35 protein-coding genes and 3 pseudogenes are annotated in these 48,126 nt (G+C 41.6%); 18 read left to right on the top strand and 20 right to left on the bottom strand.

The window, feature by feature from the left end:
- Window positions 1-308: 308 nt before the first annotated feature.
- The 11 genes and pseudogenes from KQP79_RS22295 (at window position 309) to KQP79_RS22345 (ending at window position 10,463) form a co-directional block, all read left to right on the top strand.
- Window positions 309-506, top strand: a complete 198-nt coding sequence (locus tag KQP79_RS22295; RefSeq protein ID WP_004306485.1) for a hypothetical protein — start codon at window positions 309-311, stop codon at window positions 504-506.
- A 192-nt stretch (window positions 507-698) separates the two neighbouring features.
- Window positions 699-1,126, top strand: a pseudogene (locus KQP79_RS22300) (ferritin-like domain-containing protein).
- 214 nt (window positions 1,127-1,340) lie between these two features.
- On the top strand, window positions 1,341-1,820 hold the full coding sequence (locus KQP79_RS22305) for a ferritin (RefSeq protein ID WP_004309108.1): 480 nt from the start codon (window positions 1,341-1,343) through the stop codon (window positions 1,818-1,820).
- Window positions 1,821-1,849: 29 nt separating this feature from the next.
- The gene (locus KQP79_RS22310; RefSeq protein WP_004309107.1) at window positions 1,850-2,902 is read left to right on the top strand and encodes a class I fructose-bisphosphate aldolase; all 1,053 of its coding nucleotides are present in this window, start codon (window positions 1,850-1,852) and stop codon (window positions 2,900-2,902) included.
- A 13-nt stretch (window positions 2,903-2,915) separates the two neighbouring features.
- On the top strand, window positions 2,916-3,665 hold the full coding sequence (gpmA, locus tag KQP79_RS22315) for a 2,3-diphosphoglycerate-dependent phosphoglycerate mutase (protein ID WP_004309105.1): 750 nt from the start codon (window positions 2,916-2,918) through the stop codon (window positions 3,663-3,665).
- Between the two features lie 65 nt (window positions 3,666-3,730).
- Complete coding sequence (locus KQP79_RS22320; RefSeq protein WP_004309103.1) at window positions 3,731-4,159, top strand: Hsp20/alpha crystallin family protein; 429 nt, start codon at window positions 3,731-3,733, stop codon at window positions 4,157-4,159.
- Window positions 4,160-4,244: 85 nt separating this feature from the next.
- A complete protein-coding gene (locus tag KQP79_RS22325; protein WP_008650022.1) occupies window positions 4,245-4,745 on the top strand; it encodes an RNA polymerase sigma factor in 501 nt (166 codons plus the stop codon).
- A 20-nt stretch (window positions 4,746-4,765) separates the two neighbouring features.
- Window positions 4,766-5,749, top strand: coding sequence for a 6-phosphofructokinase (gene pfkA, locus KQP79_RS22330; RefSeq protein ID WP_008777393.1), 984 nt, complete (start codon window positions 4,766-4,768; stop codon window positions 5,747-5,749).
- A 152-nt stretch (window positions 5,750-5,901) separates the two neighbouring features.
- The gene (gene glgP, locus KQP79_RS22335) at window positions 5,902-8,460 is read left to right on the top strand and encodes an alpha-glucan family phosphorylase (RefSeq protein WP_004326384.1); all 2,559 of its coding nucleotides are present in this window, start codon (window positions 5,902-5,904) and stop codon (window positions 8,458-8,460) included.
- Between the two features lie 188 nt (window positions 8,461-8,648).
- Complete coding sequence (locus tag KQP79_RS22340; RefSeq protein WP_004306464.1) at window positions 8,649-9,419, top strand: arginase family protein; 771 nt, start codon at window positions 8,649-8,651, stop codon at window positions 9,417-9,419.
- A gap of 174 nt (window positions 9,420-9,593) precedes the next feature.
- The gene (locus KQP79_RS22345) at window positions 9,594-10,463 is read left to right on the top strand and encodes an urea transporter (RefSeq protein WP_080558394.1); all 870 of its coding nucleotides are present in this window, start codon (window positions 9,594-9,596) and stop codon (window positions 10,461-10,463) included.
- 464 nt (window positions 10,464-10,927) lie between these two features.
- On the opposite strand, the gene KQP79_RS22350 is transcribed toward KQP79_RS22345, so the two are convergent.
- Window positions 10,928-11,332 (bottom strand): helix-turn-helix domain-containing protein, encoded by a 405-nt coding sequence (locus tag KQP79_RS22350; protein WP_004309090.1) that lies wholly within the window; start codon window positions 11,330-11,332, stop codon window positions 10,928-10,930.
- A 15-nt stretch (window positions 11,333-11,347) separates the two neighbouring features.
- Entirely contained in the window at window positions 11,348-11,764 is a 417-nt protein-coding gene (locus KQP79_RS22355; RefSeq protein ID WP_004306458.1) for a helix-turn-helix domain-containing protein, read from the bottom strand.
- A 533-nt stretch (window positions 11,765-12,297) separates the two neighbouring features.
- Between KQP79_RS22355 and KQP79_RS22360 the strand changes: the two are divergent.
- From KQP79_RS22360 to KQP79_RS22370, 3 genes and pseudogenes are all read left to right on the top strand, one after another.
- Window positions 12,298-15,383 (top strand): annotated as a pseudogene (locus tag KQP79_RS22360) (SusC/RagA family TonB-linked outer membrane protein).
- 15 nt (window positions 15,384-15,398) lie between these two features.
- Window positions 15,399-17,237, top strand: a complete 1,839-nt coding sequence (locus KQP79_RS22365; protein WP_004315230.1) for a RagB/SusD family nutrient uptake outer membrane protein — start codon at window positions 15,399-15,401, stop codon at window positions 17,235-17,237.
- A 244-nt stretch (window positions 17,238-17,481) separates the two neighbouring features.
- A complete protein-coding gene (locus tag KQP79_RS22370; protein WP_004306452.1) occupies window positions 17,482-17,967 on the top strand; it encodes a flavodoxin domain-containing protein in 486 nt (161 codons plus the stop codon).
- Window positions 17,968-18,057: 90 nt separating this feature from the next.
- Here KQP79_RS22370 and KQP79_RS22375 read toward each other — a convergent pair whose 3' ends face one another.
- Entirely contained in the window at window positions 18,058-18,570 is a 513-nt protein-coding gene (locus tag KQP79_RS22375; RefSeq protein ID WP_118419174.1) for a GNAT family N-acetyltransferase, read from the bottom strand.
- Window positions 18,571-18,903: 333 nt separating this feature from the next.
- On the opposite strand from KQP79_RS22375, the gene KQP79_RS22380 reads away from it, so the two are divergent.
- Complete coding sequence (locus KQP79_RS22380) at window positions 18,904-19,269, top strand: DUF6463 family protein (protein ID WP_004309084.1); 366 nt, start codon at window positions 18,904-18,906, stop codon at window positions 19,267-19,269.
- A 54-nt stretch (window positions 19,270-19,323) separates the two neighbouring features.
- Here the strand turns inward: KQP79_RS22380 and KQP79_RS22385 are convergent, their stop codons facing one another.
- The 4 genes from KQP79_RS22385 to KQP79_RS22400 form a co-directional block, all read right to left on the bottom strand.
- Window positions 19,324-19,902: a DJ-1/PfpI family protein gene (locus tag KQP79_RS22385; protein WP_008777386.1), complete on the bottom strand. Its 579-nt coding sequence runs from the start codon at window positions 19,900-19,902 to the stop codon at window positions 19,324-19,326.
- Between the two features lie 82 nt (window positions 19,903-19,984).
- The gene (locus KQP79_RS22390; protein WP_008777385.1) at window positions 19,985-20,839 is read right to left on the bottom strand and encodes a methylated-DNA--[protein]-cysteine S-methyltransferase; all 855 of its coding nucleotides are present in this window, start codon (window positions 20,837-20,839) and stop codon (window positions 19,985-19,987) included.
- Window positions 20,836-21,366, bottom strand: coding sequence for a methylated-DNA--[protein]-cysteine S-methyltransferase (locus KQP79_RS22395; RefSeq protein ID WP_015531337.1), 531 nt, complete (start codon window positions 21,364-21,366; stop codon window positions 20,836-20,838). The genes KQP79_RS22390 and KQP79_RS22395 overlap by 4 nt, the downstream gene beginning before the upstream one ends.
- Before the next feature lie 497 nt (window positions 21,367-21,863).
- Window positions 21,864-23,957 carry a BT4734/BF3469 family protein gene (locus KQP79_RS22400; protein ID WP_061448243.1) on the bottom strand — a complete coding sequence of 698 codons (2,094 nt, stop codon included), beginning with the start codon at window positions 23,955-23,957 and terminating at the stop codon, window positions 21,864-21,866.
- A gap of 347 nt (window positions 23,958-24,304) precedes the next feature.
- Between KQP79_RS22400 and KQP79_RS22405 the strand changes: the two genes are divergently transcribed.
- Complete coding sequence (locus tag KQP79_RS22405) at window positions 24,305-24,961, top strand: HU family DNA-binding protein (protein WP_061448229.1); 657 nt, start codon at window positions 24,305-24,307, stop codon at window positions 24,959-24,961.
- 209 nt (window positions 24,962-25,170) lie between these two features.
- On the opposite strand, the gene KQP79_RS22410 is transcribed toward KQP79_RS22405, so the two are convergent.
- From KQP79_RS22410 to KQP79_RS22455, 10 genes and pseudogenes are all read right to left on the bottom strand, one after another.
- The gene (locus KQP79_RS22410; RefSeq protein WP_061448230.1) at window positions 25,171-26,250 is read right to left on the bottom strand and encodes a linear amide C-N hydrolase; all 1,080 of its coding nucleotides are present in this window, start codon (window positions 26,248-26,250) and stop codon (window positions 25,171-25,173) included.
- A 259-nt stretch (window positions 26,251-26,509) separates the two neighbouring features.
- On the bottom strand, window positions 26,510-28,567 hold the full coding sequence (locus KQP79_RS22415) for a glycosyl hydrolase family 95 catalytic domain-containing protein (RefSeq protein WP_061448231.1): 2,058 nt from the start codon (window positions 28,565-28,567) through the stop codon (window positions 26,510-26,512).
- A 121-nt stretch (window positions 28,568-28,688) separates the two neighbouring features.
- Window positions 28,689-30,548, bottom strand: coding sequence for a PQQ-binding-like beta-propeller repeat protein (locus KQP79_RS22420; RefSeq protein WP_061448232.1), 1,860 nt, complete (start codon window positions 30,546-30,548; stop codon window positions 28,689-28,691).
- A 31-nt stretch (window positions 30,549-30,579) separates the two neighbouring features.
- Window positions 30,580-31,497: an endonuclease/exonuclease/phosphatase family protein gene (locus tag KQP79_RS22425; protein WP_229093005.1), complete on the bottom strand. Its 918-nt coding sequence runs from the start codon at window positions 31,495-31,497 to the stop codon at window positions 30,580-30,582.
- A gap of 17 nt (window positions 31,498-31,514) precedes the next feature.
- Complete coding sequence (locus KQP79_RS22430; RefSeq protein ID WP_061448233.1) at window positions 31,515-33,311, bottom strand: RagB/SusD family nutrient uptake outer membrane protein; 1,797 nt, start codon at window positions 33,309-33,311, stop codon at window positions 31,515-31,517.
- A gap of 17 nt (window positions 33,312-33,328) precedes the next feature.
- Entirely contained in the window at window positions 33,329-36,841 is a 3,513-nt protein-coding gene (locus KQP79_RS22435; RefSeq protein WP_009040648.1) for a TonB-dependent receptor, read from the bottom strand.
- 228 nt (window positions 36,842-37,069) lie between these two features.
- Window positions 37,070-38,089, bottom strand: coding sequence for a FecR family protein (locus tag KQP79_RS22440; protein WP_061448234.1), 1,020 nt, complete (start codon window positions 38,087-38,089; stop codon window positions 37,070-37,072).
- 33 nt (window positions 38,090-38,122) lie between these two features.
- A complete protein-coding gene (locus tag KQP79_RS22445) occupies window positions 38,123-38,725 on the bottom strand; it encodes an RNA polymerase sigma-70 factor (protein ID WP_061448245.1) in 603 nt (200 codons plus the stop codon).
- A gap of 74 nt (window positions 38,726-38,799) precedes the next feature.
- A pseudogene (locus KQP79_RS22450) lies at window positions 38,800-40,518 on the bottom strand (ATP-binding protein).
- A 278-nt stretch (window positions 40,519-40,796) separates the two neighbouring features.
- Window positions 40,797-41,117: a DMT family transporter gene (locus KQP79_RS22455; RefSeq protein WP_004326409.1), complete on the bottom strand. Its 321-nt coding sequence runs from the start codon at window positions 41,115-41,117 to the stop codon at window positions 40,797-40,799.
- Between the two features lie 153 nt (window positions 41,118-41,270).
- Between KQP79_RS22455 and KQP79_RS22460 the strand changes: the two genes are divergently transcribed.
- Both KQP79_RS22460 and KQP79_RS22465 read left to right on the top strand, forming a co-directional pair.
- On the top strand, window positions 41,271-41,843 hold the full coding sequence (locus KQP79_RS22460) for a Crp/Fnr family transcriptional regulator (RefSeq protein WP_004326410.1): 573 nt from the start codon (window positions 41,271-41,273) through the stop codon (window positions 41,841-41,843).
- Between the two features lie 74 nt (window positions 41,844-41,917).
- Window positions 41,918-42,283 carry an MmcQ/YjbR family DNA-binding protein gene (locus KQP79_RS22465; protein WP_004326411.1) on the top strand — a complete coding sequence of 122 codons (366 nt, stop codon included), beginning with the start codon at window positions 41,918-41,920 and terminating at the stop codon, window positions 42,281-42,283.
- 71 nt (window positions 42,284-42,354) lie between these two features.
- On the opposite strand, the gene KQP79_RS22470 is transcribed toward KQP79_RS22465, so the two are convergent.
- Genes KQP79_RS22470 through KQP79_RS22480 form a run of 3 tightly spaced genes read right to left on the bottom strand, consistent with a single transcriptional unit; the run spans window position 42,355 to window position 47,806 of the window.
- Window positions 42,355-43,605 (bottom strand): TolC family protein, encoded by a 1,251-nt coding sequence (locus tag KQP79_RS22470; RefSeq protein ID WP_061448246.1) that lies wholly within the window; start codon window positions 43,603-43,605, stop codon window positions 42,355-42,357.
- Window positions 43,583-46,690 (bottom strand): efflux RND transporter permease subunit, encoded by a 3,108-nt coding sequence (locus KQP79_RS22475; RefSeq protein ID WP_061448235.1) that lies wholly within the window; start codon window positions 46,688-46,690, stop codon window positions 43,583-43,585. Before KQP79_RS22475 ends, KQP79_RS22470 begins: the two co-directional genes overlap by 23 nt.
- 6 nt (window positions 46,691-46,696) lie before the next feature.
- A complete protein-coding gene (locus tag KQP79_RS22480) occupies window positions 46,697-47,806 on the bottom strand; it encodes an efflux RND transporter periplasmic adaptor subunit (RefSeq protein WP_195310784.1) in 1,110 nt (369 codons plus the stop codon).
- Between the last annotated feature and the right edge of the window lie 320 nt (window positions 47,807-48,126).

Genomic DNA, 48,126 nt, shown 5'->3' on the forward strand with positions numbered 1-48,126 from the left:
TAGGCGTGGGGCTTTGTGTATTATATGTTGTTGAGTATGGGGATACTTCTGAACGGTAATACCAAAGTTCCCACGCTTAACTTTATATATAAACACAGCTCCAGGGAACAGAGTTGACTAGAAGATAAACATTATGAAAGCAACTTGTTCTAAAAGTAAGACGACTGTCTCGACCGGTTTCTGTTCTTCGTTTGTTACTGTCTTTAGTGAAATTCTTATTCTGTTTATTTCCATTCCTGTTTTTTTCAAGACACACAATCACTATCTTACAAATTACATGCCAACATATTTTTCTGAGACCTTCCTCCATGATAGCCAATAATAGCGGTTCCTCTCACCATACAGAAAAAGACCTTTGGTTACAAGTTCTCGCTTTGGCAAAGGAAATACAGGACTGTAAGTCTTATCTGTATCCTAAGACCTTGGAATCTATATATGATAATATTGTAAGAATAGAAAAATTGTTGGATATTTTATTGATTATCACTCGTGGAAGTGACAAATAGACATTATTATTCCGCCTTATGCGACAATTTGTCCAATGCAGTAAAAATGTCGCATCATTAAACTATCGTTAAAAGTTTCATTTTTATAGATTACCTCTATGAAATGGAATTTTTATATACCAAGAAACGTACGCAATCAGTTATGTAACCTTAATGTTCAGAATAATGATAGATAAACGAATAGAAAGTACCATGAATGAATTGATCAACGCAGAAATATGGTCAACCAACTTATACCTGTCTTTACAGGTTTATTTTGAAAGTGAACAACTCCCGATACTGAGCTCCTGGCTAAATACCCAGGCTCAGGATAATATGAACAAAGTCTATCAAATGATGAGCTGGATATATCATAATGGAGGATGCGTTGCAATTAATGAGATAAAACGGGATGTGCAAAATGGCAAGCTCCAGTAAGTGCCTTAAACGAATTGATTGAACATGAACGATATATGTCCCGCCTAGTCTCCATACTCCTCATACTATGCCGAAACGTGGATGCGTCCTCTAATTCTTTCATCAACAGGCTGTATTCAGACCGAATATATCTAAGTACGGCCCTTTTGGAATTATTACGTATTCTTGCCCAAGAAAATGTGCGGAGACTACCTTATTTCTAACAGTATGTCCCTCCATTTAACATCTCATAATATTAAAGATTATATAACCTTGTATGGTCTACTTTTTGCAACATAATAAACAATAATAAAATAGATCATGAATATTTTATTAATAGGATAACCCGGTTTTATCGACATTTTGGGACAAGTTTATGCTTGTTTCAAGATAAGAGAGAATATTAAATTATTATTAACTCTAAAAATTTAAATCATTATGAGTGAGAAATTACAAAATGCTTTGAATGAACAAATCACAGCAGAATTATGGTCTGCCAACTTGTATCTGTCTATGTCTTTCTATCTAAAAAAAGAAGGTTTTTCAGGTATGGCCAACTGGATGCGGAAACAATCTGCAAAAGAAGTGGGACATGCGTGCACCATTGCCGAGTATATGGTTAAACGTGAGGCGACACCGAAAGTAGACAAAGTGGATGTAGTTCCACAAGGATGGGGAAATTCTTTGGAAGTTTTTGAACATGCCTTGGAACATGAAAAGCATATCTCCAAGTTGATTGACGAATTGGTATACTTAGCTTCAGAAGAAAAGGATAATGCCACACAGGATTTTCTGTGGAAATTTGTCCGGGAACAAGTAGAGGAAGAAGCCGGTGTACAGAATATTGTAAACCTGTTAAAGAAAGCCGGAGATAGTGGTATCCTTTTCATAGATGCTAAATTGGATGGATGCAAATAATAAACCTGAATAGTTAAAAGATAAATGATATGAGCAAAACAGTAGATATATTAGGTGGGCAGGCTGAATACTACCTAAACCATACATGCAAGACAATAGATAAACAACTGATTCATATTCCGGGTCCGGATATAGTAGATAAGGTATGGATAAATTCGGACAGAAACATTCGGACATTGGAGAGTTTGCAAACTTTATATGGACATGGACGTTTAGCGAATACCGGCTATGTATCCATCCTACCTGTAGACCAGGGTATAGAGCATTCTGCTGGGGCATCTTTCGCTCCCAATCCACTTTATTTTGATCCGGAGAACATCGTAAAATTGGCTATTGAAGGAGGATGTAATGCCGTAGCATCTACATTCGGCGTATTAGGCGCCGTAGCACGGAAATACGCCCATAAAATTCCATTCATCGTCAAATTGAATCATAACGAACTGCTTACTTATCCGAATAGCTATGACCAAGTAATGTTCGGTACAATAAAAGAAGCATGGAATATGGGCGCCATAGCAGTTGGAGCCACTATTTATTTCGGTTCGGAGCAAAGTCGCCGCCAAATAGTGGAAGTATCGCAAGCTTTTGAATATGCTCATGAACTGGGAATGGCTACCATTTTATGGTGTTATTTGAGAAACAGCGGTTTTAAGAAAGACGGAACCGACTATCACGCTGCAGCCGACCTGACAGGCCAAGCCAACCATATCGGAGTAACGATCAAGGCTGACATCGTAAAACAAAAACTTCCGTCCAATAATGGTGGCTTCAAAGCCATCGGCTTCGGAAAAACAAATGAGCGCATGTATACAGAGCTGACAACTGACCACCCGATAGACCTTTGCCGTTATCAGGTAGCTAACGGCTATATGGGACGCGTCGGACTAATCAACTCGGGTGGTGAATCTCATGGAGAATCCGACCTGCATGATGCTGTTGTTACAGCAGTAGTGAACAAACGTGCTGGCGGTATGGGGTTGATTAGTGGTCGGAAAGCCTTCCAAAAACCAATGAAAGATGGGGTCCAGCTATTGAGCACCATACAGGATGTATATTTGGATTCTTCAATAACCATTGCATAAAGACAGGTCGTCCATGAAAAGAATAGTATTATTACGTCATGGTGAGAGCCTATGGAACCAAGAAAACCGCTTCACCGGGTGGACAGATGTTGATTTAAGTGAAAAAGGCGTTGTAGAAGCCTGCAAAGCAGGCGATACATTACGAGAAGCCGGATTTTCTTTTGAGATTGCCTACACTTCTTACTTAAAACGTGCTATAAAAACGCTGGACTACGTTCTGGACCGCCTGAATGAGAGCTGGATTCCCGTCGAAAAGACATGGAGGTTGAATGAGAAACATTACGGCATACTTCAGGGACTTAACAAAAGTGAGACGGCTGCCCAATATGGTGAAGAACAAGTACACACCTGGCGGAGAAGTTATGATATAGCTCCTGCAGCATTGGGAGAGGACGATTCGCGCAATCCGAGTAAAGACATACGTTATGCAGATGTCCCGGATATGGAACTTCCACGTACGGAATCCTTGAAAGATGCCATTGAGCGTGTAATGCCTTATTGGAAATGCATCATCTTTCCCACATTGACATGTAAGGATAACCTGCTGGTAGTTGCCCATGGCAACAGCCTGCGTGGAATCATCAAGCATCTCAAGGAAATATCCGATACAGACATTTCCAACCTGAACCTGCCTACAGCAGTTCCTTACGTTTTTGAATTCGACAACCGGCTGGCTCTTGTCAAAGACTATTTTCTCGGTGATCCGGAAGAGATACGTAAACGGACGGAAGCTGTAGCAAAACAAGGAATGACTAAACAATAAAAGTTCTGTCAAGCAGCCAGACATATTTTCTAAACTTTAATTATTAACTAAAAAAGGAGGTAAAAATGGTACCTACAAAAATGAACCAGAATTGGTTACCAAGTATTTTTAATGATTTCTTTAACAATGAGTGGATGATGAAGGCAAATGCAACAGCCCCCGCTATTAATGTAATTGAAAATGAAAAGGACTATAAAATCCAATTGGCAGCTCCGGGAATGACAAAAAATGACTTCACCGTTAATGTGGATGAAAACAACAATCTAGTAATCTGCATGGAAAAGAAGGAAGAGAAGAATGAGGAGAAAAAAGACAAAAAATACCTACGCCGTGAATTCTCTTATTCCAAATTCCAACAAAGTATCATACTGCCGGACAATGTTGAAAAAGATAAGATTACAGCCAAGGTAGAACATGGGATTCTGTCTATAGATATTCCCAAAACAGTGGACAAAGAAGTTCAGAAGATAACCAGAACTATTGATATCAAATAAGATATCTTAGCTAAACTTTACCCAAGGCGTTCCTTATATTTAGGGGGATGCCTTGATATAAACCTTTGAACCTCAAATCACTATAATGAAAACATTCAATTTTGATGAAGCATTAATAGCTCTGCAAAGTGATCTGCTAGGTTTTGCATATAAATTGACAGCTGACAAACACGATGCTGAGGATTTATTGCAGGAAACAATGTTGAAAGCTCTGGATAATAAGGATAAATTTGATCCTGGAACAAATTTTAAAGGCTGGATGTATATCATTATGCGTAACGCTTTTATAAATAACTACCGGATAAAAAAAAGCCAGGGAGACTTATATATATTATCCGAACCCGACTATCATTTCCTGCTAAGAGATGACTCTTTTGCTTTCATAGACAATAGTCAAGATGCCAAGGAGATAAGGGCAGCCCTTAAAACACTACCTAAAGAACATTACAACGCTTTTATGTTGTATATATCCGGATTCAAATATCGGGAAATAGCTCAAGAAACAGGAGTGTCGCTAGGTACAATAAAAAGCCGTATCTTTCATAGTAGGAAAAAATTAAAGCAGTTACTTTCTGATTTTGTCTAATAATTGTATAAAAATGAATTATGAATAACAAGTATATTGGAATCCTGACTTCCGGAGGGGATGCGTCAGGAATGAATGCAGCGATCCGCGCCGTAACCCGTACCGCCATCTTCAACGGCTTTAAAATAAAGGGAATTTATAGGGGATACGAAGGACTGATTGCCGGTGAAGTAAAGGAACTCACAACAGAAGACGTGAGCAGTATTATTCAAAGGGGAGGTACTATACTGAAAACAGCGCGTTCCGAAGCTTTTACCACTCCGGAAGGACGTAAGAAAGCCTATGAAGTTATACAAAAAGAAAATATCAGTGCACTGATTATTATCGGTGGAGACGGTTCTCTGACGGGAGCCCGTATCTTTGCCGAAGAGTATAACGTGACATGTATAGGACTACCCGGTACGATTGACAATGATTTATATGGTACTGATTTCACCATAGGATACGACACGGCATTAAATACAATTGTTGAATGTGTAGATAAAATAAGAGACACCGCAACCTCACACGACCGCATTTTCTTTGTCGAGGTGATGGGACGTGATGCGGGCTTCCTGGCCCAGAACAGTGCGATTGCTTCAGGGGCTGAAGCTGCCATTATTCCGGAGGACAAAACGGATGTGGACCAGCTGGAGACATTTATCGGACGTGGATTCAGAAAAACAAAAAACAGCAGTATCGTCATTGTGACCGAAAGTCCCCAAAATAAAAATGGAGGTGCCATGTACTATGCCGACCGGGTAAAAAAGGAATATCCTGAATATGATGTAAGAGTTTCCATTCTGGGACATCTGCAACGCGGTGGGGCTCCAAGTGCCAACGACCGTATACTGGCAAGCCGATTAGGAGAAGCAGCCATCCAGGCTCTGATGGAAGACCAACAGAATGTGATGATAGGCATACGGAACAATGAAATTGTCTATGTTCCTTTTGCACAAGCAATCAAAAATGACAAGCCTATTGACAAAAGCCTGATTCGGGTACTTAACGAGCTGTCCATATAAAGTTATTAATTCACCACTGCTTGGAAAGACACTCCGGGAGGCAGACATACCGGACTGTATCATCATCGGGAAACTACAAAGTTTTATCCGGTATGGATAATGCCCTATTATAAAATAAACAAGGAAATATAAACTATTTAATGTACAATGTTATGGAATATCCAAGTTATAATGTAAACACTCCTCAATGGAGGGAAATTACAGTCGGTTCACATCTTCCCATGGAATTGGGAAAACTTGCGGAAATAGCACGTAATCTATGGTGGACATGGAATGATGACGCCAAAAGTATGTATTGCGACCTAGATCCGGAGCTTTGGGAAGAAACGGAGCAAAATCCGATATTGTTCCTGGAGCGGATGAATTATGAGAAGCTGGTAACACTGGCACATGATGAGTTTTTTATCCGCAAGATGAATACCGTCTATACTGCTTTCAAGGAATACATTAATGTAGTTCCAGATCATAAACGTCCGTCAGTAGCCTATTTCAGTATGGAATACGGCTTAGACAAGGTCCTCAAAATATATTCCGGTGGTCTTGGAATACTTGCGGGCGATTACCTGAAAGAGGCATCAGACAGCAACGTTGACCTTTGTGCCGTAGGACTGTTGTACCGTTATGGCTACTTTGACCAGTCTCTTTCCATGGACGGGCAGCAGATTGCCAATTATGAAGCACAGAATTTCGGACAGCTCCCAATCGAAAAAGTGATGCAACCAGATGGAAAACAGCTGGTAATCCACATTCCCTACGCCGACAGCTTTATTGTACATGCCAATGTCTGGAGAGTCAATGTAGGAAGAATCCCCCTTTATCTACTGGACACGGACAATGAACTCAATAGCGAGTTTGACCGTCCAATTACCCACCATCTGTATGGCGGTGACTGGGAGAACCGGCTGAAACAGGAGATTTTACTCGGTATAGGCGGCATGATGACACTGAAAGCTTTGGGTATAGAAAAAGACGTATATCACTGCAATGAAGGCCATGCCGCATTAATCAACATTCAGCGGTTATGTGATTATATAGCCGGTGGTCTGGATTTCGGCCAAGCGATGGAATTAGTACGCGCTTCTTCTCTTTATACCGTACATACACCTGTACCCGCCGGCCATGATTATTTTGACGAGGGACTTTTCAACAAATACATGAAAGGGTATCCCGACAAACTGGGCATAACCTGGAATAACCTGATGGATCTCGGACGCCATAATCCGGGAGACAAAGGAGAACGTTTCTGTATGTCTGTATTCGCCTGTAAAACCAGCCAGGAAGTAAACGGAGTCAGCCTGTTGCATAAAACTGTGTCACAGGAAATGTTCGCTCCTATCTGGAAAGGCTACTTCCCGGAAGAGAATCATGTGGGCTATGTGACTAATGGCGTACATTTCCCTACTTGGTGCGCCACCGAATGGGAAAAGCTTTTCAAAGACAATTTTGATGAGAGCTTTATTCATGACCAGTCCAATCAAAAAATCTGGGAAGCTGTCTACGACATTCCGGACGAAGAAATATGGAATACCCGCCTGAAACTAAAAACCAAACTGATAGATTATATCAAAAGAAAATGCAGCAAAGACTGGCTTAGAAGCCAGATCGATCCGTCATTAACCATTTCCATTTTTGAGAAGTTTAACCCGAATGCCCTTCTGATTGGTTTCGGACGACGTTTTGCTACATATAAAAGGGCGCATCTTTTGTTTACCGATATCGACCGCCTGGCTAAAATAGTGAACAATCCGAAATATCCGGTACAATTCATCTTTACAGGGAAGGCTCATCCCAGTGACGGTGCCGGCCAGGGACTAATCAGGCAGATTGTGGAAATATCCCGGCGTCCTGAATTCCTAGGTAAAATCATATTTCTTGAAAACTATGATATGGATCTGGCAAGACATCTTATCGCAGGGGTGGATATCTGGCTGAACACTCCCACACGTCTGGCCGAAGCCTCAGGCACATCAGGGGAAAAGGCACTGATGAACGGTGTACTTAATTTCTCAGTGTTGGATGGTTGGTGGTATGAAGGCTATTGTAAGGATGCAGGATGGGCGCTGACCGACAAAAGTATCTACCAGAATGAACAATATCAGAACCAGCTGGACGCCGAAGCAATTTACTATCTATTGGAGCATGACATTCTTCCTGCATATTATGAACATGGAGATAAGGAGTATTCGGAAAACTGGATTAAGTACATCAAGAATTCAATCGCACAAATAGCTCCCCGTTTTACCATGAAAAGGCAACTGGACGATTACTATGAGAAATTCTATATCAAACTGTCGGAGCATTTCCACATTCTCTCTGCTGACAATAATGCAAAAGCCAAAATGATATCTGACTGGAAAACCGCTGTCCGAAACAGGTGGGATTCCATTGAAATCAAATCCATAAAAGCCGGAAACGGGTTGGATGCGACAATCGAAGCCGGAAAGGAATATGAAGTAACAGTTGTTGTCGATGAGAAAGGTCTGGATGATGCAATTGGAATTGAATTGGTCATTATTCAGCATGAAAGTGGTCAAGATCATATCTATGAAGTCATACCTCTTCCACTAGTTTCCAAAGACGGGAATCTATATACCTTCAAGGGGACATCTCAAATTTTTAATGCCGGAAGTTTCAAACAGGCTTTCCGCATGTATCCCAAAAATAATCTATTACCACATAGACAAGATTTTTGTTACGTCCGATGGTTTTAAAAAAAAGGGAGGTGTGTCATAATGAATAATAAAACGCAAATTATCGCAGAAATAATTTCATAAATCGTTGATTAATATATAAATATAATTGAAATAATCTGCGATAATTTGCGTTAATCTGCGTTTTGACACACTCCGCTTTTATACATGACAAGTTTCAAAGGTTATTCAATAAAAGATAAAGAACAATGAAACCGAACATTATTCTTATGAATTTCACTCATGTCTATGAGCAGGAAAGATTTATAAACGACATCCATTTCCAGTGGATAGATTGTACCGACCTAAACGGAACCAACTGCTACTGTGATGCAGAAGCAGCCAAAGTCATTAGACAAAGAATGGCCCCCTACTTACCTGAAGGAATACATTTCATTGATTCCGGTAACTATCATTATATCAGTAAATTTTGGACGGATAAAATAAAGACCCCATTCTCACTAGTTGTCTTTGATCATCATCCAGATATGCAACCTTCCTTATTTGACAATCTAATGTCATGCGGATGTTGGGTGAAAAAAGTATTGGATACAAATCCTTATCTTCAAAAAGTATGTATCGTCGGTGCTGCTGAAAAGTTGATCAAAGCACTGCATCCCAATTATGGAGAAAAATTAAAGTTTTATAGCGAAACAGAACTTTCTCACGAAGAAGGATGGAACAGATTCTCTCATGAACATCTGAATGAGCCTGTCTATATATCAGTGGACAAAGATGTATTGGACATAAAATCAGCAGTAACCAATTGGGATCAGGGTTCCCTATCACTGACCGAATTGGAGAAACTCCTCTCCATCATTCTAAAAAAAGAAGAAATTATCGGAGTAGATATCTGCGGTGAATGTTCCAGTTCTTTGGATGTTTTCCAAAAAAACAGAGAACTTTCAATTAACAGTAAGGCCAATAAGGAACTATTAAATCTATTCCTGTCCAATCAAAACGAGATTCATCCCCTATAAGTAAATCATTAACATAGTCATGAATATTATGCTTAGCACAATAATTAGTGAATTGACCGTACATGATAATTCCACATCTCTTTACACTTTTCTAATTCTCCATCTCTTGATATTGCTATTTTCAATAGAAGGTTGTACTTTTGTCATCATTTTATCAGTCAATCTTTTATACAAATGGTCTTTATACACAATTTATTACTTATTCTGGGACGTGGAATAGGACAAGTGATGTTTCAGAATAATGCGTTATCCGGATTATTCATGCTAATTGGAATATTTCTAAACTCATGGCAAATGGGAATACTAGCAGTCTGCGGTAATATAATAAGTACACTGACAGCCCATTTTTCGGGATATAAGTATGATGATATTAAAAATGGATTATACGGATTTAATGGAACTTTAGTAGGTATAGCAGTTGGCGTATTTCTACAATTATCGGTAGGAAGTTTAATCATGTTGATTATCGCTTCGGCCCTTTCCACATGGATTGCCTATTTTTTTAATCAGCAACGTTTAATTCCTGGCTTTACTGCTCCTTTCATTCTTGCTGTATGGGGAATGTTGGGAGTTTGCAGCTGGCTTATACCAGATTTACTATCAGTTTCCTATACGGTTATTGATACCACACAGAATATTAATTATTTCCAAGCCTTCTGCTTAGGTATAGGGCAAGTCATGTTTCAGGGAAATACAATTCTATCCGGATTATGTTTCCTTATAGGCATTTTGATTAATTCTCGAAAGGCAAGTCTCTATACTATCTTGGGAGCACTTCTTCCTATTCCCCTAGCCATTTTACTTGAAGTGGATGCTACAGACTTAAATGCCGGATTAATGGGCTATAATGGGGTATTATGTGCAATAGCTTTAGGAGGAACGGGCTGGGAAAGTGGCGTATGGGCAGGATGCTCTGTCTTACTGTCCACCGTATTACAGATTCTAGGAATGAGTTTGGGTATCACTACCTTAACCGCTCCCTTTGTTATATCTGTATGGATCATACTAATGATACAAAAAGTAATAAGAACGCAGAATAACTAAATTAGTCTTCAAATAAAAGTTTGTGATATTTTTTTTCAAAGAAAAAGATAAAAGATATCATCTTGTCACCCGAAATATTTGCTTTTGTATTATGAATACTACACCATAATGCAGTAAACTTAAAAATAGCATCCAAACTCCTTGAATTAAAAAGAGTTTGGATACCTCAACATTTACAGTAAAAAATATTATTTATAAAGTCTCAATCAGATCTTAGTTATGCTTACAACATAAAGGTGATAACTACCCATATAAACAACAGACAGAAGTGTATCACATAATTATGATAACATCATCTCATATCTTTTCACCCACAATCAGCAACAGTTTTTCATTTTCCCCTCTTAAAAACTTTATTTCTTCTTTCAACCAATCTATTTCCTTGTTTTTTGAGGAAATCAATTCAGCTATCATTGTATCAGGAATATAACTACTACTGATAAAATTCAATATCTTGGAGATATTTATTTCTTCTCTTTTTTTAAAGTTTCAAATTGTTCCTTTTGTTTATCCAACAGCTTTTCGAAAATCTCAATTACCTGTTCAACAGGAAAACTATTAAAGGTCTGATTATTGCCTGTATTACTGACAGCACTTTTAACACCACAATTCTCGTAGAAGTTATTCGTATTATACAGGATTGTCTCTTCATTAAAACTCTTCAGCCCATCTACAGTAACGCCTAGTGCTGAAGCAATCTCACCTAACCGTTCATCGTCAAACTTCTCTGTTTGTTCTATTTTCGAAACAGCCTGTTTCGTTATACCTAACAAATCACCGAGTTCCGCTTGAGTCATTCCCCGAAGCCGACGCACCCGTTCAATTTTTCTTCCCAGATGAATTGTATTTGTGTACTTTTCCGTTTCCATATTCCAGTCTGTTGATTATTTTCCCTGCTTTATGCACTCTCTTAGAATCTCTATTTTCTCTTGTTCACTTTTCAACAAGCGTTCATACAGTTCAACCACCTTTTCAATAGGATTAATCTGTTGGTTATGAGCATAAACAGTAGCAATTGCTCCCGGAGAAATGGTAGCATCTTTATAATTATTAATATTACAAATGGCTTTTTCAACATCAAAATCCTTGATGACATCAGTAGATATTCCCAAGACTTCAGCTATTTTTGTCAACAGTCCGTCTTCTATTTCATCTTGTTTCTCTATTTTCGAGATCTCCTGCTGACTAACACCCAGATCAGAAGCCAACGCTTCCTGTTTCATACCCAGATACACACGGATTCTTTGCAGATTGCGACCGACATGCCTTTGATTCACCTTGTCTTTTACTTTAATATCCATATCATTGTTGCTTTAGTAAATACATTGAGACAAAGATAATGAAAATAAAATTCGCAACTACATATCGCCCTTTGAAAAAGACAGCTTTCTATCTGTTTCTCTTTTAAATATAACCTAATTAGATCTATTTTATCCCAGTCTTTATCATTTTATCTACTTCTAAAACTTTACTACCGTAAAGTTTACGACGGGTAAAGGTTTAATCAACAACAATATTACTTTATAAAATCAAATATACAACAGGTAGTAAGAAACAACTCAGTTCTGATAAAAGTCAACTCTATATTTTTCAATCCCCAGTTCTATATGCATAATTTTGCCCTGTCAGTTTTTAGCTGACATGAATCGTGGCGCCACATTTAAAACAGTGCAGAAGGATGTGCAATTGACATTCTGAACAATCATCATTAAACCAATAAAATCTAATAGCCTATGGGGTAAGTAAAGTCGTTACAATCGAGACATAGCTTTAAATCGGCCGAAAATTTAGCTATCCAAAAACAAATTAGTAAACATACAATTAAACAAAAAGCATGAAATCATTTTCTGATAAAACAAACATAGGGTGGAATAATTCCCTAAAGACTGTTTATAGAATGAATTTTTACCTATTATTCCTATTAATAGGTTCATTATCGATACTTGGATCAACACGGGCTTATTGCCAACAGAGCAGAACGATCTCGGGTATAGTGAAAAACTCTCAAGGAGAGACGATTATCGGAGCGAATATCGTTGAAAAAGGTACCAGCAACGGGACGATTACGAATGTAGACGGACTGTTCACACTGCACGTATCGCCCAATGCAATATTAAAGGTATCTTATATGGGATACACGGAGCAGGAAGTCAATACACGCAACAAGAACAAGCTGGAAATCATACTGACGGAAGATGCCAGACTGATTGATGAAGTAGTGGTGGTAGGATACGGATCGGTCAAAAAACGGGATTTGACGGGGGCAGTAACCTCCGTCAAAAGTGCGGAAGTACTGGCCGCTCCTACCAATAATGTGATGGAAGCCCTTCAAGGCAAGATACCCGGAATGGATATCACCAAAACTTCGGGACAGGTAGGAGGTGATGTCACTATCCTGTTACGTGGTTCACGATCTATTTATGGCAGCAACGAACCATTGTTTATTATCGATGGAATCCCCGGCAGCTATAGCCAGGTCAGCCCGTCGGATATTGAGAGTGTAGATGTATTGAAAGATGCTTCTTCCACCGCCATTTATGGTTCTGCAGGAGCAAACGGTGTTGTCATCATCACCACAAAAAGAGGAAAAGAGGGAAAAGCGACCGTAAACTTCGATGCTTATTACGGATTCAGCGGTTCACCTAACTACAGGCATGGAATGACGCGGGATGAATGGGTCACCTACCAGCAAGAAGCCTATAAATATAAAAACGGTGACTATCCTACCGATATGTCCGCCCTACTGGGGAAACAGGATTTTATAGATGCATACAACGACGGCAAATGGATAGACTGGATAGATGAAGTGTCGGGCAACACGGCTACCACACAGAAATACAGTCTTTCGGTCAGCAGTGGCACTGAAAAGACAAAATTATTTGCTTCGACTTCCTACAATCGGGAAGAAGGTTTACTTAATAACGAAAATCTGAACAGATATTCGTTACGCCTCAACCTGGATCAACAGATATTTTCATGGGCAAAGGTGGGCTTTACCTCCAATTTAGTCTACCGGGACTTGAACTCCGGTGTGAAAAACACATTCACCAAATCTCTCTCCGCCATCCCGCTGGGTGATGCTTATACCGAAGAAGGGGAGATCAATCACGAATACATCACGGGACAATATTCCCCGATGAGTGATTTCATAGAGAATCAGTATGTAGACAACACACGTTCCACCTATCTGAACATGAGTGGCTATGTCGAACTAACTCCCATCAAAGACCTGACTTTTACCAGTCGTGTCAATGGTACTTTGAATCACTCACGCCACGGGCAATACTGGGGAGAGAAGTGCAATGCCAACCGTCCGTCTTATGCAGGTTCACCGCATGCTTCCATCACCAACAACAATGCCTGGAATTACACTTGGGAGAATATTCTCGCTTACAACACAACCATCGCAAAAGACCATAATCTGGGAGGTTCACTGATTACTTCCTGGAATAAGAACCAGTCGGAAAGTAGCATGGCTGCCGCCAGCGGTCAGATGGTAGATCAATGGTCTTTCTGGCGACTGACATCGGGCACTTCCCAACATGTAGAATCCGACTTCGCACAGACGCAGAAAATGTCTTTTGCCTTCCGTCTGAACTATTCATACAAGGGTAAATACCTATTTAACTTCTCGACCCGTTGGGACGGTGTTTCACAATTCTCCACCGGACATAAATGGGATGCTTTCCCCGCAGGCGCACTGGCGTGGAGAATATCGGACGAAGCATTTATGGAAAAGACACGTAGTTGGCTGGACAACCTGAAATTGAGAGTGAGCTACGGCATCACGGGTAACTCGGGAGGAACCACCGCATACAGCACCACAACACAAGCATACGTATATGCCGCTTCGGGAATTTCCATTAATGGGAAGATTGTTCCTTTCACGCAATACTCCGGTACCTACGGTAGTTCCGATCTCGGCTGGGAGAAGTCATACAACTGGAATGTGGGGTTGGATTTCGGTATCCTAAACGGTCGCATTGACGGATCGGTAGAATGGTTCAAGACAACCACCAAAGGATTATTATTCAAACGTACATTGCCCATCACCAGCGGTCTGACCGGATGGGGATCGCCTCTGGCTATCTGGCAGAACATCGCCCAGACCAGTAACCAAGGCGTGGAAGCAACGATCACTTCGCACAACATACGGAATAAAGATTTCACCTGAATACCACTTTATCCGTCACCTGGAACAAGGAACAAATAGACGATCTGCCTGACGGTGATCTGATCGCCGAAAACCTGTTTGTCGGTGAACCGATTAAAGCTATTTACGGATATAAATATACCGGAATTTGGGGAACCGATACTCCACAGGAAACATTGGATGCCTACGGCGTAAAACCCGGATTCATCAAGGTAGAAACCTTAGACCAGAAAGGCGATGAAGGTGTGCATAAATACAGTACGGAAGACCGGCAAATTCTAGGACATTCCAATCCGGACTGGATCATCGGACTCAGCAACTCCTTCACCTACAAGAATTTTGATTTATCCGTCTTTGCCATGGCACGTTACGGACAGACAATCAACAGTGACCTGCTCGGTTATTATACCGCCGAACAGAGCGTAACCAAGAATCAACTGGCAGGCGTAGACTACTGGACAGAGGATAATCAAGGAGCCTATTTCCCCCGTCCCGGAACGGGAGACGAACAAAAAACCGTATATCCTTCATTAAGAGTGCGCGACGGCTCCTTCATTAAGATTAAAAATATCACGCTGGGATATACACTACCCGTCAATATTTCCCGCAAAGTTTTAATGGAGAAATGCCGTATTTATGCCACAGCCTACAATCCGTTCATCTTTGTAAAAGATAAGCAGTTGAAAGATACTGATCCCGAAACCAACGGTTCGGATGCATTTCCTACCTACCGGCAATTTGTTTTTGGCGTTAATTTGACATTCTAACAAAAGATTATAATCATGAAAAGGATATATATAAAATTCATATTTTGCAGTGTGCTGTTCTCGGCCTTATCTCTACATTCCTGCACCTTGGAGGAATACAACCCGGGCGCATTTACCAAAGAGGCTTTGGCTACTTCCATCGATGGATATGAAACCCTGATTAACCAGTGTTATTTTGCTATGGAAAGGTTTTACTACGGTTCTGCGGACTGGATGTCACTGACTGAAGGCGACACCGATCTTTGGACGTATAAAGCCAACGAATCAACAAGTTACACACAGTGGTTCTGGTTTTTCGCAGGAACATCACCCAATACGACTTACACCAATAATTGGTGGAACGGGACATACGACGGTGTGGGAGCCTGTAACGAAGCTATCGCATTAGGAGACAAACCTCCCTACACCACGGAAGAGGAGCGGAATGCCAAGATTGCGGAAGCCCGTTTTCTTAGAGCTGTCTATTATTTCAATGCAGTGGAACAATTCGGAGCAGTGACGATGCTCACAGAACCGATAACAGCGGAAACACTGACTTACTCCCCCACCCGCACCGATCCGATGACTATCTATCAGGAAGTAATCCTGCCCGATTTAAGATTCGCATCCGAATGGTTGCCAACAGGTACGCATGCAACTACTACCACCCCGACGAAGAAAGCCGCTCTCGGTTTTCTGGCTAAAGCCTGCTTGCAGACGTACGAATATGGAAGCACCGAATATTTGCAGGAAGCTCTGGATACAGCCAAGAAATTGATTACCGATTGCGAAACCGGCGGTGGGAAATACAATACGTATATGTATCCATCGTATAGCGAAGTGTTTAAAGAGAGCAATAACTGGGAAAACAAGGAAGCTCTCTGGAAACATCGCTGGTATGCAGGAGCAGACGGTCACGGATCAAGCAACGGAAACTACAAGTTGAACCGCAACGACGAATACTTCTTATGCAATATCAATAAATTCGGTGCACGTGAAGACAATCAGGAAACACGTCTTACTTGGGAAGGCTCAATTACCGGTATCTTTATGCCCACACAGCATTTATTGAGTTTATATGTACAGAAAGACGGAACATTGGACCCCAGATTTCATGAATCGTTCACTACAGAGTGGAACGCGAACAAGAATTACACGTGGGATGAAAGTGCCGTCCACATGTATGACAAGGAAGAAACCGTCATTGGCAAAGCTCTGAATAAAGGTGATTTAGCCATTAAATTCATCATGCCGCAGGACATCGATTATGCGACAGAGAAACAAAAAGAACACATTTCTGATTATTTGCTAATTGATTATCATCATGTATATAGTGATGACAATAATAATGTGAACATGAATTATGCTTATACAAACGTCACTGGCAATTACAAAAATGACGGCACAAATGAGAACCAATTCCGCTACTATTATCCATCACTGAATAAGCATAACAGCAGCAATTATTATGTAGCCAATGCTTCCAAACAGAGAAACGGTAATCTGAATGCAACGTTTATCATGCGCATGGCAGAAGTTTATTTGATTGCGGCAGAAGCTGATATTTACCTGAATGGTGGTGCGAATGCAGCCGGTTATATCAACAAGGTTCGTGAACGTGCCGGAGCAAATCCGCTTACAGGGAGTATTACAGTACGAGATATCTTAGACGAAAGAGGCCGTGAACTTTGCGGAGAATATTGCCGCTTCTACGACTTGAAACGGACAGGAATGTTTAAGAACTCGGAGTATCTGGAGAATACTCATCCGGACTTAGCACAATTCTTTCACCCGAATTATGCATTACGTCCCATTTCAACTACATTTACTGCAACAATCACCAATGGCAGCGAGTATCAAAATCCGGGATATTAAGTAGGAATTTCAATATGTACAGGTATTATGGAATCAATCTTGGCACCTGTACATTAATTATATATTAAGAAATGCTCCCTATCTCGTTTTGAGATGGGGAACATACTTTTCAAATATGAGAAAAACAAGATATAGATTAATTATATCGAAAACTGTTTGCTAGTCAGAATAAAGTCTCTACCTTTACAAAGGATAACCATGTCACTTATTAGTGGCTATTTAAAACCGCTTATGCCTGTTGAAAATGAAAACAGCTATCATATATTATTCAAAACATGGAACTACCGAGCGAGTAACACACCTTATCGGAGAAAAGTTGACTAATAAAGTTGACTACATCTCATTAAAAGAGTGTCCGAGACCTGATATTCGAACTTACGATCGAATAATTCTCGGAACAGCCATTTATGCGGGCTCTCCAAACCGAAAAATTACTCAATTCTGTCACAATAATCAACTGTTATTAGAGCAAAAAGTAATAGGGTTATTCATCTGTTGTATGAACGAAGAGCAAGAAGCGGAAGAAATGAATAAGGCTTTCCCGGAGTTCTTGCAGAGATTATCGATTCCCAAAGCCATTTTAGGTGGCGAGTTTCAGTTTGACAAAATGAATTTCATCGAAAGATTTTTGACGAAGAAAATAGCGAAAGTAAATTCTTCCGTTTCGAAGCTGAGATATGATGCTATAAATGAGTTTACAAGTCAGATAAAAGATAATCATTTATGGTAACTTCTTGAGTTATCTATTGAGCAACTTTGTATTCAAATAATAAATAGAATGGCCGTATAAGAAAACTTCTTTCAAAAGAAGTTTTCTTATCTATTTAAGACAATACCTATAATCGCAATCTTTTACTTTTACGAATCCATTACTTAACAATGTTCTTATGGATAAAACATTAGCCTCATCAGGGTCAGCCAATATCTCTTTCCCTCCTATTTCGGCAATTTCCCCGATCAGCTTCTTTACAATAATCTTCCCGATGCCCTTACCCAAATATTCCTCTTCGCCTATGAGATAACCTATTTCAAAGACTGTCCCTTTCTCATCGACAGTTTTTCCGTAATGTTCCGGTATATATTCTTTTTCAAAAAAACAATCCAAATACAAACAAAAGCCAATGGCTTTATCATTATAATAAACAATGAAATGTTTCATATAATGATATTGGGTATTTCTATTATTTACCTCATCCAACCAAGCCATTTTATGTTCTTCTCCGTCAGGGCAAAACCATTTATAAATATATTCTTTAGCCAACCATTTACTGAAAATGTCTACATCCTTATCACGCAAAGGCTTTATTGTGATCTTATCATTCTTAATATCCATACTTTTTGTGGTGAGACGCCAGCCTCTTTTATAAACTCCATAAATCCAACTATTTGAAATACAAAGATATAATTTTCAATACAATAAAGAAGAACTAAAGGATATTTATAAAGCAACTCATGCCCACAGGTATCACAACAAGAAAACGAATGACCAATTATAAAGAATCTAAAACAAACACAAATGTCGAAATCATACGTTGGGAATCGTACATAATTGCTTATATTTGCGTTGTTGAGCAATTTATTAAGAACCGGATGATATGTTGAAACGGATTAAATTTCAAATTCTGTAGAAATGTACATCCCAATAAAATACTAAAAAGGCAAGAACATGAAACTTTGGAAATATAGTGGAACACTTTTAACAGCAACAGGAGTCATTCATACCATTTATGCGTTATTTCTTGGAAAAGAAGCTTTTACGGAAATGCTTAACAATGGATTAATAGACTCTATTGGAGAAAATCATAACCTGGGCTTTGCTTTCTGGTTCCTAATCTGCGGAATAATACTTATTCTTTGGGGAGAGACACTTCAATACTATATCAGAAAAGAACAAAAACCGGCACCTTTATTTTTAGGTTACTTCATTCTACTGTTCACCATAATCGGTTGCATAGTCGAACCAATATCCGGTTTCTGGCTTTTCTTACCGCAAGCACTTATTATTATTTATTCAAACATGAAAAAGCAGTGAGAAGCATCATCCATAGCGAACTCAAAACCGAGTGCAGTGCTTAAATGCAACTTATTAAAATCCCATAGCATCTTTCACTAAAACCATTTCTTTATGAGAGGTCAACTTCTCTAATAAAAGCAATGCAACCCCGTATGATGTTTGAGGACAATAAGAAGTTATGATATTATCATCCACCACGATGGGAGAATTTACGATAGTTGCTCCAAATCCCTGAAGCACTTTCTGTTTATGAGCACCTCTAAGATGATAAGTTGTTGCTTTCCGACCGTTCAACACTCCACTTTTCCCAACAGGCAAAGCTCCCACGCAGACTGTTGCGATCCATTTCTTTTGTGAGTCAAACAGTCGTATCAATTCCAGAAGTTGTTCATTATATGCCTCCTCATAGAATCCGAATTCTTCAAATCCGCCGGGTATCGCAAGCGCGTCATATCCATCTGCAGACACTTCATCCATGACTTTATCCACCAAAACAGGAACATTGAAAGAACTAATCACTTTTTGATTCAAACCACAGGTCACAACATCTATTTTACAATCAAAATCCGTCTTTGCCCATCCCATAACATCTATAAAAGCACTAAACTCAATCGTTTCAAACCCTTTAGCAAGGAATACCAATAATTTCATAATCAAATTAGTTATATATTAATAATATAAGAAACAGCATTGCCCTAAAAAAAACATGAGCTAAAATCACCTTCATTCTTCCCTATAATCCCCTCTTTACCTCACCTTTTGCAGCCTCCCAACCAATCATTGCAGTCTTGCGAATCTCTCCCCAATGGTAATTTCCCAACTCACCGGAAGCACGAATGACCCGATGACACGGAATAAGGAAAGCTACGGGATTCTCACCGACAGCCGTTCCAACAGCCCGGCAAGCTCTCGGATTATTGATTCCTACGGCTATATCTCCGTAAGTAGTCAAGCCACCGACAGGAATTTTCAGTAAGGTTTCCCATACCTTTAGTTGAAAGTCAGTACCTTTCAGATGCAATTTTATTTCTTTGAGTTTACTCCAGTCCTGCGTGAAGATAAATAAAGCATTTTGCTGCACTTCATCCACAATCGAGGTAAACTTTGCATTAGGAAACTTCTTCCGTAAAGAGTTAAAAGCCGCGTCATGATCGTCTGCAAACTCCATACAACAAATACCTTTATCGGTAGACGCAATGAAGATTTCACCGAAAGGACTTTTGGCAAAACTATAATTGATAGAAAGACTTTCACCTCCGTTTTTATATTCGCCCGGCGTCATCCCTTCTATATTTACAAACAAGTCATACAATCTGCCCGTACCGGAAAGCCCTGTTTCCTGTGCCGCATCGAATAAAGACGCATGAGTTTCATTCAAGATTCTCTTGGCATATTCAATACTAGTATATTGCAAGAACTTCTTAGGGCTAATTCCCGCCCACTCCGTAAACATACGTTGGAAATGCGCTGTACTCAACGCCACCTCCCCGGCAATCTCATCCAATCCAGGTTGCCTTTTAAAATTCTCCCTTATATACCCGATTGCCTGCGCAATACGTGCATAGTCAAGCGTTTTTTGCTCATTCATAACAGAGGTTTGCCATTTAATTCCAAATCCAGCAACCGCTTTTTGGCAGGCAATCCGCCTCCATACCCAACAAGCGTGCGGTTACTACCGATGACACGATGGCACGGAGCAAAAATAGAAATAGCGTTCGCCCCATTAGCGGCAGCAACAGCACGGACAGCTTTCGGCAAATCGAGTTGTTTTGCCAGCTCACCGTATGACACAGTCGAACCGTATGGAATCTCCAACAACTTATACCATACACTCTTCTGAAACTCCGTACCAACAAAAAGCAAAGGCACCTCAAACACAGTCCGCTCGCCATTGAAATATTCATCTAACTGGCTCATCGCCTCCTGTATCACATCTGACGTACTTTCCTCATAACCAGCTTTCAGCACTTTCCGCAATCTCCTGTCTACGATATCCCTATGACTTTCAGCCGCCCAGTCACAAAGACAAAGCTTATCCTCCAGCGAGCCAAGCATCAAATCACCACAAGGAGAATGATAACGCTGTATCTTAATCACATTCGTTTTATCTTCCATACTTCCAAAGATACGTTTATTATATTTACAGTTGAAATAACAGCTAATAATATTTTCGTTTTTATACTCGCACTCTTATTTCCAATGCCGCAAAATTACTACACGCATCACTGATAAACGACCCGAAATTTGCTATTCTTACATAGAAAAGACAATCTCCCCTCCCACTCCTCCATACAATCAATCGTTCTCAATATACTTTATTACCCGGCAAGGACTGCCGATCGCCACACAATTCTTAGGAACAGCATTGGCCTTCATACTCGTACAAAGTGATATAAAGCAGAAAGTGGGAAAACCTATCCCTCAATTCAATCTCCAATTATTTTTTATACATGATTTACTCTCACACCCTCACACTTTCCCTGCATTCCCCTATTCATCGTCCTTTCAGTAATGAGGGTAAGAGTGAGGGTAGGTGAGGGTAAAAAGTTACCCTCACCCTGTCTCGTCCTGATTTTGGTTGACAAAGCCCCCTTTCACACCACCTTTATCAATTACTCTACTTTCATCAAATGATAAAGCGTCCCTTTACGAGACTTACGGCAAGGAATATTCAGTTTTTGAAGTGCACGCCCAAACTGTCCTACCTTATTAATAGCCAGTTTATCCCGTGTTTTCGTCTGTAAATAATTCAAAATCTGCATGGCAGTCAGCCATTCGCCTTCCATTTCCTCTTCTACGGGATTAAGATAGCAGTGGAACAGCTGTTCCAGCGGACTCACCTGTTCAAACTCACGGTTAGTCTGTTTTAATATGTTTTCATCCTCATCATTCAACCAATAACGTTCCCCTTTATAAATCGCCTCCATTGCTTGAGCATACAGCTGTTTGTAATTGATGGTAACGTTCGTTTGAATAGGAGCCGTCACCTCGATGCAAATAAAACGGCGGCTACCGCTAGGATCGGTAAGCAAATCTTTCTGATTGCTGGTACCGATAAAAGAAGCATAACGCCTCATTTCCCGAATCGTATTACCGTATGGTTTGCGCAGATTCGCCACAGGCTTCTGCAACAAATGCTTCAAGAACCCCTGCTGACTGACATTAATCTGATCGAACTCATCAATATTGATCAGAAAAAAACGTCCCAAATAGCGTTCCGCCTCCTGTTTACTTTTAAAATCAATACTGTCCGTATAGCCGAAACGCAACTCCGGCGGCAGAATAATACGACAGAATGTTGACTTGCGATACCCCTGCGAACCGACCAATAAAGGCGAAGTATTATTACCATGTTGCCGATCAACTCCCCTCCAATGCGCCACCATACTAAGAAACCAGCGGTAAAATAATTCCTGCCAATGCGGATTATCACAAGGCACCAGACCAGCCAATGCACGGATACGATCCTTCCCGTCCCAGCGACCTGTCTCATAAAGATATTCCTCCACAGGATTATACAAAGGAACACATTCCGAATTCAGAAAACGATCCACATCACGGTCCCACGCACTGATGCCTTCCTTCAAAGCATTGATCGCAATACTGTTGCGCACCCGTTTATCCACCGGCTTAAAGCAAAAGTGAACAGAATCGCGCTGCCGATATTCCAAATCGTCCTGCACCGTATTGTAACGGAATTCATACCGACGTTTCATAAACTCTTCCAACAGAAAAGCCGTCTCCTGCTCTTTACTGATACTGCTTTTCTTGCCGAATCCCTTACATTCCTGATAAAGATTATGCAATATCGAACGGATCACCTGCTCTTCTTCTTCGCGATAATAATGAATCATCGTCTGCCGTATCGCTTCCTCTTCGGGAAGCCCCGCTTTGAAACAATGCTCGGCAAGGCGAACCAATAAAGGCTGCAAGTCGTCCCCACGTTTCCAATCCTCCATTTCCTGAAGTGCCCTGTTCAAGGCCGCTTCATAAATCTTCGTGAATGTTTGCGCCGACTCATATCCCGGCTGCAACCGTAATAACGGATTTTTCTCTCCCAGTTTCCGCTGACGGAAAGTCTCTTCTCCCGGCATCATAAGCGGTTGTTCCAAGCAGAACGGCACCGCATCCGGATTATAATAAGGAGATTCGTCCAGCGTCATACGGCATCTCTGTGCCAAAACCGGTTCTTTCAAGTCAATATCGAAAGGCAACATCGGCTGATAACATTTCACAGCCAGCCAATAAGCATGAACATGAAATAATTCCGCCTCCGCTTCCTTGACCGGCAACCCTCCGTCATCCGGCAAAGCGAAACGCACCCATATTTTCACGCTACGCCCGCTGGAGCCACAAAAAGCGGCAAAAGTCTGTGGCAGAAGTGCCGCTTGCCGTTTCACAAACTCCGCTTCCGAGCCACCGGCCAACCGGCTCACTTCCAACTGTACCAAACCGTTGTACTGCTTCATTTTCCGTTCGCCCTCTTTGGTACGGGTATATTCCACAGCAGAATAAATGTATGGCAATTTATCAATATGTTCGTATCGGGCATACGTACCTTCCAGCAACGGTATAATCTCCCGCAAAGCCGTGATATGTCCCGCTTTGGTTTCCGTCTTCATTTTGTCGAATAGTGTGCCTGTCTCACAAATACTAAGAGTTTCTTTTCCGCTCCCGTTGTCTTGTCTGATTAAAGTAACTTTCATCCTATTTTTGTCTATTTTTTCTACAATCACATCTACATATTTAATTCCTGTAAAGATACGCTTTTATCCTCCGGTAAACAAGCATTTTATCCGATAAATACCTGCATATTATTTGCATTTGCCTTATTATTTATGTATCTTTGCTTAGTAGTTGTCAAGGGCTCACCCGTGTGAACAAACAGGCTATCAATTGTAAATAAAAACGTCTACAGACGTAAATAGCCTTGTTCACATGGGTGAGCCCTTGCAAAGCATTAGAGCTTAACAAAAGAAACATTAAGCATTAATGTATTACTATCTAAGAGAATACATAACAAGAAGAGTTCATTTAAAACAAATATAGAGCTATGGCAATATTATTCGATTGGTATGAAGACCCGAAGCCTTCAAACAAACAGCAGGGAGAAAACGAAAACACCCTGCATCCACGCATCAAATACAACGGTTCGATTGGGACCGACGTACTACGCCGCCGTATTCAGGAACGTTGTTCACTGACAGAAACAGACGTCACAGCCGTACTTGATGCGCTTTCGCACATCATGGGACAGGAATTGGCGGAAGGGCGCCAAGTTCATCTGAATGGCATCGGTTATTTCCATCCGTGCCTGACCACTACGGAACCCGTAACGATAAGTACCAAACGGAAAGCAACTAAAGTGAAACTGAAAGCAATTCAGTTTCGCGCCGATCAAACATTGAAAAACGAGTTCGGTGTGCTTAAAGTGAAAAGCCTCAAAGGAGGACTGGATTTCACCCAACTGACAAACGAAGAAATTGACTTGCAACTGACGAAATACTTCCGAACTCACCAATTTATGCGGAGACATGACTTCCAATATCTTTGCGGAATGGCAAGAAGCACAGCCATGCGACATATCCGACGTCTGCGCGACGAGGGTAAATTGAAAAATATGGGTGGAGCCATGCAGCCGATTTATGTGCCGGGAAGCGGATATTATGGTAATAATGAAGAAGTTTGTGTAAAAACGGAACAAGATTAGTCAACTCAAATCTGGACGAGACACAGGGTGAGAGTAAAAAGTTACCCTCACCTACTCTCACCTTTACCCTCACACCTGTAACCCCGATGAATAAATGGATTGAGCATAGAGGGTGAGGGTGTGAGGGTAAAACGTCACCAACATTTATTTGAAAACATTCTTAATGCGAGCAACTATTATACAAGAGTACCTCCATACCATTCCATATTTTACCGGGGAATCTTAACCATTTCAACCGGCTGCTCCTGTATCTTATCCAACGGTTGTGATTGATATTTTACCTTTGAGAAATCAATAGATTTTAAGTCAATGCAACGTATCGAATTGTTATAGGCCGTTTTATAATAAACCTTCCGGTTAGTGAGGTCGATAGCCGAGGTCCATTGCGTAGCACTGGGAATATCCGGAATATCACCCTGCGAATGTTCTATACCGATAGGAATATCAAAATTATTAAGCAAGTGGAAACATTGCTGCACGGTATCAAAGCCTGTAGCACGTTGCGGAGCTGTTCCCCGATAGAAGGCAGCACGTACAAACCGCGAAGGAGGCGTGGCATCACCCGGAATACCAAGAAAACCGGAGTTGCCACCAGTCGGCTGCAACGTAATACCGCTCAATTTTTGCACGGAAGCATCACCCGGATGAAGATTGACGTAATTGTTCAAATTTGTGAGTTGCCATTCAAAACCGGGGGCATTCGTCAATACGCCTACTTCATTCTCATAAAAATGCGGCACACCACCTACAATTTCCAACACAACCTGACGCCCCGACGGTTCACCGATACGCCAATGTACTACCGCTGTCTTTTCCAGTCCTACAACACGTACAGAAGAAAGGGCTGCCTTCACCTCGTCAATAGTGGAAAACTGCGACAACAGCCACTCCGTCACTTGAAGGTCTGCCAGTGTCCGCTGGTTCTGTGCAGCATCATACGTTTCATATCCCCCATAATGAGGAAAGAAAAATAGTCCGGCCGAAAGTCCGGCCTCATTGATTCCTTCGGCAATAAACTCTTTTTGTACAACAGCCAGACCGACCACTCCATATTTTGCCGTAAACGTTAGTCCATTGACACCCGTAGGAGTGAATGACGTGAGCTGTTGACCACGCGGAATAATCACATACTCGCTTTGCAATACACCGCGCGCCCATTCAATCGTACGGGCTTGCACATAACTGCCGTCACGGGACGTCAGCGAGATTCCCGTACAAGCTACAGCCTGAAAAGTGCTGCCACATACGGCAGCAATCCCTAACAATAAGTTCTTTGTCATCTTCATCATTATTTATATATTTATTCGCTAAAAACTCAATACTGTATAAAGACAACAAAATATGGGTTATTTTAGTTTGCAGATATATCTTTAGAAAGACAAGACTATTGCTCTGTCATCTGAAATAGCGGCATTTGTATTGTAAAAAGCATAATGGCGCAGAATAATAATCAAAGAGTAACAAATAAAAAAGCAATAAATAAACGAACTTAAATAAAAGGTATCCGAACTCTTTTGAGCAAAACAAGAAATCTCATATCCCGTCAATTCATTTAATGATATAGTTCTTTTTCTCTTTTCCTATTCCTTTCAGAGTCAAAGATTTCCATGCATCAGGGATTGCTCCTTTTCCGGCAACAATTCCCTTATCCGTAATATCCAATCCACCGAATCCCATCAATACGGACTGTAATACACCACCTGCCCCTGTCAGAAAATAAGGATTTGTACCACCGTCAAACTCGGCTATAACCCGGAAGGGCGGATTCAGATTGGGAAGATAGGAATCTCTAAAGTAATGCCATGCACGTTCACGGTCTCCCAAACGGGTAAACAAAATAGAGTAGATAGACTTCGACATGGCAGGTGTCTTCTTTCTCGGAACAGTCTGTAGATAGTATTCCAAATCCCTCCAGATCTGTTCTTTATCCGTAACAAGTTTTAACGGGAAAGCCAACAGGCAGACATCCGCTTGTTTGGTTATAGCTCCATCATACGTATCATGCTCTGCCGTTACTCCATTGGCTAGTTTCCGGAAACGAAGTTTCTCTGCCACAGTCGTCCACATAGGGTCTGATTTTACATTCAACAGTTTGGCAGCCTTACAGGCAGCTTCCAGAGTGGATTTCGCGACACCGTTTGTATAAGCATTATTATTCACGTTCTTTCCTCCTTGAGGGTTCTGATTCCATTCATCCGCTCCTATTACATTCCTGATTTCATACTCTCCCGCTTCATTCGGTTCCGAACGGCTTACCCAGTATTCGGCAGCAGCACTAAGAATGGGAAATCCCTTTTGACGAAGCCATTCCAAATCCTGCGTCACAGCATAATATTGCCAGGCTGCCATAGCTACATCTCCCGTAATATGATTTTCAAAAGGGCCGTAAATGTTGGTAACTGTATTATCTTCGTTTCCTTTACCACTACTTTCCCACGGGTACATGGCTCCTTTATACCCATGCATGAAAGCGTTATGCCTGGCTGCATCCAAACGCTGATAGCGGTACTCTATCATTGATTCCGCCAATTCGGGATGCAGCAATAATAAAGCCGGAAAAATCCACGTGTCAGCATCCCAGAATACATGCCCGTTGTAACCGAAGCCCGAAAGCCCCATCGGAGAACAGGATAATCCCGAACCTTCCCGCACAAAAGCATACGTGTGATAAAGCATACTGTGAATGTCTTGTTGCGACTGAAGATCACCCTCAATCACAATATCGCTTTCCCAAAGCTTGTCCCATGCAGCGATATGTTTGCTCCATAATCGTTCAACACCCTCTACTGCTGCAAATGCCGTCAACCGTTCCACTTCATTCTTGACGTCAGCATGAGTAGCAGCGGAAAGTGTCGTCCCGACAATCGAAAAAGTGTAAGGCTGGCCTGCCTGCAAACGGACCGTAAATTCTTGTGTATGTACCCCGACTCCGCGTGCACTCCGATGGCATACTTCCGGACGGGGAAAAGAATCGTCGAAAACAAACGATGAACAAGCACCGATTTCAAGTTCCCGGGTCGGAGATTTTGCGATTGATGTGCAGAAATCAATCGCTGTCTTTCCATTGAAGATGCGGTTGAAAGATTCCTGCGGACTACGCAACGATTCATGCACCGTCAGTATATTCGCCACAGCTACCTCTATATTTTCTTTCGGAACGATCCGCACACGCAGCAAACACGAATAAGGTAAATGACGTAATGCCGTATATTGATATTCAATATGTGCAAGCGATTGATAATCAAATTCTCCGCAAAACAATCCCTGACGCATATCCAAAGTCTGTTTATAACCGGATATTTGGGAAGCTTTCACCGTAGTTCCGTTTATCTGCAATTCCGTATCCAGCATATTGATGCCATGCAAGAAATTATTCACTCTTCCCTTTCCATAGATATCATAAAGTCCTCCCAACACGACACGGGAAATCTTCAAAGGATCGGGGGAAGAAACTAATCCCAGCATACCATTGGCTACCGTTATTCCATAATAGGACGAGGGTTCAATCTGTCCGGCAGTTATTTTCCAGGCATCTTGCGCAGATACACCAATGACAGGCCATAACCTGCTCAACAGCAGTAATATTAAAAAGTTCCTTTTTCTCATCTTATCTCTATTTTATAAGCCTTTTGTAAATGCACAGTCAGTCTTTTCTCATCAGAGCAGGGCAACGCCTGCTCCGACGAAAAAAGAGACATGCTAACTAAAAGTTTGTATGGATAAAAAACTAATACATATATCCGCTCTTACCCGGATTACCGCCCATCTGCGACCAGGCATTGGCTGCATAGCCTGTCGCCGCTCCTTCAACAGCAAATAGAGTCGGTTTTCCTTCCAGCATACCGGTCACATAGATTGTGCCGTCAGCAGATATGGTGGGCGACGATTTCAGTTCGGTTCCAAGCTGGAGTGAAGCGATAGCTTTTCCTGTAGCCGGTTCGAGTTTCACCAAGGAACCTTTTTCTGCATCATTATAGTAGATATACCCTTCATTATCTATAGCAGGAACGCCATAAGCAGTACCCGCTACTTCCGTTGCCCACAAAACGGAACCTGTAGAAGATATGGCAGTAATATATTTGTCAGTAGCTACATACACAACCCCATTTCCATCAACCACCAAGCCATAACCGGTTTGTTTATTTTCCCCTTTCACGGCAGTATACCATTCTGGAGTCGAAACTTGCCCCTTGGTAGTCTTCTTGGCATCATAGCAATAGACTAATGCTTTTGTCTCATTGGTAGATATGCGGGCTCCTAAATTAAGGCAAAGGATATATGCTTTGCCATCTGCACCAATAGCGATCTGGCTGCCATTAGGCTGGTCATTTGGAGCATAATTCTGCTCATTGGTCGACTTGCTCCAACTATTGCCTTCCGGGAAGAATATGTGTGTACCATACGATCGTCCACTACTCTGACCCGTGTTAACAAGTATCCTGCCATCTTTCAATCCTACACAACCACCATAACTTCCGGAAGACGTTTTTTCCGAATATTTAAGTACCCCGGATACCTTATCATAAATACGGAAATGTTTTCCATCTGTGCTTGGCGCCGAATTCGTCAGGATCATCACATATTGGTCCGTGACAGCCGGAGCACCGAAAGGACGCATACTCGATTTTGCGCCAATCGCTGTAAACCACATCTGCGTACCACCGTCTGCACCGCCTTTAACAGCATAGAGACTGGCAGACTTGGATGCATCTGCTCCCGCCTTGGTAGTATTGTCTCCGACAGCCACATACACCGTTCCGTCGGAATCCACCGTAGGAGTCGGGTGCTGATAGTCAGAACCTCGGTTCGGTTCATTGTTCTGTCCGCAATCAAATCCCCAAGTCCGTTCACCGAGTTTCGTGAAACAAACCAGGTTATAATTGCTGGAAGAAACATATATATACTGACCATCTGTGCTTGTTGCCGGAGAAGTGCCGTACACTACTCCCTGCTCATCGTAGGAATGAGACCATAACACGCCAAGACTACCGGCTCCCTTTGCTATATCCATTGTGACAGTCTTCGTATCTTTCCTTTTTTTATTGTCCGTCACAGTCAGTGATACGTTTATTTTTCCATGCGAACCGAAAGTGATTTTCGGGTTTTCCTCAGTAGAGAGGATAGCACCGAATGTCCATTCTCTTTTGACAATCTCAGACCCTTCCGCTGCTTTCGATTGATCCGTAAAAGCAACCTCTTCTCCCGCTACAATTCGTTCGGGCAACCAGCTGAAGTCTGCCGTAGGACGGACACCGTCATCTATTATTTTAATTGTCTTTTCAAAAACTGATTTCATCGCACCGCGATCCGAAGTGACAGTCAGACGAAAAAGATAGTCTCCGCCCTCTTCCACGCTAAATGGTTCGGGAGCAGTCAGTTCGTAGGAAACTTTACCCATAAATTCCCATTTGCAGACTGCAATCTGGGCATTCTCCGCCGTCGACGTGTTTGTCAGGGTAATCAGATCACCAATCTCATAGGATTCTTTATCTGTAGTGAATCCCGCCTGTACCCACGTCTCTTCATCAGGTGTACACCCAATCAACAGACCGATAGCAGCTACCAATAAATATATGATTCTTTTCATTGCGTTTCTGTAATTTTAGATGATCGTTTCATTACTTCACGTATTCCAATTTACCGATGATGGGATAATGATCGGAGATATAAGTGATATTCTGATAAACTTTATCTATTGTCTCGAACTTCAAAGCCTTAAAGCCTGTACAAAAGATGTGATCTACAATATAAGGATTGGCGGTACCAAAGCCTGTATAAGAGTATTTCGAGTCTGTGATCGGAGCCGATAAGCGGACATTTGTCATGAATGTTTTAACTCCGTTAAAGATATCACTGTCAATCTGCTTGTTAAAGTCGGCGGTCAGTAACATCGGCAATCCTTCCGGATTGAGCTCGGACATTTTATTCACAATCACTTCCATCGACTTGCCCGGAGCGATGGTAGAACCTACATCGATGTGAGTATTGATGAAGAAGAATTTCTTACCGGAAGCAATGTGTTTGAAAATTGCCCATGTTGCTATACGAGGAACGGTACTGTCCCATCCTAGAGAAGCCGGTACATCCGGAGTTTCGGAAAGCCAGAAACAATCCCACTTGATTAGTTCAACAGCCTTTTTCCGATAAAAGATAGGAACAAACTCATCATTGTTGGCATTGTTGGCACGGCGTCCCTTACCGACATATCCATAATCTTTCCAGTTCTCTTCCAACCACTTCAGTTGTGGTGGCCGCGCTTCCTGCATACCGATCACTGTCGGTTTATGTTCTCCGATCATCGGTATAAAAGCTGCCGTACGGGCTTCCCATGACTTTTCTCCCGTATCTTTGGTATTATAATACCGGATATTGAACGACATGACTTTAATTTGGTTATCATTCAGTGACGGGTCTTCCTCTTTTACTGTTTCAGGGTCCTTATAAAATTCTGAATAATCAGGAGTAGTATTACTGCATCCGCCTAACGCTACAACATAGATAGCAATTACAGGCAATATCTGGTTAAATTTCATCATACTAAATCTTTTATATTTTAATTCCAATTGGGGTTCTGTGATAGTTTATATCCGGCACTCTCATAGTCGCGGATCACCTGTGCAGGAACAGGATAAAGATATTGGCGGTCGTCATCGTACCAGATGCGGTTTCCCGTACCGGGGTTATATCTCAAATCGTATCCGCCTGCGGCATTTGCTGTGGCATAAAGTCCTGTTTCATTCTTTACGTTCACCGTTTTGCAGTCTTTATTGGATGATTGCGTACCGTTATCAGTAAAGTAGCAATCAGGAGTTCCGTCACCATTCAGGTCAATATCCACATTCAATGCGCTGATGTGCATACCTGTCCACGGTAGTTCCTCTATCAGTTCACCACATTTCCAACGACGCAAATCATTGAATCTCGTTCCTTCAGCCACCAACTCAATGGTACGTTCCCGACGGATTTCCAGTAAAACCGGATTAGTGATATTCGGATAAAAGACCTGCTGCAAATATGAATCAACAGTTGTAGGGAGTTTTTCCGTTCCGCCTGTAATTCCGGCACGTCGGCGCAAAGCGCCGATGGTAGTGTTCCAGTCAGCATCAGTAAGCCCACCCAGTTCGGCTTGTGCTTCGGCATAGTTTAGCAGCACTTCAGCGTAACGCAACAGGGGGATACTGTTGTTGTTCTTTTCATTGTTATCGTATTTTGTATCGTCAAGAGAATACTTGATTACATGATAACCGGTCAGGCAAACTGTCATATCGGCTACTACGGCTTTTCCGTCACGTTTGAAATCCAGTCCGCGGATGGTCTGTGCCAAACGCAGGTCACGGCTCTTCATCTCTTCCACGAAGTTTCTGGTTTCATAGCCTGTTTCGGCAGTGAACGGGGTACCGTCCAATTTCAGGTAAGTATTGACAAACGGACGAACCAGACTCCAGCCTTTACCGTACGACAGCGAGTTGTACCAGTAATTTTGAGTCCCGTAAATACCTGATGCGCTATTGGCACATACCGCCAGAATTACTTCGGAGGTAATGGGAGCTTCCAGATAGAACAAATCACGGTAGGCCCCTTTGGTACCTGTTGCCGTATTCAGCGAAAGTCCGCTGTTGTCCATCACCAGTTTGGCTGCACTGGCAGCATGGCGGTAAAGTTCTTCCGGAGTGATTTCCAGACCTGTCAGTTTGTGATAACGGCGATAGGCGGCTTCGAACAGGCACACACGTGATTTGAGTGCGGCTGCAGCCCATTTGGTGAGTGTAGAGCTATTGACAGAAGAAGTTGCCTGAATATGTTCGTAAGCAAAATCGAGATCTTCGATCATATTCTTGATAATGACGTCCCGGCTGTCACGCTCTTTATACATGACATCGTACTGGTAAGACTGGATTTCACTGCCAAACCAGGGAACTTCGCCATATTGGGTCAACTTGTCATAATAAAACCAGGCGCGGAACCAACGGGCGATACCCAAGTAATTATCGCGGGTAGCTGCATCCACTGTACACTCCTTTGAGTAGCAACCGTCGATAAAATAATTGATGTTCCGCAGGGTTCCCCATGACCAGCTGGTAGCTGTTTCCGAATTGTACGCATTTTGCTGAATAAACACATTCGTCTGCCGTACAGCGGCAATATCACACATCTCATCCTGCTGATAGCCCGTAGAAAGTGTAGGCAATGCCCGATAGAAGGAATAGGCATAAAGGCGCAATCCGGACTCGCTGCCGAAAACCATAGATTTGTCAGCCTCTACCTGCATCGTCTCCGTCAAATCGCAACTACCTAGCAGCACCGTTGCACACAGAAGCAGGATATTACGTATAGTACTTAATCTTTTCATATCTTCTTTGTTTCTATTTAGTAAGTAATAGAGATTCCTAAACTTAGATTCCGCATCGTCGGATAGTTGAAACCATCTCCTTTATTACCGGAAGTCAGGTCATTATCCGAACCTTTTGTTATCACTGTCACATCGTAATCTTTCGTGTGACGGTAGAGTGGAGACCACGACCATAAGTTCTCGCCCGAGAAATAGACAGATACTTTAGAAAACCCGGCTTTTGCTATCCATTTCTTTGGCAAATTGTAACCAAACTGCAAATTTTTGAGCCGGAAGTAAGATACATCCTGCAAGTAGCGTGTATTGGCCGTGCCTTTATATAAAGGATTGTAATAACCCGAATAACGCGGCAGATAAGCATCAGGGCGGTCTTTGGTCCAATAGTTATTCAAGTGCCACACCGGAACTTGGTTGTAAGGACGGTTATACTGTCCCCAGAAAGAACTCTCACCACTGGGATACCAGTCTTGTTTTCCCACACCGTCGAACATGGCTGACAAAAAGAAGTTATTCCAGTCGGCACTAAATGAGAGGGTATAGATGTAGCGCGGTTCGGAGTTTCCTATGATTTTCCGGTCGCCCGGTGAGTCTACTGTGTTGGCTCCGTTATCAATAGTACCTGTATTGTTCAAGTCTTCGAAGCGCATATCACCGGGATAAGTGATGTAATTGACAGATGTCTGCATCAGGTTGTTTTTGTAACCCTTTCCGTCAAAAGCCGCATCGATTTCGTCTTGTGACTGGAACAGTCCGTTACAAACAAATCCCCAAATCTCACCGATACGCTGACCTACATAATAATCATCCAAGTCACGTTTCGGGTTATTATATTTGTCTATCACCGAATGATAATCGGCAAGGGTTGCTTTGATGCCGAAGCTAAATGGTTTGCCAGCCAAACGGAACGAGTCGTTATATCCCAAAGAAATCTCGTAACCATAGGTACTCATGTCAGCATAGTTCCCTTTGGGCGACGATGCACCGAATGTATCGGGAAGCGTCGGTCCCACCGTATACATATTAACAGTCTTACGTACGTAATAATCGGCGGATAACGTAATTTTGTTGTTCCAGAATCCCAAATCGATACCGCCATCAATGGTTCGTGAGGTTTCCCAACCGATATTGTCAGGAATTTGGGCAGGATTGAGCGTGTAGCGTAACTGTGCCTTACCGTCGAGATAGCGGCCTTCGCTCGATGAGCCGGTAGTGGAATAAGTCTTCAATGAGAACTTTTCCAGATAAGAATACGGCTTCACATTACTATTGCCCAGCGCACCATAAGAGACACGCAGCTTTCCATTGGAGATAATAGCCGGATTTACCTTCCAGAACTTCTCTTCCGAGAAACGCCATGCTGCCGAAGCTGAAGGGAAAAATCCCCATTGCGAATTGTTGGGGAACTTCGAAGAACCGTCATAACGCCCGTTCACCTCAAATAGATAACGGTTGTCATAGGAGTAATTCAAACGGAAGAATGCTCCGGCATACCGCCACCGGTTACCATCACTCTTAATGGACATATTATCTCCCATAGCAAAATTTATATTTTCCACATCAGGCATCAACAAACCATTCCGCTCCGAAGAGATTGCCTTGTAATCCTGCTGTTCGTAATTATATCCCGCCAAAGCTTTCATATAATGTTTTCCTGCAAATGTATTCTCATATTCGGCATATACATTGGTGGATATATAGGTAGTCTGTTGCACTTTCTCCAACATCTTATCATCTGTTTCCGGTACTCCGAGATATTTAATCACCCCTTCGTAATCGCTATACGGAACAGCGGTAGTCTTCTTGTCTTCTATAAAATCTTTCGTACGGAAAGAGAAGTCTCCGGTAAAACGCAATTTGTTGTCCAGCATGGTTATATTCAGGGTAGTCGTATTTTTCAGCGTTTTAGTCGTACGCTTTATCCAGTTGTTGCCTGTTACCAGTCCACCGACAGAACGTGCTCCGGAGTGTGTCAAGGTTCCGTCCGGATTGAAGATTGGTTCGGACGGATGCCCTTCCATGTTGATGGCTTTCCAAACCAGACCCTCATTCTGTTCTACATAACCCAATGGTTGTGTATATTTATCATGAGTATAGTCTATATTATTGGAAATTTTCAGCCAGCTGAACACTTGTGCGCTGATTTTGGTACGCATATTCATAGTGCGGTAGGTGTCTGAGTTATAATTGAACAGACCGTCATAATCGTATAACCGTGCGGAAGTGTAGTAACTTATTTTTCCGTTCGAACCGCTGATAGATACATTATGCGACTGTGCAAACGTATGATCCTTATAAAGCGCATCATAGTAATCCTCATTTCCATAGTATGTATATTTCCCATCGGGGCCAACTGCTGTCTGTAACGTATTTCCTGCCAACTTCCGTTGCCGGAAAGTCTCCAGCCATTCTTTTGAGAAAGGTTGTGACTTATTAATGCTGGTAGGCTCTATCCCGCGGTAATTGTATTCCGCCTCACGAAACAGATAAGCCCAGACATAACCGTCATCAACGACATCCGGCACAGCATACGGAGTTTCATAGGAGAAATTTCCCGTATAATTGACCGTAAACTTATCTTTTTGCTTTGACGGATCTTTTGTTGTAATCAGGACAACCCCATACGGAGCACGTGAACCGTAGATGGCTGCCGAAGCCGCATCTTTCAATACGGACACGCTTTCTATGTCATTCGGGTTCAGCATGGCCGGATCGCCTTCTACACCGTCTATCAATACCAGCGCACTACCGCCCGCTCCGATAGACGTTACACCACGGATATTATACGAAGCCGATTGATTGGGCTTACCGTCGACTAACGAAATATTCAGATTTGGTACAGCGCCTTGCAACATCTGTGTGACATTAGCCACCGGACGATTTTCAAATACATCCGATGATACATTTTCTACCGCCCCTGTCAAGTTTATCTTTTTTTGGGTACTGAATCCGACCACCACTACTTCGTCCAACGTCTGTGTATCATCTTTCAACACTACTGTCAGATAATTCTTATTTTTCACGCTCACCTCTTGCGTCAAAAACCCCAGGTAGGATATTTGTACCACACTCCCTTCACTGACTGTCAACTGGAACTTACCGTCCATACCTGAGATTGTACCTGCCGTGCCATTCTTCTCTTTTATATTGGCTCCGATGACAGGCTCCCCTGACATGTCCTTCACTATCCCGCTAATAGTGTATTTCCTGGAGGATTGTTGTGCGGACTGGCCGCTTTTCTTCTTGATGATAATATCTTTCCCTTGGATAGTGTAGCTAACATCTTGTCCTGCCAAGACCTGTTCTACCACCTTCTCAATAGGTAAATCTTTGGCTAGCACTGTCACAATCTTTTTGGTATTCAGATCGTTTGTTGCAAATGCAAATGAATATCCGTTTTGCTTCTGTATTGTTTCAATAGCCTGCTTTACTGTTACATTCTTCAACTGCAAATTGATAAGCTGCGCAAATGAGCTTAGATAAGAGCATAGCAAGAGCAGGACCATGAAAAAGACTTTCTTCTTATTTTTCATAAGTCAATGGATAAATAATTGATAAATAGGATGAGAAGTTTAGGATTTTATTTATATTTGCCTAAGCTTTCATCAATTAAAGTCACTGTGGCTTTTAAGATAGAAAGGCAAGAGGTCAGGGGATGGAAAAGGAACCTGACCTTTTTATATTTCTATCAGGAGAGGTGAATCATGTTTTTACTAAATGGCTTTTCATATTTCTTTAAGTTTTAAAGGTTTAACATCTGTTCATTTGGGAAGTGTGATCACAATATTTTTTCCATTAATGGTATAAGTCATTTTGTCTGTAGACGACAATACATTCATAATCTCCTGAATACTTTGCTCTCTTTTACGGAAGTTTCCATAAAAACGAATCGTATTTAACGTGTCGTCTGCAACGGTTATTTTTACGTCATAGCTTCTTTCCAGTTCTTTAATGATATCTGAAAGCAAAATTTCATCAAAGTAAAGGCGGTCGTTTGTCCATTCAGCACTGTAAGCGGCTTTGGTATCGGATACAGATAGTTTTCCTGTTTTTTTATCCAACAGCGCCTGTTGGTCCGGATGAAGTATGGTCTCTTTTTGCCGGGTATTCAGCGCTACCTTTCCTTCCAGCAGACAGACTTTAGCTTCCAAATCGTCTTTATAATTCCGGAAATTAAATTTAGTTCCCAATACTTTGACGTCTAGTTCTTCCGTATGTACTTTAAAAGGTATCTCCTCATTTCTGGTTACTTCAAAATAGGCTTCTCCCGACAAGTTCAATGAACGTTCATTAATTCCAAAATCTTGTGCATAGCTCATTTTGGAACCCGCATTAAGCCAAACCAACGTTCCATCAGGAAGATACAGTTTGGTTTTTGAACCGTATGGAGCTTCCACCGTAATCTGTGTCAATTGATTCCGGAGTACTCTCTTTCCACTCTGAAAGGCAATCGTTCCACAGAAAAAAACAATTACAACCATTGCAGCGGCATACATCCACGGACTGATAGTGAGTGTTTTTCGTTTTACCGATGGTTGCACAAGGTTTTCTGTATGCTCTAAAAATAATTGATAAGCCCGCTCTTTGTCGAAATGCTGTTCATCTGCTTCATCAGAAGCAGCGATCCATACTTCTTGCATATCGGAAAAATATTTCCGGTTTTCTTCCGAAACATTCAGCCAATTCTGTAACGACTGCATCTCTTCCGGTGTCAGACTGTTTGTCAGATAACCGATTATCCAATCATTGACTATATCCGTATGTGGTGATTGTTCATTCATAAAAGATAGTGCCTTTATATATACTACAGTTTTTTATAATAACAGGGTAGGATAAAAAGCAAAAATAATACATAAAAAAGTGCCCAGTTCTTTTTTAAGTATTACTAATGCGCTCTTTATATGATACTTAACCGTATTTACAGAAATGCCAAGTTCACGAGAAATTTCTTCGTAACTCATTTCCCGGAAGCGGCTCATGGTGAATACCTGTTTGCAGGCAGGCGGTAATTTGTTGATAGATTCGTGGATTTTCGATTCCAATTCTTCTTTTAGCAGGTTGCCTAAAGGATGCTCATTGTCAGAAACGATATTTTGCAATTGAATACCAGCCTGTTCAATGGTAGAAAAACGTATCTCTGTCTCCTGCTGTTTGAGGGCTAAGTAGTTCAGACATTTATTGCGTACGGCTATTATCAGATAGTTGCGAAGAGGAGGCACCAGTTCCAATTTGTCTCTGACTTCCCAAAGATGAAAGATTACATCGTTCACTATGCTTTCCGCCTGCACTCTGTCTTTCAAGAGATAATAACTAAGTTTGCAGAGAGCAACATAATGATAATCATATATATATTTATATGATTCATTATCCCCGGCCTTTAACTTTTTTATAATGTGTTTTTCATCAATTGGAATCATATTCTGTTTTTTCTGCTCTGCAATATTCGGATAATATATTGAAAGATGCAAATTAATCAGCAAAAAAATTGGTATTAGAGAAAAGTACCGGAAACATACGGATGCGTAAACCAGAAGCACGAACCTTCCCCCTCCCGGGATTCGACTCCAATCTCTCCACCCATCCTTTTGACCAGACTTTGGCAGATGGATAACCCTAATCCGGCTCCTTGTACGAACGAGTCCAATTTTATAAAACGATTAAAAATTTCATGCTGTTGTTCATCAGGAATACCTTTACCTGTATCCGTCACACAGAAACGCACCTGACTCTCGTCTTCCAATGTATAGGAAAGTGTAATCGAGCCCTTGGTAGTAAATTTTAAGGCATTGGTCAGGAAGTTAGAGAGTACCTATATAATTCGATTTTTATCAGCATTAATCACGATCTGTGGTGAACTTTCATCAAAACGCAATTCGACTGCATCGTCACGTTTTTTGTGCGAGAAAGTAGCAATCACCTCCCGGCAAAGTTGTGGTACATCCACCCATCCCATAGTAAGATCTATCGCACCGGCCTCGATTTTGGAAATGTCCAATATGTCGGAAATAAGGTTGAGCAACAACTCACTATTCTCTTGCACCAAAGACATGTATGAATGGCGCAATTCCTCCTCATCGGTTTCGGCAAGCAGACTGGAAAAACCTACGATGGCATTAAGAGGAGTACGTATCTCATGACTCATGTTGGCAAGGAATGCCGATTTGAGTCTGTCCGATTCTTCGGCTTTTTCCTTGGCTTGAATCAGTTCCAGTTCCACCTGTTTGCGGGTAGTGATGTCGGTAGCCAATTCCATGATTGCCCAACGCCCGTCAAGCCATTTTATAGCCATACTCTGGATGGTGTACCAACGTTTGGTGACCGGATTGTAGTCTTCCCAAAAATGAACGCCTGTAAACTTACGGTTGGCATCAAGCAACTTTGGCTTCGGGCAGTGTTTACACCCATTTTCCAATCCTGCATTCAACATTCTCCAACATTCTGCATTTTCCGGAACTTCTCCTGCTTCTTCCCTGAAAGGCTTATTGGCAAAAATCACTTTCAGTGTATCGTAATCGCTCACAAAAATATTAGCATTGATATTATCCAATACCTTCTGCATGGTTCGCTGCGACTGTTGCAGAGATATTTCAACTTGCCAGCGTTTGGTAGCAGTGGATACAATTTGCGATATCTGGCTCATCAGTTCCACATCCTTTTCATCCCATTGTTTGTTCCAGCAAAAGTTAAATGAAAGAAATCCGAAATGTACTCCCAATTGTGACAAGGGGAATACAGCGATGGCTTTTACACCTTGCACTTCGAGCATTTGAGTAATAAAGGGATCGAGCGAATAAATATCGGACGTACAAATGATATGTTTTTCTTCCAGCATGTCGAACCAAGGTTTTCCCGCTTCAATAGTCATACTCCGCAGGTAATCTATAGCGGGTTCTATACCGTCGTTGCACCATTCGTAAGTACAGCCATACGTAACTCCATCGAGGTGGTTTTCCCATGTCGCCAAACGATCGACGCCAGTGTAGCGGCCAATCTCGGCCAATGCCATATTCATAGCAGTAGGTATGTCCGGTTCCAGTTGCAGAATTTGCAATACCTTGATAAATAATGCCTGCCGCCGGTTAGTCGCTTCGAGATTCTCCTGAATAGCAATCAGGTCTTTAGATTTCTCTTCAACCATCTGTTCGAGTCTGGTACGGTACTGCTCCAGTTCCATACCGACTCCATGAGGTTCGGGATCAGTGGATTTCATGTTTAATCAATAACTGTGAATAGAATTTAGTTTAGTTTTTGCATCCGAACGAAATCTCGTCTTACACTCTGCAAATATATACATTTATTTTAGAAACCAATCTTTTTCCCAATTAAAACGATTTCTTTTTCTAAAAGCCTAATATTCGAGGGTTTATGGCAAAGAACATCAGTACATTACACAAGTACTCTACCAGACAAGTTCTTTTTTACAGCAATCCTGATTTATAAAAACATTCAATTCTATTTTCTATCAATTAAAGCTCCCAATAATTAAATTCATATCAGTTTCAATCCTACGATTGAAATAATCAAAGTTGTCATAAAGAACAAACGTCCCAAAGTTGCCGGTTCATGAAAGAACAGGATACCGATCAATACAGTCCCCACTGCTCCTATCCCCGTCCAAACAGGATATGCAGTGCCGATAGGCAATGTTTGTGCAGCCTTCGCCAACAGATACATGCTTAAAGTTACAGAGATTACAAACCCCGTTCCCCACAAATAAAAATCGGTGCCCGTTGCTCCTTTCATCTTGCCTAGACAAAAGGTAAAACCAACCTCAAACAGTCCGGCAATAATCAATATAATCCAATTCATATCATTCTATTTTTAAATTAGACTGCAAAATTAACAGGATACCCGGAGCTTTCACTTTACATTTGATAAGAAATGACGGTGTAAGAGTATTATCAATTCTTCTTTTCCTATGGTAACTTTTTGTATTTTTGCAGAATAATGATTCAATGCGATATGGATATACACGAAATTATAAATAGAATATATCGGATGCCGGAGACTTCGGTGGAGAAGGTGGTTAAACATCTGTCAAAGGTCACATATCCCAAAGGTCACCATATATTGGAGGCTGGCAAGACTGAAACGAATATCTTTTTCATCGAGAAAGGAATTACCAGAGCTTACATTCCCGTAGACGGAAAAGAGGTAACGTTCTGGATTGGGAAAGAAGGATCTACCATTGTCTCATTGAAAAGTTATGTAAATAATCAACAGGGGTATGAGTCGATGGAACTGATGGAAAACTCGGTTTTGTATTTGTTAAAGCGCAAAGACTTACACGAATTATTCAAGGAAGATATCCATATTGCCAACTGGGGACGCAAATTCGCCGAATCAGAGTTCCTGCAAACAGAGGAAAGACTTATTTCTCTCTTATTTACCACTGCATCCGAACGGTATATGAAACTGATACAAAATAATCCGGAGCTATTACAAAGAATGCCATTGGAATGTCTTGCTTCTTATCTGGGAATAACTCCGGTAAGTTTAAGCCGGATAAGGGCGAAATTGAAACGGGTACTTTGAGATAAAAACATATTTTTCAAAAGCAAACAGAAAGTGATATATTTGTGTTTTGAATGAATCAAAAGAGAGAAATCATGAATATCGAAGATTATAGAGAATATTGCCTGTCAGTCAAAGGAGCAACTGAATGTATGCCGTTTGATAAACATACTTTGGTTTTCAAGGTTATGGATAAAATGTTCAGCTTTGCAACGTTACGCCCTAAGAACGGAAGATTCTGGGCAGATATGAAATGCAACCCTGATAAATCGGCAGAGCTCATTGAGCAATATGAGGACCTTTTTTGGGGACCTTTTTCGGATAAGAAACATTGGATAACTGTTTACTTGGAAGGAGATGTTCCCGATAAACTCATAAAGGAGTTGATTAGCCACTCGGTAGAGGAAGTTATAAAGAAGTTACCCAAGAAAAAACAAGAGGAATACAGGAATATGATTTAGGATTCGGAAAGTAAACATATCCGGCACTATTATTATTGCTAAAAGTAGAGCCGGATAAAATCATCGTATATTTAAAAACGTATGTCCCAGATACCGCAAGACTTCTCTAATTCTACCAAAGAAGCTACATATCCTTTCATGGTTTCAAGATATTCCTGCTGTACTTCATTATAGGTACGTTGAGCTACCAATACATCCAAAATATTGATTTCACCACGTTTGTACTTATAAACCATCCCTTCAAGCACCTTTTGTGAATCTTCGAGTATCCCCGCTTTAAGCTGGGCTACCTTCTTTTTTTCCGCTTCATGGCAGAACCATGCTTGAGTAATCTCCGCCTGTATTTGTAATTCCATCTCCCTTTCCAATATTTCAGATTGAGCAATACGGAATTTAGCTGCTTTGACTGCTCCTTTATTTATATTTGAAAAGGACAGCGGAATAGATACCCCTGCGGTAGCAGAACGCGCCGGAGGAAGAAAACCGTTCCAGTCTCTTTCATAAGAGACTGACAAACCAATATCCGGACGACGCTCCGCCTTCGTCAACTTATACGCACGGGCAGTGACTTCGGTACTTTTTTGAGCTGCAAGTAAGTCTATACGATTGTCTAAACCAACTTTGATTAGTTCCGACAGCATAAACTCACGGTTCAGTTCCTCCCAATTACCAAACGGAATATGAAGAGTATCTGCTGTCACGCCCATCTGTTTGTTAAGCATAACCAATGAAGACTGATATGCTGCTTCCTGTCCGTAAACTGTATTGAGTAAAGTAACGGCTTCCAGTTTCGACTGACGGGCATCATTCTCCGTAATTTCTCCTACCGCATAACGCAAACTATCCGATTGGCTCAATTGCAGCATATATTCATAAGAACTTCGCTGCACCTTAAGTAACTCTTTCTGCAAAATAGCTTCCAGAAAAAAATTGGCTGCCTCGGCTCGCAAATCCTGAAATCCCTGTTCTATCATCAACTTCTCAAACGCTGCCTGACTGCGTGCAAGTTTGATTCGTGCTCCTCGTTTATTTCCTAATTCCAATGAATAGGAAAGCCCCAACGAAAAAGTTTCATTACCAGCTTCAAATCCAAGTTCCGGATCAGGAAACACCTTTGCAGCCATAGCTTCCGCATCAGCTATACTCACATTCAACTTTTCTGCCAGATAATTCAGATTGTTCTTTCCTACACTGTTCAGATATTCTTCGAAAGAAATATTCCGTTGTGGTTGGCCGACGAGGATTTGCGCAAAAGCATGAACAGTCATCGCTTCCACAAGCAGCAAAAGGAGCAAGATATTAAAGTGTATATTCTTTTTCATCATTCTTCTTTTTATTTAAAACGTTATTCTCAATCAGATAGTAAAAAACCGGAAGCACAAACAGGGAGATGAGTGATGAGAACATCAATCCATACACAATGACCGTTGCCAAAGGACGTTGCACATCACTGCCAATCCCGGTTGCCAGAGAAGCGGGAAACAGTCCGAGTACCGTTGTGACGGAAGTCATCAAGATAGGGCGGAACCGTTGGCGTGCCCCTTCGATAACAGATTCTCGAAGTTCCATTCTTCCTTTGCGCAAACTATTTATCTGAGATACCATAATAATTCCGTTTTGAATGGAAAGTCCGAACATGGCAATAAAGCCCACGGCAGACGATACATTCAATGTCATACCGCGTACATTGAGCGCAAGCATTCCGCCAAAGAGCGCCAACGGCACGATGGACAATACCAGACCGGCTTGCCGGAATTTCCCAAACGTAGCATAAAGCAAAATAAACATACACATCAGTGTCAACGGAAGAATGACAGAAAGACGGGTATAGGCTCTGTTCTGATTTTCAAAAGCACCTCCCCACTTGACTGTGTATTTGCTGCTGTCATACTGTACTTTCTGATTAATAACTCCCTGCGCTTCTTTTAAGAAAGAGGCCAGATCGCGTCCACGCAGATTCAACTTAACCGTCAGGTGACGTCTGTTCATTTCACGAGTGATCGTACTTTCTCCGACACTCAATTTCACTTCGGCTACCTGCGAAAGGGGTATTTTAGCTCCGGTAGAAGAGGTCAGCATCAATCCGGCTATCTTTTCGGGTGTATCCCGCATTTCTTCTTTATATTTACAGGTAATGTCATATTGACGGTCTCCCTGATAAAGCTGCGCAATAGCTTTCCCTCCGATTGCTACCTCTATCAAATCAGCTACATCAGACACGTTCAGCCCATATCGGGCAATCGCATCCCGATTCATAATGATTTGCAGTTGAGGTAATGGAGGTTCCTGGTCAATATCCAGATCAACGGCACCTTTCACCGTTCCCAGCGCCCGGGTGATTTCTTCCGCAATACGACGTGTTTCCCGAAAATCCTCACCATACACCTTTACAACCAATTCACTATGCGCACCGGCTATTTTATCCATCACCCCGTCTATCATCGGTTGGCTGAATCCCACCCTAAAACCGGGCAGTGTCTTATATTCTTCTTCCAGCTCATGAATCAAATCTTGCTTGGTCTTTCCGTTCGGCCATTCATCATAAGGCTTTATCCCGATAGATACCTCAAAATGCGAAGGAGTGAACGGATCTGTACCATCGTCATTTCTCCCTGCCTGAACCATGATATAAGTTACTTCGGGATACTTCATCGTACGGGAACGAAGTGTATCGGACATCTCTCTCGATTTCTCAACAGAAATGCCGGGAGGAAGATTCACCTGCAACCAGATCGAGCCCTCATCCAATTCAGGAAGGAAATCTTTCCCTACAACACCACTTAACACAATACCTGCAATCAGAATCAAACATGAAAAGAGTATGGTCTTTACTGGTTTCTGAATGAGTTTCTCTATTGCGCCAGTATATTTCTCCTTCAATTTTTCCAGCCATTTATTCTTATAGACCTTGCGCGGCTTACGGTAAATAGCATAAGCCAGTCCCGGAATCAGCAGAAGAGCAACCGAAAGTGCTCCGATCATTGCATAACTCATCGTAAATGCCATAGGAGTAAACAGTTTACGTTCCACACGTTCGAAAGCGAATAATGGCAAGTAGGCTGTAATAATGACTATGGTGGAGAAAAGAATCGGGCGTCCTACCTCTTTGGCTCGTTGTGCGATACTTTTTTCTTCGATGTACTGTTCGGGATAATCCTCACGTTTCTTGAGAATAGTTTCCAGCATAACAATGGCACCATCTACAATGATTCCAAAATCTATGGCTCCGAGTGACAGAAGATTGGCAGGGATATCCGTGAGATGCATCAGGATAAAAGCGATAAGCAAAGATGCCGGAATGGTGATTGAAACCAGTAATGCTCCACGCCAGTTACCCAAAAACAGAATAAGCACAATAACAACCAATGCCATCCCCATTAATAGCGTATGGGAAACAGTATCCAAAGTTGTATCCACCAGGCTGGTACGATCCAGAAAAGTATGTATACGCACCCCCTCCGGCAAAATTTCATGATTCAATTCATCCACAGCCGCATGAATGCCATCCAATACCTTAGACGGATTTTCATGTTTCAGAAGAAGCACAATCCCTTCCAAACTTTCCGAATAATCACGGGTACGATCGGTATATCCCAACACACCTTTCCTCTCCAGATTACCGTATTTCAAAGAACCGATATCATTTAAAAAGACAGGAACCCCGGAAGTTGTAGTGACTACAATATGCCCCAAATCGTCCAGATTCTCTATCAATCCTATACCACGTACCACATACCCCAGATCTCCTCTATTCAATATGCTGCCTCCCACACTGGCATTATTATTTTCAATAGCCTCAATAACCTGACTAAGGGATAAGTGATATTGTTCCAGTTTATAAGGATCTATTTCTACTTGAAACTGGGTGGTGATACCTCCGAAATTTGTTACATCCGCCACTCCTGAAACTTCTTTGATACGGGGAATAACCACCCAATTCTGGAGGTCGGTCAGTTCACGAAGTGAATGTTGGTCACTTTCTATAATGTAACGGTAAACCTCTCCCACAGGTGATGTCAACGGATCGAGTCCGGGGGCTGCCCCATAAGGTAGTTCTACTTCATTCAATCTTTCCTGTACCCGTTGACGGCTCCAGTAATCTTCTGTCCCATCCTTGAATACAATCGTAATCATAGAGAGTCCGAACGTACTTTTGCTACGCATAACATGCATGCCAGGCAAACCGTTGATGGCACGTTCCAAAGGAATAGTGATCTGTTGTTCCACTTCTTCGGCAGCTAGCCCCGGCACTTGGGTAACAACCTGCGATGTGACATCTGCAATATCCGGATAGGCTTCTATTGAAAGTTGCGTCCATGAGTAATATCCGAAAACGCACATCATCACAAACAGACAAAGCATTATCCATCTTTTCTGTATAATTGAAAGCATCAAATCCTTCTTCATAATCTCCTATTTTAAATAATATCCTCCTTCACTGATGACTTTATCTCCCAGATGCAATCCATCGTTTATCACAGCAAATCCATCTTTGGTCGCTTCTACCTTCACCGGTGTTTTTACAAAGATATCCGGAGTAACCTGCACATACACATAACTGTCTTTCTCTCCCTGCAATAATGCGCTCTCCGAAATCTGAATCTGTTCAATAGGAGCACTAAGAAAATGGACGGTAGTATACATGCCCAATTTCAAATGTTTCTTCGAATTATCACAAACCGAAAGCACTTTGATAGACCTTGTATCTTCGTCAACCGCCTCTTCTACATGATAGACGTTACCTTTAATCACCATCCCCGGTAATGCAGACACTTCTATATCCAGACTACTGCCTGCATTGATAAATCGAATATCCTTTTCTTTTACTTGGGCGGCAATCCATACTTCCGACAAATCTGCCACTATTGCAACAGGTTCGGTATCATCTTTCAGGTATTGTCCGGTCACAATATTATTCTCTATAATTTCGCCCGAAATAGGCGAACGCACCACAAGAGGCTGCCCCAGTATCATATTCTCCGGATGCTCTACCTGATATACTTCCAATGCAGCAGACGCATTTTCGAACTCTTTGTCGGCAATAAGCAAAGCATTTTGTGCTTCTTCCAGCTCTTTCTGTGAACTAACCCCGTTCTTTATCAGGTCTTCTTTGCGCTTTAAATCTTTCTTAGCCAGCTCACGTGACGATAATGCCTGGAAGTATTCTTTTTGTGCCGTAGTAAAATCCGGTGAGCTGATTTCAAACAAAGGGGTTCCCCGGTTCACCTGTTGTCCGATTTGTATATACGATTTTGTAACTCTTCCTGCAAAAGGGGAAGCAATGCAGGCATAACGGGTAGGAATAGGACGTACCACACCGGAAGTAATCACTTCTTTGGAATAAAGTTCAAGTCTGGCCTCAGTCACTTTTATCTTTTCAGATAAAAAACGGTCTGTAATCTGTACTGTGTCACCTTCCATACGATAACCACTCTGTTGTTCTTCCTTTGATTTACTCTTGCATGCGGTAACTAGCAATACACCGCAAATTAAAAGTATTTGCAAATTTTTCTTTTTCATCATCATCCATAAAAATATAGTTAGCATTCTTTTTCGGATGCAAAGGTAAGTGGACGTGTTCCGGAAGCCTGTTAGAGATTTGTTAGAACGCTATTAGAATTTTATTAGAGTCTTACAGAAGCCATTTCAAGACGAATTTTCTTTTTTTATGAACCCGTTTTGCAGGAGAACGGCATTTTTTGTCTACATTTGCCGAATCAAAAACCGAACTTGAGAATATGAAAGTTATCTATCAACAGGGCAGACGCATTATATTTTTTACTATATTCTCCTTTGTTATTTCTTTGCTATACTACTGATTATTAATACACTATCATTTGTTT

Origin of the sequence: Bacteroides sp. DH3716P (assembly GCF_025914115.1) — a bacterium.
GTDB classification, from domain to species: Bacteria; Bacteroidota; Bacteroidia; order Bacteroidales; family Bacteroidaceae; genus Bacteroides; species Bacteroides ovatus.

Bases quoted from the DNA above. Each gene is read 5' to 3' on its own strand.
- KQP79_RS22295 (WP_004306485.1), top strand. From the start codon at position 309: ATGATAGCCAATAATAGCGGTTCCTCTCACCATACAGAAAAAGACCTT.
- KQP79_RS22305 (WP_004309108.1), top strand. From the start codon at position 1,341: ATGAGTGAGAAATTACAAAATGCTTTGAATGAACAAATCACAGCAGAA.
- KQP79_RS22310 (WP_004309107.1), top strand. From the start codon at position 1,850: ATGAGCAAAACAGTAGATATATTAGGTGGGCAGGCTGAATACTACCTA.
- gpmA (WP_004309105.1), top strand. From the start codon at position 2,916: ATGAAAAGAATAGTATTATTACGTCATGGTGAGAGCCTATGGAACCAA.
- KQP79_RS22320 (WP_004309103.1), top strand. From the start codon at position 3,731: ATGGTACCTACAAAAATGAACCAGAATTGGTTACCAAGTATTTTTAAT.
- KQP79_RS22325 (WP_008650022.1), top strand. From the start codon at position 4,245: ATGAAAACATTCAATTTTGATGAAGCATTAATAGCTCTGCAAAGTGAT.
- pfkA (WP_008777393.1), top strand. From the start codon at position 4,766: ATGAATAACAAGTATATTGGAATCCTGACTTCCGGAGGGGATGCGTCA.
- glgP (WP_004326384.1), top strand. From the start codon at position 5,902: ATGGAATATCCAAGTTATAATGTAAACACTCCTCAATGGAGGGAAATT.
- KQP79_RS22340 (WP_004306464.1), top strand. From the start codon at position 8,649: ATGAAACCGAACATTATTCTTATGAATTTCACTCATGTCTATGAGCAG.
- KQP79_RS22345 (WP_080558394.1), top strand. From the start codon at position 9,594: ATGGTCTTTATACACAATTTATTACTTATTCTGGGACGTGGAATAGGA.
- KQP79_RS22350 (WP_004309090.1), bottom strand. From the start codon at position 11,332: ATGGAAACGGAAAAGTACACAAATACAATTCATCTGGGAAGAAAAATT.
- KQP79_RS22355 (WP_004306458.1), bottom strand. From the start codon at position 11,764: ATGGATATTAAAGTAAAAGACAAGGTGAATCAAAGGCATGTCGGTCGC.
- KQP79_RS22365 (WP_004315230.1), top strand. From the start codon at position 15,399: ATGAAAAGGATATATATAAAATTCATATTTTGCAGTGTGCTGTTCTCG.
- KQP79_RS22370 (WP_004306452.1), top strand. From the start codon at position 17,482: ATGAAAACAGCTATCATATATTATTCAAAACATGGAACTACCGAGCGA.
- KQP79_RS22375 (WP_118419174.1), bottom strand. From the start codon at position 18,570: ATGGATATTAAGAATGATAAGATCACAATAAAGCCTTTGCGTGATAAG.
- KQP79_RS22380 (WP_004309084.1), top strand. From the start codon at position 18,904: ATGAAACTTTGGAAATATAGTGGAACACTTTTAACAGCAACAGGAGTC.
- KQP79_RS22385 (WP_008777386.1), bottom strand. From the start codon at position 19,902: ATGAAATTATTGGTATTCCTTGCTAAAGGGTTTGAAACGATTGAGTTT.
- KQP79_RS22390 (WP_008777385.1), bottom strand. From the start codon at position 20,839: ATGAATGAGCAAAAAACGCTTGACTATGCACGTATTGCGCAGGCAATC.
- KQP79_RS22395 (WP_015531337.1), bottom strand. From the start codon at position 21,366: ATGGAAGATAAAACGAATGTGATTAAGATACAGCGTTATCATTCTCCT.
- KQP79_RS22400 (WP_061448243.1), bottom strand. From the start codon at position 23,957: ATGAAAGTTACTTTAATCAGACAAGACAACGGGAGCGGAAAAGAAACT.
- KQP79_RS22405 (WP_061448229.1), top strand. From the start codon at position 24,305: ATGGCAATATTATTCGATTGGTATGAAGACCCGAAGCCTTCAAACAAA.
- KQP79_RS22410 (WP_061448230.1), bottom strand. From the start codon at position 26,250: ATGATGAAGATGACAAAGAACTTATTGTTAGGGATTGCTGCCGTATGT.
- KQP79_RS22415 (WP_061448231.1), bottom strand. From the start codon at position 28,567: ATGAGAAAAAGGAACTTTTTAATATTACTGCTGTTGAGCAGGTTATGG.
- KQP79_RS22420 (WP_061448232.1), bottom strand. From the start codon at position 30,548: ATGAAAAGAATCATATATTTATTGGTAGCTGCTATCGGTCTGTTGATT.
- KQP79_RS22425 (WP_229093005.1), bottom strand. From the start codon at position 31,497: ATGATGAAATTTAACCAGATATTGCCTGTAATTGCTATCTATGTTGTA.
- KQP79_RS22430 (WP_061448233.1), bottom strand. From the start codon at position 33,311: ATGAAAAGATTAAGTACTATACGTAATATCCTGCTTCTGTGTGCAACG.
- KQP79_RS22435 (WP_009040648.1), bottom strand. From the start codon at position 36,841: ATGAAAAATAAGAAGAAAGTCTTTTTCATGGTCCTGCTCTTGCTATGC.
- KQP79_RS22440 (WP_061448234.1), bottom strand. From the start codon at position 38,089: ATGAATGAACAATCACCACATACGGATATAGTCAATGATTGGATAATC.
- KQP79_RS22445 (WP_061448245.1), bottom strand. From the start codon at position 38,725: ATGATTCCAATTGATGAAAAACACATTATAAAAAAGTTAAAGGCCGGG.
- KQP79_RS22455 (WP_004326409.1), bottom strand. From the start codon at position 41,117: ATGAATTGGATTATATTGATTATTGCCGGACTGTTTGAGGTTGGTTTT.
- KQP79_RS22460 (WP_004326410.1), top strand. From the start codon at position 41,271: ATGGATATACACGAAATTATAAATAGAATATATCGGATGCCGGAGACT.
- KQP79_RS22465 (WP_004326411.1), top strand. From the start codon at position 41,918: ATGAATATCGAAGATTATAGAGAATATTGCCTGTCAGTCAAAGGAGCA.
- KQP79_RS22470 (WP_061448246.1), bottom strand. From the start codon at position 43,605: ATGAAAAAGAATATACACTTTAATATCTTGCTCCTTTTGCTGCTTGTG.
- KQP79_RS22475 (WP_061448235.1), bottom strand. From the start codon at position 46,690: ATGAAGAAGGATTTGATGCTTTCAATTATACAGAAAAGATGGATAATG.
- KQP79_RS22480 (WP_195310784.1), bottom strand. From the start codon at position 47,806: ATGATGAAAAAGAAAAATTTGCAAATACTTTTAATTTGCGGTGTATTG.